The sequence below is a fragment of the Arthrobacter oryzae genome (assembly GCF_003634095.1).
Classification (GTDB): Bacteria; Actinomycetota; Actinomycetes; order Actinomycetales; family Micrococcaceae; genus Arthrobacter; species Arthrobacter oryzae.
Genome location: NZ_RBIR01000005.1, coordinates 226,486 through 272,134 on the forward strand (window position 1 = coordinate 226,486; position 45,649 = coordinate 272,134).

The following is a 45,649-nucleotide window of genomic DNA, read 5'->3' on the forward strand; positions in this document are numbered from 1 at the left end:
CCGGTTCCGGCACTGAGTGCAGGAAACGGGGGCATTGTTCGCGGAAGGTAAGAGATTCGAACTCTTGGTACGGGGTCACCGCACACTGGTTTTCAAGACCAGCTCCATCGGCCGCTCGGACAACCTTCCCTAACGAGTAGTCTTTCATAGGCAGTCCGCTGCCACAAAAACACGCAGCGCTTGCGGACGCGGGCAGCTCCCCGCCATATTCTGGGGAGAGTCGTTGAATTGACCTGGTGACCGCGGTGCAAGTGCCCGGAGCCAGTTAGGAATCGGGAGTACTCCATGAAGGCTGTCTACATCTCAGAGCCCGGCGGACCCGAGGTCCTGGAAGTCCGTGAGGTCGAAGCCCCAGTGGCGGGCCCCGGCGAGGTGCTGATCGACGTCGTCGCCGCCGGCCTTAACCGTGCCGACGTCCAGCAGCGCAAGGGGTTCTACCCGCCGCCCCCGGGTGCCTCCGAAATCCCCGGGCTGGAGGTCTCCGGCAGGATTGCAGGGTTCGGCCCCGGCGTCACCAAGGCGTTCTCTGTCGGGGACAAAGTGGTGGCGCTGCTCTCCGGCGGCGGCTACGCCCAGAAGGTGGCCGTGCCCGCCGGGCAGGTTCTGAGGATCCCCGACGGCGTGGATCTGGTCACGGCTGCATCGCTGCCCGAGGTCGCCGCAACCGTCTATTCCAATCTGATCATGACGGCGCAGCTGCAGCCGGGCGAGACGGTCCTGATCCATGGAGCCACGGGCGGGATCGGCACCATGGCCATCCAGCTGGCAAAGGCTATCGGCGCCCGCGTGGCCACGACGGCCGGCAACGCGGAAAAGGTCGGCACCGCCAAGGCCTTCCTCGGTGCGGACATTGCCATCAACTACGCCGAGGAAGACTTCCCCGCAAGCCTGCGCGCGCAGAACGGGGGCAAGGGCGCGGACGTGATCCTCGACGTCGTCGGGGCCAAGTACCTCGCGCAGAACATCGATGCCCTCGCCGACTACGGACGTCTCGTGGTGATCGGGCTCCAGGGCGGAGCCAAGGCGGAACTGGACCTCGGGCAGCTGCTGCGGAAGCGGGGCGCCATCATCGCCACGGCACTGCGTCCCCGCCCGGTCGAGGAAAAGACCGTGATCATGAACGCCGTCCGCGATGCCGTCTGGCCGATGTTGACCGACGGCAGGATCAGGCCCCTGGTGGCAAAAAGCTTCCCGCTGGAGCAGGTCGCCGCCGCGCACGAATACTTCGATTCCGGCGACCACGTCGGCAAAGTCCTGCTTGTCATGTAGCGGCTGGCAGCTGGCGGCACCGGAACCGGGCAGCCGACCGGCAGCGCGGAGCGGGGCCGACATATTCCGGCCGGAGCATGCGCTGTTTTGCGGTTAGGGCGCCAATGACGATACCCTAGGTCCATACGCGGTATACACGCGTCTTGGGGCGCGTGTATGCTGTGTGATTTCGTGGCTTCGCGATTTCGGGGGGCGTTATGTCGATTCGTCACAGTCTTCTCGCACTTTTGCAGGACCGACCGCGCTACGGCTATCAGCTCAGGACCGAATTCGAGGACCGCACAGGGTCGTCCTGGCCGCTGAACATCGGGCAGGTCTACACCACCCTTGACCGGCTCGAACGCGACGGACTGGTCCACAATGACGGCGGCGACGGCGACGGACACGTCATCTACAGCATCACTCCCGCCGGCCGGACCGAAGTCAACGACTGGTTCGCGGTCCCGGTCTCCCGGGCCAACCCGCCCCGGAACGAACTCGCGATCAAGCTCGCCCTCGGCCTGACGATTCCAGGGACCGACGTCGGATCCATCATCCAGGCCCAGCGGGCCGTCTCCATCCGGGCCCTGCAGGAGTACACCAAGTCCCGCCGCGACACGGCCGCCCTCCAGCGCCCGGCCGACACCGCCCGGCTCCTGGTGCTGGACTCCCTGATCTTCCAGACCGAGGCCGAAGTGCGCTGGCTGGACCTTTGCGAGGCCCGCCTGATGCAGCTCAGCACCCTCCGGACGTAGCACCTCAGCAACCTCCGGACGCCGCCCCCGTGCGCGGCCGCCCGGCCGCGGGAACCGAACCGGCCCGCGTATTTTTGGCTCAGCCCCGCAACAAACTTTCCACCATCCCTGCCGTTCACCGCATCCGGTCGACCGTTCGTCGCGTCAACCGCGCCGCCCGGCGCAGCGCCGGCAGGTGAGGACGGCCACATTGGTAGGGTGCGGGGGGCAGTTCTGCACCGGTGGGCTGCCCGGTTGGGTTTCTCAAGGAGGAGATATGGGCACAATGCCAGACGGCACGCAGGACGCCAGCACAAACAGCAGCACACACGGAACAGTACGGCTCGACGACGGCATCGTTGCCGACCCGTCCCTTCCACCGACCTCGGTGGAGGATGCGGTCCGCGACTCCGCGGACCGCACGTGGACGCCCGCCAAGATTGCGCTGTGGGCGGCCATTGCACTGTTGGGCGGCGTCGCCTGGTTCATGCTCGCAGTCATCCGGGGCGAGACCGTCAACGCCATCTGGTTCGTGTTCGCGTCAGTCTGCACGTACCTGATCGGCTACCGCTTCTACTCCAAGGTCATTGAGCGCTACCTGCTCAAGCCCAACGACCGTCGCGCCACCCCGGCCGAATACAAAGCCGACGGCAAGGACTACGTCCGCACGGACCGCAACGTCCTCTTCGGCCACCACTTCGCCGCCATCGCCGGCGCCGGACCCCTCGTGGGCCCGGTCATCGCCGCCCAGATGGGCTACCTGCCAGGCACCATCTGGATCATCCTCGGCGTCGTTCTGGCCGGCGCCGTCCAGGACTACCTCGTCCTGTTCTTCTCCATGCGCCGCGGCGGCCGCTCCCTGGGCCAGATGGCCCGCGAGGAACTCGGCGTGATCGGCGGCACCGCCGCGCTCATCGCGACGCTGCTGATCATGGTCATCATCGTCGCCATCCTCGCCCTGGTGGTCGTCAACGCCCTGGGCGAAAGCCCTTGGGGCGTCTTCTCGGTGGGCATGACCATCCCGATCGCCCTCTTCATGGGCGTCTACCTGCGGTACCTCCGGCCGGGCAAGGTCATGGAGGTCTCCATCATCGGTTTCGTGCTGCTCATGGCCGCCATCATCGGCGGCGGAGCCGTGGCCGGAACCGAATGGGGCGCCGCGTTCTTCCACCTGGACAAGGTCACCATCGCCTGGGGCCTCATCATCTACGGCTTCATCGCGGCCATCCTCCCCGTCTGGCTCCTCCTGGCCCCCCGCGACTACCTCTCCACCTTCATGAAGATCGGCGTGATCGTGATGCTGGCCCTGGCCATCATCGTGGTCCGCCCGGAGATCACCGTCCCGGCCTTCAGCGAGTTCGCCGGCCGCGACAACGGCCCGGTCTTCTCCGGGGCGCTGTTCCCGTTCCTGTTCGTCACGATCGCGTGCGGCGCGCTGTCCGGATTCCACGCCCTCATCGCCTCCGGAACCACACCGAAACTGATCGAGAAGGAACGCCAGACGCGCCTGATCGGCTACGGCGGCATGCTCATGGAATCCTTCGTGGCCATCATGGCCCTCGTGGCCGCGATCTCCATTGACCGCGGCATCTACTTCGCCATGAACGCCCCGGTGGCGCTGACAGGGGGCACGGTGGAGACCGCGGCCGCGTGGGTCAACAGCCTGGGCCTGTCCGGGGTCAACATCGCTCCCGGTGACCTCGCGCAGACGGCCAAGGACGTGGGGGAGCAAAGCATCATCTCCCGCTCCGGGGGCGCACCCACCCTCGCCGTCGGCCTGGCCCACATCATGCAGCAGTTCATCGGCGGGACCGCCATGATGGCGTTCTGGTACCACTTCGCCATCATGTTCGAGGCCCTGTTCATCCTCACCGCCGTCGACGCCGGCACCAGGGTGGCCCGCTTCATGCTGCAGGACTCGATCGGCAACTTTGTCCCCAAGTTCAAGGAGCACTCCTGGCGTCCGGGCGCCTGGCTCTGCACCGCCGTCATGGTGGTCGCCTGGGGCGCGGTCCTGCTGATGGGCGTCACCGACCCGCTGGGCGGCATCAACACCCTGTTCCCGCTGTTCGGGATCGCCAACCAGCTCCTGGCGGCCATCGCCCTCTCGGTCTGCCTGGCCATCGCCGCCAAGCGCACCGCCCTGAAATATCTGTGGATCGTAGCGGCGCCGCTGGCGCTCGCCGCCGTCGTGACCATCACCGCGAGCTTCTACAAGATCTTCTCGCCCGTTCCTGCGGTGGGCTACTTCGCCAACAACGCCGCCTTTGCCAAGGCTCTTGCAGACGGCAAAACCTCCTTCGGCACGGCCAAGACCCAGGCTGCCATGGAAGCTGTGGTCCGCAACTCCATGATTCAGGGCTGGCTCTCGATCATCTTCGTGGTGCTGAGCATCATCGTCATCATCACCGCTGTGATGGCAACCATCACAGCGCTCCGGAACACGGCCGCGGGCCTGCCCAACACCGAACACGAAGACCCCGCCCAGGCCTCCCGCGTCTTCGCCCCGGCCGGGTTCATTCCCACGGCGGCGGAGCGCGACCTCGTGGCCGAGTGGAACACCCTCCCGGCCGGACAGCGCCTCGAAAAGTCCGGCCACCACTGATGCGGAGCCGGTCATGAACGCGGTCCTCGCAGGAATCCGGGGCGTTGCGGGGTATCTCGGCGGGGTCCTGGGCGCCGACGCCTACACGAAGTATTTGGCGCATCATGACGCCTCGGGGCACACCGGTCCTCCCCTGACTGAGCGGGAGTTCTGGCGTGACCGGGCTGACCGGCAGGACACCACCCCACAGGGGCGGTGCTGCTGAGCGGTGCTGCTGGGCGGTGCTGCAGGGCGGGCACGCCGTCGGGCATCAGCGCGTCCGGCGGCGTCCGCGCCCCTTCCGAGCGGACGCCGGGTCCGCGCGGAAGGGGCGCGTGAGAGTATGAAGCCATGAGCGATCAGCACGACACTCAGCCCGGAGCCCAGTCCGCCGACGACGTACCCGTCGAAGGAACCCCCGTGGATGATGCCCCGCCGCTGGCGGGCGAGCCCATGGCGCCACCGGCCGCCGGCCGCGGCGGAGAACCCGGAGCAGGGCCGAGGCCGCCCCGGGGGAGCGACCTTCAGGATCTGGTGGACCAGCCCGCGAAGGTCATGCGGATCGGCACAATGATCAAACAGCTGCTGGACGAGGTAAGGTCCGCGCCGCTCGACGACGCCGCCAGGGTCCGGCTGGCCGAAATCCACGAGCGCTCCATCAAGGAACTCGAGGACGGCCTCGCCCCGGAACTCGTGGCGGAACTCGAGCGGATCAACCTACCCTTCCCGGAGAACGCCACCCCCTCCGACGCCGAACTCCGGATTGCCCAGGCCCAGCTGGTCGGCTGGCTGGAGGGGCTCTTCCACGGCATTCAGACCGCCATCGCCGCCCAGCACGCGGCCCGGGAGCACGCCTACGCCCAGATGCAGCTGCGCCAGCTGCCACCGGGAACCGTCATCGCGCCGGGGGTCATCATCGGGGAGAACGGCGAACCGGTCCGTGCCGCCGCGCCCCATCGGGGCGCGGACCCCTCCCAGCCGCCCGAGCCCGCCGACCCGGACCACGGTCCCGGCCAATACCTTTAGCGCGACCTTGGGCCTCTTCAGCGCAGCACGGCAAGGACGCAGGGACGACGCCGAACTCGGCAAGGGCCTCTGGCGGCGCGCCCATGACCGCTTCAACCGCGGGCTGGACCGTTACCACCAGGTCCTCGAGGGGGTCGAGGACGAACAGCTCTACGGGGAGCTGGTCGAGATCGCCAACCAGCTCTCCGCCCTCGTGCCGCGGGTGCGGGAGATCTGTGCGGAGGCCCAGCGGCGGTATCCCAGCAATGGACTGGATATCCCCGGGCCGCTGGCGGGGGTCCATCGGGCCCTGTCCACGGCAGGGAATTCGCTCGCCATGACGGCCGAGGCGGCCGCGATGCTCCGGCTCGCCGTGGGGCCGGTCCCGGTGGGCGCGGCGTCCGTGCGGCGGCGCGCGGAAACCGTGGCGGAACAGGTCCGCGACGCCGAACGGCGGCTTGCGGAAGCTGGCGGCCGCGGCCCAGCCCAGGACTGAGCGCGGTCCCGTTATGCCCGGTCCCGGCGGTATTCCCGGTTAAGCGCCTAGCTTAGCTTCGGCCTGGCGCTGGCCGGACGGCGTCGATCTTGGCAGGATAGTTGTATGACTTTTTCACCGGAACTGACTTTCAATGACGGCAACACCATTCCCCAGCTTGGGTACGGGGTGTGGCAGGTTGAAGATGACGTGGCCGAAAAGGTGGTAGTCCAGGCGTTCGAGGCCGGCTTCCGCCACATCGACACCGCCAAGATCTACGGCAACGAAGCAGGGGTGGGCCGTGCCATTGAGCGCTCCGGCCTCAAGCCCGAGGAAATCTTCATCACCACCAAGTTGTGGAACGCGGACCAGGGCTATGAGTCCACCCTGAAGGCGTTCGAGGACTCCATGCAGCGGTTGGGCCTCGAAACCCTGGACCTGTACCTGATCCACTGGATGCAGCCGAAGCAGGACAAGTACGTTGACACCTGGAAGGCCCTCATCGAGCTCCAGAAGCAGGGCCGGGTCAAGACGATCGGCGTCTCCAACTTCACCAAGGAGGGCCTGCAGCGCCTCGTTGATGAGACCGGGGTGGTTCCGGCCATCAACCAGGTGGAGCTGCACCCGTTCTTCAACCAGGCCGACCTGCGCGAATTCAACGCTTCCAAGGGCATCCTCACCCAGGCGTGGTCCCCGCTGGGCCAGGGCGGCGAGCTCCTCGAGAGCCCGGTCATTGCCCAGATTGCCGCCAAGCACGGTGCGACTCCGGCCCAGGTTGTTATCGCCTGGCACCTGGCAATCGGCAACGTGGTCATCCCCAAGTCGGTGACGGAATCCCGGATCCGCGAGAACTACGCGGCCCTGGACGTCACCCTTGACGAGACCGATGTCCAGGCCATCAACGGACTGGACCGTTCCGCCGAAGGCGCCGGCCGGATCGGCCCGGACCCGGCCGTTTCCGACTTCGCCTAGGCGACAAATCCGAGACGCCGTCACCGCGCTTTACGGCAATAGCCGCAGCAGCTGCCAGGCGTTCGCAGAGGGCCTTCACCCGCACGGGTGGAGGCCCTTCCTGCTGCCCGGGGCATTCGCACGGCCATTCCCCGGTCATGTCTCTGACGATTGCGCCGGGCATTTCCGCGGGCATTTCCCCGGTCCGGGGACGTGCCCGGCCCCGAATCCAGGGGCTGCCCGGACTCAGGCGGCATCCCGGGCCGGGACCGTGCCGATTCAGGCGGCGGCCCGGCGCTCTTTCGCCGGGATTGCGTCGACAATGGCCCAGCCGTCCTCGCCCGAGATGCACCTACTGGCGAAGCGGTCCGCGGCGGCAGCGTCGTCGAAGCTCTCGGAGCGGATGCGGCCGCAGTCGGTGTCTAGGTAGGTGACTGTGAAGTACAGGGCACCATCCTGTGCCTCATCCAAAGTCTGTTGGAAGTGCTGCTGAAAACCCTGGTTGTTTTCCATGATTCCAGTGTGCAACCGACCTCTGACAGCGAAGCTTCACGCCTCCGGCGTGTTGCTCAGCCGCAGCACGCGTTCGCGGGCCAGGACTTCCTGCCTGCGTTGACGCTCCGCGGCCCGGGCCGTCTGCTGCGCCATGGCCGCTGCCAGCTGGTGACGCTTCCGGGCTTCCTTGAGCCCGGCTTCTGCCAGGTCCAGCCGCCGCCTCAGGTCGAGCGCCTCGTCGGCCAACCGCGTGGTTTCCGCTGCCGCGGCGGCCAGTTCCGCCGCCGCGCGGCGCGCGTCCTCGTTCGCAACCGCGGCGGACTCCTCGGCCAGCGCCAGGCCGGAGTGTGCCCGGTCCACCGCCGACGGCGACGGTGCCGTCCGCGCTCTCCCCACAGCCCGGAGCCGGGGCTGCCCTGCCGGCGGCTGATCGCCGGCCGCGCTGGCTGCACCGCCCGCGCCAGCGCCGGGAGGCTCAACCCTGCGCGGCGGTTCCGACGCTCCGCCGGCTGCCCCGCCGTCGGCCGGTCCCCGTGCGGCGCTGCTGCCTGGTCCTTGGCCCGCGGGGCTGCCCGGGAGGGCCACCGCGCCGGCGAGATCGACGACGTCGACGCCGTCAGCCGAGAGCGCCCGGAGGAGGCAGCCGCTCTGGACGGCAGCGGCGGCCCCCGGGTCAGCCGTGGCGGCCCGCAGCGTCTGTTCAACTTCGGTCGCCACCGCCGCACTGATCGACCTGCCCCGTTCAGTTGCGAGAACACGTGCGGCGGCCACCGCTCCGCTCAGGAGCCGCCGCCGTTCCTGCGCGAGGCGGCGGAGCCCCGCTGCGTCCAGCGCGGCCTGCGCGGCCTGCATCGCGTCCCCGAGCTCAGCCAGGTCCCGCAAAATTTCCGGGTGGTGAGCGGCCAGCATGTTCACCGCCCACGCCGCCAGGGAGGGTTTGGGCAGGGCCCGCACCTCAGCGGCCAGGGCACGCTGTGCCGCGGGCGTGACGCCAAGGCGGCTGGTGTCCTGGGCCGCGGCCGTTCTGGCCGCCACGAATTCGCCGTACGGCAACGCGTACAGCGGACCCGCAATGCCCGCGAGTTCCCGGCTTCCCATGCAAGAATCATAGGAGTTCCGGCCCCGCAGCGGGTCCGCTGCCCCGGCATCAGACCCGGTGGCGCCATGTTTTGGAGGAGTTTTCACTTGATCGAAATTGGTGGGCTTCCGGCCCATGTCCTGCTCGTCCACGCCGTAGTCGTACTCGGGCCCATCGCCGGCCTGGGCGCCATCATCTATGCCCTGGTCCGGCGCTGGTGGGGCTACCTGGCGTGGCCCCTGGGTGTACTGTCGGTGGGGCTGGTGCCGGTGACACTCCTGACCGCACAGGCCGGCGAGCAGTTGCAGAAAGCCCGTCCGGCGTCGGCGCTGGTTCACGAGCACGCCGAGCAGGGCGACGTGCTCAAAGTGGTTTCCGTGATCTTTTTTGTCCTCGTCGCGGCAATGTTGATGGTCACCTACGAGCCCCTTGGCCGGCGCTTGGCGTTCCTCGGCGGACTTCGTGGCAACCGGATTGTCCGGGGCATCCTCCTGGCTGCCGGCGCCGTGGTGGGAGCCGTCTTCATTTACCAGAGCGTCATCACGGGGCATTCGGGCGCGGCGTCGGTCTGGGCGCGCTAAACCCGCCGATGGGCGGCCCCGCGGCCGGCTGAGGGCCGGGCCCGGCGCAGCGTCACGACCAGCAGGACCAATGCTGCTATCTGCAGTGCGGCCACCACCCCGATGAGCACCGGCTGGGCGCCATAGAGGGATCCGTACAACGCGCCGCCCACCAGGGCCCCGGCGCCCTCGAATGCCGCGAACACGCCGTAGGCCGTACCCTGCCGGGGCTGGGGCACGAGGTCGGCCACCAGCGCCTTGACCGTGGAGTCCTGGATGCCCGTGGCGGCTCCCCAGACCAGGACGCCGGCCAGGACAAGCCCGGCGTTCGGGGCCAGGGCCAGCACCGGCACCCCGGCAATCAGCACGGGCAGTGCGAAGAGCACGGCCGCCCCGGCACGGTCGTACAGGACGCCGCTGACGAGGGCCCCCACTGCGGCAGCCCCCATGGCGCCGGCATACAGCAGCGGAACCACCGGGACCGGGACTGCCACGTCGGCCGTCAGGTGATAGGAGATGACGCCGAAGGCCACCAGGCCTGCGCTCCAAAAGAATGCGGCCAGGGCGAACAAGAGGAAGACGCCGGAGAGTCCCGACGCCGGAGGGCCGGCGGTCTTCCCGCGGCCCGGTTCCGCACCCGTGGCGGCGGAACCGGGCGCAGAATTTAGAGTCGAATCCGGAACCGGTTCCGGAACCGTCGACGCAGCAGTTTCCGACGCCGGTAAGCCGGCGGGGCCGGCGTCGGCGGCTGCCGTGTCCGCGCCGGGATCTTTGATGCGGCGACGCAGCCACACGAGAATCGCCACCGCCGTCACGGCCGGAACGACGAGCACCGCGAAGGCCGCTGAGAGCGAGCCGGTGGCAACCAGCACTCCCGTGACCAGCAGCGGGCCCAGCAGTGCCCCGGCCAGATCGAGGGATTTGTGGACGGCGAAGCCGCGTCCGCGGCCAACGGGCCCGGCAACGGCCGCGAGCAGAACCGTCTTCGCCGGGCTACGCACTGCCTTGCCAACCCTGTCCCCGATAATGAGCACGGCCGCGAGAGCCAGCCCGGCCGAACCCGCGAGGGGCGTCAGCGCCAGCAGGGGAACGCACACGGCGGTGAGCGCATACCCCGCCATGGTGAAGGTCCAGTATTTTCCCGTACGGTCCGCCCAAGGGCCGAACACCAGCCGCAGGCCCTGGGCGGCGGCTTCCGCGGCGCCGGTCACGAGGCCCACGAACAGCGCGGTGGCGCCGAGCTGGGCCAGCAGAGGGCCCCCCAACGGGCGGGCGCCGTCGGACACCATGTCCGTGGCGAGGCTGACGAGGCCGAAGCCAACCACCGCACCCCACCGCGGGTGCCGCCGCATGCCGGACTCCCCGTCGGGCCGCGCCCGCGGAGGTTCCTGCCGGCGGCCTGTCAGTCCGCGACCGGGCCGTTCCATTCCCTAAGGCTGACGGACGCCCCGAAAAATGACAATACGCAGGTCAGGGCCCCGTAGACCCGCCGTGCCGCTTCAGGAAATATTGGCGAAAGTGGTCCATTCCGGCCCGCGGCTTGGTACTTTTCTCACAGCCGCTCCGCAATGCGCGGGCCGGGGGGACCCACATTGCCGGAATGAAAGGCTTCACCACCATGAGCGCACCTCAGTACCCGGGCTACGCGCCCGCACCCGCAGCCGCGAAGACAAACGGACTTGCCATCGCGGCGCTGGTCTCATCCTTCTTCATCAGCCTGCTCGGCATCATTCTGGGTCACATCGCCCTGAACCAGATTAAGACCACCGGCGAAAGCGGCCGCGGACTGGCCATCGCCGCGCTGGTGATCGGCTATGCCTCCATCGCGGTCGCGATTATCGCGTTCGTTGTAATTGGCGTCGCGGCCGCAAACCGCTAGGGCAAGGACGACGTTCCCCTCCGGCCCACGCCGGGAGGGGACTTTGTCATCCCGTCTGTAGGCCCCGATGACCAGCGCCCCATCCGCGCGACACCCTCACGGAGGAATTGTGAAGCTATTTTCGACCCCGCCCCGCCACTCGGCCCGGGGCCTCAAACCTGTCGCCGCCAGTCTGCTCGGCTCGGCCCTGGCCGGAGTGCTGGCGCTCTCTGTCCTGGCGGTCTCGGCGCAGGCGGCGGCACCGGGCAGCATGGCGGCACCCTTGACCGTCGCGGCAACCATGCCGGCGCCCACCGGGTGGCTGCACACCTCCGGCGGCACAATCCTGGACTCGAACAACGCCCCGTACACGATCAAGGCCGCCTCCTGGTTCGGCATGGAAACTCCTGACTGCATGCCGCACGGGCTGTGGGGGACCCTGACCATTGACGACGCCCTGGCCAACATCAAATCGATGGGCTTCAACACCGTCCGGCTGCCGTTCTCCAACGAGTGCCTGGCCGCGACGTCCATCGCGGGGAACCTGAATTACTGGGCCAACCGTGCCTACGGGCTCGAGGGCAAGACGCCCCTGATCCTGATGGACACGGTGATCGCCCGCGCCAAGGCCAACGGCTTGCAGATCATCCTGGACCGGCACCGGCCGTCCTCCGCTGACCAGTCCCCGCTCTGGTACACCTCCGCCTACCCGGAGTCGAGGTGGATCGCCGACTGGAAGATGCTCGCCGCGCGTTACAAGACCGATCCCACGGTGATCGGCGCCGACCTTCACAATGAGCCCGCCGGGGCTGCGACTTGGGGCGGGGCCGCCGCCACCGACTGGCAAGCCGCGGCCACCCGCGGCGGGAACGCCGTCCTGGCCTCCAACCCCAACCTGCTGATCATCATCGAAGGCATCGAGAACCAGGGCAACGGCACCACCACATGGTGGGGCGGCGGCCTGGCCGATGTGAAGAACAAGCCGGTCACCCTGGCCACACCCAACCGCGTGGTGTACTCCCCGCACGACTACCCGGCGTCGCTGTTTGCGCAGAAGTGGTTCAGTGATCCCAGCTATCCCAACAATCTGCCAGCCGTCTGGGATGCCAACTGGGGGTATATCCAGAAGCAAGGCATCGCCCCAATCCTGCTCGGGGAGTTCGGGACCGCGCTGCAGACCACGTCGGACCAGCAGTGGATGGCGAAGATTGTCTCCTATCTCGGCACCAATTCCATGAGCTTTGCGTATTGGGCGTTCAATCCGAACAGCGGCATCACCGGTGGCCTCGTCCAGGCAGACTGGCGCACGCCGGAGGCCGCCAAACTGGCCGCGCTGGCGCCGATCCTGAAGACCGCCCCGACGCCGACGACGACGCCGACCCCGTCGGCCAGCCCCACGGCGTCCGCGTCGCCAACTGTCACCGCCACTCCGACGCCGACGCCCAGTGCCACGCCGACGCCCACTGCCAGCGCCACACCGACCGCTACCGCGACGCCGTCGCCCGCGCCGACGTCGGGCGGTTCCATCAGCGCGGTTTGGAAGCTCAGCAGTTCCTGGACCGGAGGCTACGTGGCTAACATCGAGGTCACCGGGCTCCGTGCGGCCGCGGGCTGGAGTGTGAGCTGGCCGGATCCGAACGTCACGCGGGTGGCCAACTCCTGGGGCATCACCTGCACGGTCATTCCCAAGGTGTCGGTAACCTGCAGCGGATCGGACTGGGCCACCAAGATCGCGGCCGGCCAGAAACTGGCTGTCGGCCTGCAGGTGGATTCGCTGAAAGCCCCGGTCAACCCGGTGCTGACGCTGAAGTAGCCGGCCGCTGCCGACCCGCACACGAGGGACCCCCGGAAATCGCTGATTCCCGGGGGTCCTTCCGATGGCGGGAGCAATCGAGAGCCAGGTCAGCGAGGGGCCCGCGGTACCCGGTTTGTCTTCCCCGCGACGTATTGACGATCGGACAGGTCCGGCGTAGACCGTGCCGTATCAATCCAATCGCAGGCCGTTGCCTTGCGGCCTGCCGCCTGTGAGGAGAAGACAATGGCCGTCGCAGTCATCATGGAATTTTCCGGTGCCACCTTGGGGCAATACGACCAGGTGATCGAGAAGATGGGGCTCACCCCGGGAGGACCCGGGCCGGCCGGCGCCCTCGGACATTGGGTCGCCGCCACGGACGACGGCATCGTCGTCACCGACCTCTGGCAGACCAGGGAACTCTACGACGCCTTCGCGAAGGATCAGATCGGCCCGTTCACTGCCGAAGTCGGCCTCTCCGCGCCCGCGGTGAAGTATCTGGACGCCCATAATTACTTCACCCCGGGAGCGGATGCCTGACCGCACTAAGAGTCGGCCAGTCTCACCGGACCGTGATCTCTATCCCGGCCACGGCACCTTTCCATGCACCGGTAGGGTCGGGCCGGATCAGTTGGGCGCTGACGTACCCCTTTTGCAGCACCACTACCTTCGACAGGACCCTGGAGCAATCGACGTCCAGGGGCACCGGCTTGGCCCCCGTCCCATCTTGAGTGAGGAACATCTGGACGCCGGGAGTGCCGACGCAGGTCGCGGTGACGGTGTGCGGACCGGCAGTCATCACCGTTACGGCTTTGGTGAAGCCAACCCCTGGCCCGTCGGCCGGGCCGGCGTCGGCCAGGAGCACCGACCCCGGTGCCGTGCCTAGCCGCTTATGCAGTTCCGCGTAGTTGGCCGCTTCCACCTCCAGTACTCCCTGGTCTTTCGCCGGCACGGAGGGCGCAGGCCGGTGGCTTTGCACGGCCGACGTCGGCTGCGCAGCGCCGCCATCCTCATAGGCACAGGCAGCCATGCCGCCAGCGAGCACCATGACACCAATGAGTGCCGCAGCGCGGCGGGCTGTTTTCGGTTCCCCCGGTCCTGACATGGGCCGAGTCTACGGTCCGGTCGCCGAATGGCAAGGATTCAGGGCAACAAATCACTCGCTTCCGGCTTGGATGCCATGGAAAGTGGCTCTTCGCATGCTTACTCTGTGTGCGGCGAACACTTCCGGGAAGTGGCCGACGTGCCGTCTGGGCATGTTGTGTTGTCGCAGTTTCGAACATTGGGGGAGTTCATGGGAGCGAGCAGGACAGCAGGCTGGACCATCGCGGCGGCATCACTGATGTTGGCCACGGGCTGCGGTCAAGGGCCGGGACAGGCGGCACCCGTTGGAGTCCCGCCCGCAGGATCCTCGGCCCCTACGGTGCTGCCCAGCGCCCCGGCCCCGGCAAGCCCGGCGCCGGGCACTCCGTCACCAGCGGTGCAGACCCAGTCGAGTCAGGCGGCCGGCGGAGGACTGCAGATCAACACCATCCCCTTGGGCGGCAGCAACCTCAACGTCGAAGCGAGACTGCCGATCAACGGCTACTGGGCCCGGCCAGGCCAGGAGATCACCTACGACGCCTCGTCCTCCTTGGGCACTATCGGCAAATACGAATGGGACCTGGAGGGGGACGGAACCTACGACCAGACCACGACGTCACCGGTCCTCAAGCACACTTACCCCGCGCCGTTCGACGGCCGGATGATTCTGCGGGTCTCGAGCCCGCTCGGCAGCACCAACGTACTGCAGACCCCGGTCCACATCGGCTCGGTTGGGCCCGGCGGCGTCCGGCCGGGCCCGCCGACCAATGTCAAGGCCGAGGCGGTTTCCGCCGACGGCACGCAGGTGAAGGTCACATGGGAATCCAACGACCCCACGGCTGATTCCTGGGCGGTCGCCGTGAACGGGTTTCCCGCCGGCCGCATGGCAAAGTCGGCCCGGTCGGTCACCGTCACGGACATCCGGCGTGACAAGGACGTCCTCCTGCAAGTCATAGGCATCACCGCCGACGGCGCGCTCGGGGAGCGCGCGGGTACGACGCTGCCGGCCGCCAAATGAAACCCCTGTTCCGCCGCAGCGTATTCGGTGCGGTGGCGCTGGGGCTGATGCCCGAGGCTCATGGGCGGCCCTGACGGGACCGGGGCATCCGCCCACCAACAACAAGAAACCCCGCATTCCCGCTGAATCAGCGGAAATACGGGGTTTTTCTGTGAGCTTCCTGCCAGAATCGAACTGGCGACCTTCTCATTACGAGTGAGACGCTCTACCAACTGAGCTAAGGAAGCAGCCACATGAAAGCCCGGTGAACCGGGCGGATCATGCAAGAGACAACTGTAATAGAGTCCCTGCGTCCGGGTCAAAATGAGCGTCAGCAGCCGCCCGCGGGGCTGGCAAACGGCACCTAACAGACGGTGTTGTCCGCCGGGGCCTTCCCGTCCACGAAGTAGTCATCGACGGCGTTGCCGATGCAGCTGTTGGAGCGGCCGTAGGCCGTGTGGCCTTCGCCCTTCCACGTCACCAGCGAGGCGTTCCCGAGCTGCTTGCGCAGCGAGCTGGCCCACTGCACCGGGGTCGCCGGATCGCCGGTGGTGCCCACCACAACAATCGGGGACGAACCCTTGTACTCCACCGGCGCAGGGGTCCGGACGTTCTTGTACGGCCAGTCCTTGCAGTTGCTTCCGCCGTAGGCGAAGTAATACCCCAGCGTGGGCGAGAGCTGGCGCAGCTTCTGGTCTTCGGCGCGCATCGAGGCGGTGTCGGAAGCCATCGGGTAATCCAGGCAGTTGATAGCGTTGAAGGCGAAGGTGCTGTTCGACGTGTAGGTGCCGTTGGGATCCCGGTCAGCGCCGAAATCGGCCAGCTGCATCATGCCGGTGCCGTCGCCGTTTAGGGCCTGCCCGAGCGCCCGGGTGAGGATGGGCCAGTTGTCATTGTTGTAGAGCGGAATAATGAGGCCGCTGACGAACGTCGACCCGGAGACCTTCCGGCCGTCCTTGGCCGGCAGCGGATTGGCTTCCGCGGCGGTGATGGCGTTGCGGATCTGCCGCACGCCGTTCTCGGTGCCGCCCGTCAGCGGGCATCCGCTGGTCTGTTGGCAGTTGGCGACGTAGGTGTGGAGGGCCTTGTCGAAGGCCACCGCCTGGCCGGCGGTCAGTTCCTCGTAGCTCAGGGCGGGGTCGAGGGAGCCGTCGAGGACCACCCGGCCGACGTTATCCGGGAACAGTGATGCGTAGGTGGCGCCCAGGAGGGTCCCGTAGGAATAGCCGAGGTAGTTCAGCTTTCTGTCGTTGACCACACCGCGCAGGATGTCGAGGTCCTTGGCGGCGCTGACGGTGTCCACGTGGGCCAGGACCGGACCGGTCTTCTCCACGCATTTGGCCGCGATGGCCTTGTTGTCGGCCAGGGCGGCGTTCAGCCCGGCGTCCGTGTCCAGGGCATAGGTCTTGGCGCGGAACGCGTCGCGTTCCGCGTCCGTGAGGCACGTGACCGGTGCCGAGCGCTTCACGCCGCGGGGGTCGAAGCCCACGATGTCAAAGGCGGACCGGACCTTGTCCGAAATGTTGGTGTTGGCCGCGTCCCTGACGAAGTCGTACCCCGAGCCGCCGGGCCCGCCCGGGTTGACCAGCAGGCTGCCCTGCTTGTTGCCCTTCGTGGCCAGTTTGATGGCGGCAAGTTCAATGTGGTCGCCGTCAGGCTTGCTGTAATCCAGCGGGACCTTGATCTTGGCGCACTCGAAGCTGCCCTCGCACGGCTTCCAGTCGACCTGCTGGGAATAGAAGCTGCGCAGCTCCGCCGGGGCCGCTGCAGCGATCGAAGGGTCCGCCTGCCCCGAAGTGCCTGCTGTTGCGGCACTCGACCCGCCGCCACCGCCGAAAAGGCTGCATGAAGCCAGCGTCAGGGCCACGGCCGCGGCGCCGACGGCCCGCATGCCGATCGCCAAGGATCGGGATCTCGCGGACTGGGGTCGAGCAGGCTTCATGCGGTTCTCCTTGGAGGAATAGGAACGAAAGCGTGGATGTTCGTCGGAGCGGCCGGGGCCGTCAAATCAGGCTGGAAGCCATGGACTCGATCGCCAGCAGCGGAGCCACATTGGTAGTGGTGATCCGTTTGCGGGCCTTGTTGATGGCGTCCATGCGGGCGAGGGTAATTTCGGCGGTGGACCGGGAAGCGAAGTCTTCGAGTTCACTTCTGAGTTCAAGGTTGACGAGTTCCACGGCGTTCCCCATCTGGATGATTAGGACATCCCGGTAAAAGGACAGCAGGTCCGTCAGCGTGCGGTCAAGGGAATCAGTGATGGAGCGCTTGGCACGGCGTTTCTGGTCGTCCTCAAGTTGCTTGACCTGGCCCCGCATGGCCGGCGGCAGCGTGCCGCTCTCGGGCGCCCCGAGGGTGGCCAGCAGCGCCGTTTTCTCGGTGGCATCGCGCTCGTCATTCGAGCTGTTGGCTTCCTCGGTGGCGATCTTGAGCAGTTTCTCGGCCATCATGACCGCCGCCGTGACGCCGCGGAGGGACAGCGGAAAACGCACGGTTTCGAGGCGGCGTTCCCGGGCATCCGGGTCGCGCGCCAGGCGGCGGGCGATCCCGACGTGGCTTTGCGCGGCGCGGGCGGCGCGATCGGCGACTGCCGGGTCCACGCCGTCGCGCTTGACCAGCAGGGCCGCGACGTCGGCGGCGGGCGGAAGCCGCAGCGCCACCGGACGGCAGCGGGACCGGATCGTCACCAGGACGTCGGCGGGGGAGGGTGCGCAGAGCATCCAGATGGTGCGGGGCGTGGGCTCTTCGATGGCCTTGAGCAGGACGTTGGTGGTCCGCTCGGCCATCCGGTCCGCGTCCTCCACCACAATGATCCGCCACCGCCCCGACGACGGCCGGTTTCCCGCGGTGGCCACAAGCTCGCGGGCCTCGTCGATGGTGATGGTGACCTTCTCCGTGCGCACGAATGCGACGTCGGAATGGGTTTCGCCGAGGATGGTCAGGCACGCCGGGCACTCGCCGCAGCCGCGCAGGCTGACGTCCGCCTGGTCGCAGTTCAGGGCCGCCGCGAACGCCTTCGCGGCGTTGGAGCGGCCGGAACCGGGCGGTCCGGTGAAAAGCCACGCATGGGTGAGGCCTTCGCCGTGGGCGGCCTGGCGCAGCTGGGCCACGACGGCGTCCTGGCCCTGGAGGTCGTCCCAGACGGTCATGCGGTGCTGCTTTGGGTGACGGCCAGCAGCGACTGGACTCGCTCGAAGATCCGTGCGGCGAGTTCGGCCACGGGCAGGCGTGCGGGCAGCACCAGATAGGCGTCCGGCCGGGCCGCGGCCAGGTCCAGGAAGGCGGCCCTGATCCTGGCGTGGAATTCGTCGGCCTCGGACTCAAGCCGGTCTTCGGCGGCGTCCCCCGCGGTACGCCGCTGCCGGCCGACGGCGGGCTCGACGTCGAGAAGCACGGTCAGGTCAGGCTGCAGGCCTGACGTCGCCCAGGCGTTGATGTCCCGGACCGCCTCCGTTCCGAGGCCCCGGCCCGCGCCCTGATAGGCCACCGAGGAGTCAATGTACCGGTCCGTCAGGACGATCTCGCCCCGTTCCAGGGCAGGCCGGATGACCTGGCTCGCGTGTGCTGCCCGGGACGCCGCGAAAATCAGGGCCTCGGTGTGGGCGTCGATGTGGCCGTGGCCGTGATCGAGCACCAGGGAACGCAGCTTCTCGCCGATCGGCGTGCCGCCCGGTTCCCGGGTCCGCAGCACGGTGAAGCCGTTCGATTCCAGGGCCTTGGCGAGTTCGCCTGCCTGAGTGGACTTGCCGGCGCCGTCTCCGCCCTCGAAGGCAATGAACAGTCCGGGCAACTGTTGAGGGGACGCTCCGGGGCTCTGGGTAGTCACGGTTCTAGACTACCGACAATCACCGACACCAGAGATGCCGCGTAACGGCTTGGGTGCCTTGCGGGGCGCCCGCGTACCCTGTCTGCATGAGTCTCTCTGATGAACTGGCCGCAACCCTGTCGCCGGATTCCCTGGTGGTGGCCGCCGGGCGTCCGCCGCGCACCCGCGACGAGCCGGTCAACCCGCCGCTGGTGCTGTCCTCGACCTACTTCGGCACGGGGCCCCTGGGCGACGGCGACCGCGGCTACGGCCGGTATTCCAACCCGACCTGGGACCCGTTCGAAGAGGCCCTGGCCACGCTGGAGGGCGCGGACCTGCCGGGCCTGCTCTACGCGTCGGGGCTCGCGGCCGTCAGCTCGGCGCTGTCCCTGGTGCCGGCCCAGGGCGTGCTCGTGATGCCCTCGCACAGCTATGCGGGGTCCGTCACCATGGCCACCGAAATGGCGGCCAAGGGGTTCCTGGAATTGCGTACGGTGGACATTGCGGACACCGACGCCGTCCTGGCCGCGCTTGCCCCGGCCGGCGGGCGTGCCGCCAGCATGCTGTGGCTCGAGAGCCCCACCAACCCCATGCTCGGCATCGCGGACATGCGGGTCCTGACCGCCGCGGCACATGAGGCCGGCGCGATCGTCGTCACGGACAACACCTTTTCCACCCCGCTGGTGCAGCAGCCCCTGAGCCTGGGCTCCGACGTCGTGCTGCATTCGGTGACCAAATACCTCTCCGGCCACTCCGACGTCGTGCTCGGCGCGCTTGTGACGTCCGACGCCGGCCTCCGCACCGCCCTGCTGCACCACCGCACCATCCACGGCGGCATCGCCGGGCCGTTCGAGGCGTGGCTTGCGCTGCGCGGGCTCCGCACCCTGGCGCTGCGGATCGAACGCTCGCAGGCATCGGCCCAGGTCCTGGCCGAACGGCTGAGCCGTCACCCCCGGGTGGCCGGGATCCGGTTCCCCGGGCTGCCGTCGGATCCTGGCCATGGACGGGCCAAGGCGCAGATGAAAGGGTTCGGTTCCATCCTGTGCATCGAGGTGGCGCCGGTGGCCGGGCAGAACGGTGGCCTTAGCGGCGCCGAGGCGGCCGACCGCATGATCCGGGCCCTCCACCTTTGGCTCCCGGCCACGTCCCTGGGCGGGGTGGAGTCCCTGATCGAACGCCGGCGCCGGCACACGGCCGAGCCGGAGAGCGTGCCGGACAACCTGGTCCGGATGAGCGTGGGAATTGAAAACGTGGAAGACCTTTGGGCCGATTTGGAGCAGGCGTTGGGGACGTTGGACGGCTAGGCTGGGGGAGTGGACGGACGCATACTAATTTCCTTGGCCGAATACGGGATCTATCTGGTCCTGGCTGTCATTGCCTTTGCCCTGGAGGCATGGGCGTTTTTCGACTGCCTCCGGCACAAGGCCAACGCGTTCGAGGCCGTGTCGAAGCGCACCAAGACCTTCTGGCTGGCCCTGACCGGCGGCGCCTTCGCAGTGGGTCTGTTCTCCCTGCTCTCGCAACTGGGCGGCGGTGGCGGCGCCGGATCGCTCGGAATCTTCGGTCTGGCGGCCGTGACGGCGGCCTCCGTATACCTCGCCGACGTCCGGCCAGCGGTCAAGGACGCCGGCCGCGGCCGAAACATGGGCCCGTACGGACCCTGGTGACCGCTGCCGGCTAACTCCGGGGCGCCACGGCGTCCCAGCCGACCGTCACTTCGCCCAGCCGCCAGCGCGACGGGCCGTCGTGGATGGGCCAGCCGGCGTCCAGGAGGGCCCGGCACATGGCCGAGAAGCGCTGCTTGTTCCCGAATGACGCCAGCGGCGCCGCCTCCAGCCACGCCCGGTCCATCGCCTGAAGGTAGGCGTGGATCCGCTCTCCGGGCACGTTGCGGTGTATCAGGGCCTTCGGCAGCCGTTCGGCGACGTCGGAAGGCATCGTAAAGGCGCCGAAGCGCATCGACACGCTCAGGCTCAGCGGACGCTCGGCGTCGAGCGCCACCCACGCGGCGCGCCGCCCGATCTCATCGCAGGTGCCGTCGATGAACAGCCCGCCGCCGGCAAGACGGCCCTGCACCAGCCGCCAAATGCCGGGCACGTCGGCTTCCTCATACTGCCGCAGCACATTGAAGGCGCGGACCACCACGGGGTTTCCTGCCACGGGCAGCTCGAAGCCGCCCAGCTGGAACTTCAGCCCGGTACGTTCGAGCGCCTGGCCCTGCCGCACACGCTCCGGTTCGATCTCGATGCCCACCACGCGCATGTCCGCGCGCACGGCGCAGAGGCGGTCGAAGAGTTCGACGGCGGTGGCCGGCGAGGCGCCGTAGCCGAGGTCGACGGCGACAGGATCGGCCGCGGCGCGCAGCCGCCAGGCCTGGGGACCCGTCAGCCAACGGTCCACCCGACGCATCCGGTTGGGGTTCGTGGTGCCACGGGTCACGTTGCCGACGGGCCGGCCGCCGCGCGCGCCACGTCCCGTTCCGCCCTGGTTCCGGGGAGCGAGCACCCGTTCAGCCTTTTGCACCACCGGCCAAGCCTATCCTCCGCGTCCCAACCCCCACGCTTCACAGCAACCACGCTTCACAGCAACGCGGGGTCAGATCCGGCCCATGCCGGGCCCCCGGATGGGCGCGAAGTGACCCCGCGTTGGTGTGAAACGCACGTGGTGTAACGCTCTGCGCCGCTCACGGGGGCTCGGCTAGGATGAAAACCATGACTTACAAGCTGATTCTGCTGCGCCACGGCCACAGCGACTGGAATGCCAAAAACCTCTTCACCGGCTGGGTGGACGTTGACCTCAATGACCAGGGCCGTGCCGAGGCCGTGCGCGGCGGCGAGCTGCTCGTGGAGAACAACATCCTCCCGGACATCCTCTACACCTCGCGGCTGAAGCGGGCCATCAACACGGCGAACCTGGCCCTCGATAAGGCCGACCGCGGCTGGATCGACGTCAAGCGTGACTGGCGGCTCAACGAGCGCCACTACGGTGCGCTCCAGGGCAAGGACAAGGCCCAGACCCTCGCCGAATTCGGCGAGGAGCAGTTCATGCTGTGGCGCCGGTCCTACGACACCCCGCCGCCGCCCCTGGCCGACGACTCCGAGTTCTCCCAGGTGGGGGACCCGCGCTACAAGGACCTCGGCGACGCGGTCCCGCGCACCGAATGCCTCAAGGACGTCCTGATCCGGCTCATGCCGTTCTGGGAATCGGACATCAAGGAGGACCTCAAGGCCGGGAAGACCGTCCTGGTCACCGCCCACGGCAACTCGCTCCGCGCCCTGGTCAAGCACCTGGACGGGATCAGCGACGAGGACATCGCCGGCCTGAACATCCCCACCGGCATCCCGCTGGTCTATGAACTGGATGAAGACTTCAAGCCGCTGAACCCCGGCGGCACCTACCTGGACCCCGAGGCCGCCGCCGAGGCCATCAAGGCAGTCGCCAGCCAAGGCAAGAAGTAAGCGGTCCCAGTTCTGAACGGCACCGTCCCGAACGGCGCCAGACGCGACACGCGAAACGCAGACACAGCACAAAACGACGGCGTCCGGCCACCCCCAAGGGGACCGGACGCCGTCGCTGTGTCAGCGGGAAAGCTCGCCTCAGATATGTTCGATCGTGTTCGGCTGCCACGCGCCGGTGACCAGGTAGGTGACCTTCTGGGCAACGGAGACGCCGTGATCGGCAAAGCGCTCAAAGTAGCGGCTGGCCAGCGCAACATCCACCGTGGTGGCCGGCGACTCGTGCCAGTCACTGCGCGCGATCGCCTTGAAAACGCTCAAGTGGAGGTCGTTGACGGCGTGGTTGGCCTTAATGATTTCCCGGGCAACGCCGAGGTCGCGGGTGGCCAACAGCTCCGTGAGCTTCTGGGCGATCAGCAGGTCCTGCTCCGCGAAGCTCTTGAAAGTCTCCCGCAACTGATCCGGAACCACCACGGCGGGGTAGCGCAGGCGCGCCAGCTGGGCGAGGTGACGGGCTAGGTCACCCATGCGTTCCAGCGATGCGCTCATCCGGAGCGAGCCCACGAGCATGCGCAGATCGCTCGCCACCGGACCCTGCAGGGCCAGGATGTCGATGGCCCGCTCGTCGAGGCTGTTTTGGAGGAAGTCGATGCGGGCATCGGCGGCGATCACGTCCTCGGCGAGGTCGATATCCGCGCCCTGGAATGCGGTCGTGGCCTTGTCGATGGCCTCTGTGACCAGCGTTGAGATCTCGACGAGCTGTTCCCTGACTTGGGCTAGCTCCTCCTGAAAAACCTTACGCACGTGTGCGTCCTTTCCTCGGAAATATTGCCTGCAATTGAAGTGGCCGGCCTATTTCGGTTCACCTAACGGCGCTCCAACGCTCCACTCTTCCAGTGTCCGGTGAACTGTTGAGCCCCAATAGGTGAACGTTAGCTGAACCGGTGCCGGAATCGCACGAGATTTCAGTTTTGGACTCGCGGCAGAGCATAAGCTGGAGCCGTGGATCCAATGCTCATCGGCGTGATCGCCGGCCTGATCGGCCTCTCGTTTGGCATGTTCGGCGTCCTCGCGTTCCGGGTGAGTGAGCAGCAGCGGCACATTGTCGACGTCGAAGTCGAGGACCCTACGCTTCCCGAGGGCGCCGCAGAGGTGCTCGCCGTCCTCGGCCGCGCGTTCGTGGTGGTCGACGCGATCGACGGCGTGGTCCGGGCCAGCCCGGCCGCGTACGCCTACGGCCTGGTCCGCGGGCACACGCTGGTGCACCAGCAGCTTCTGGAAATGACCGCCAAGGTGAGGCGCGACGGTGTCATCCTCGAAAAACAGCTGGAGCTGCCGCGCGGCCCGCTAGGCCAGGGAACGATCGTTGTGCAGGTCAGGGCAGCGGTGATCACCGAGGAATATATCCTTCTGCTGGCCGACGACCGCACGGAATTTACCCGCACCGAGGAAGTCCGCAACGACTTTGTCGCCAACGTCTCGCACGAACTGAAGACACCGGTGGGGGCGATCTCCCTGCTGGCCGAGGCGCTCGAATCGTCCGCGGATGACCCCGAGGCCGTCAAACGGTTTGCCAAGCGCATGCACAAGGAATCGACCCGGCTCGCCGCCCTTGTTCAGGACATCATCGAACTCTCCCGGCTTCAGGGCGCCAACGTCACTCAGCAGGGCCGCCCGGTGGATATCAACACAGTGGTGAGCGAGGCCGTGGACCGCTCCCAGCTGCCGGCGGAGACCAAGAACATCCAGCTGGTGGTCGGCGGGCACGCGGAGGCCATGGTCTACGGCGACCAGGACCTTCTGGTCACCGCCCTGCGCAACCTGATCGACAACGCCATCCGCTACTCGCCCGAAAACACCAAGGTGGGTATCGGCATCCGGTCCAAGGACGGCCTGGTGGCTGTCTCGGTGACGGACCAGGGCGAAGGGCTCAGCCCCGAGGACCAGGAGCGTGTCTTCGAACGCTTCTACCGGGTGGATGCGGCCCGGTCGCGGCAGACCGGAGGCACCGGCCTCGGGTTGAGCATCGTCAAGCACGTCATTTCCAACCACGGCGGCGAGGTGACCCTGTGGTCCCAGCCCGGCCAGGGTTCCACGTTCACTATCCGACTTCCTGAGATGGAGGGGCAGGGCGACGCCGATAAGGCAGGCAAGCCTGCTGCCCGTCCGTCCGGCCAGGACCCCAGACCGCAACGACGTGACGCCGCCGGCGTCCATGAGCAAGGAGCTACCGCTTGAGCAGGATTCTTATTGTCGAGGACGAGGAGTCCTTCAGCGACCCCCTGTCTTACCTGCTGGGAAAAGAAGGGTTTGAAGTGGAAGTGGTGGACAACGGACTCGACGCCATCACGGAATTCGACCGCAACGGCGCCGACCTCGTACTCCTGGACCTCCAGCTGCCCGGCCAGTCAGGCACCGAGGTGTGCCGTCAGCTCAGGCAGCGTTCCAGTGTTCCCGTCATCATGCTGACCGCCAAGGATTCGGAAATCGACAAGGTGGTGGGCCTTGAGCTCGGCGCCGACGACTATGTCACCAAGCCGTACTCCTCGCGGGAACTCGTGGCCAGGGTCCGGGCGGTCCTGCGGCGCCAGAACGAGCCGGAGGAACTCGTCTCCAGCACGGTGCAGGCCGGTCCTGTCCGGATGGACATTGAACGCCACGTGGTGAGCGTCGGCGGCGAGCAGATCGCCTTGCCGCTGAAGGAGTTTGAGCTGCTGGAAATGCTCCTGCGGAATTCCGGCAGGGTCCTGACCCGCGGCCAGCTGATCGACAGGGTCTGGGGCTCGGACTATGTGGGGGACACCAAGACCCTCGACGTGCACGTCAAGCGGCTGCGCAGCAAGATCGAACCGGATGCCTCGGCACCGCGGTACCTGATCACCGTCCGCGGCCTGGGTTACAAGTTCGAGCCCTAACACCCGCCGGAGCTGCCCGCTGGGCCCGACCTGTCCCGGGCCCAGGGCGGCCTGGGACGGTCAGGCTGGACGCAAAAGGAGGGGCACCCGCAGGTGCCCCTCCTTTTGCTATGTGTCCGTTTGCCGGGCGCCCAGCCTTGGAGGCTAGGGGCTAACGGTGCTGCTCGGCGTCGGCGTCTCGGTGGAGGTCGGTGAGGCCGTCGCGCTGGAGGTGGCCGTGCTGCTGGCGGTCGGCGTCGGCAGGTACGGCTTGTAGTCGACGATCGTGCCATCCATGACCGGAACCTTGAACTTGGCGTCCTGGTGGGTGCCGCTCTCCGAGATGGTGACCTCGACGATGGCGCCCGGTGCGGCGCCGGCGGGGTTCAGGATCGTCGCGTTGGCGGAGTCGTTGAGCATGATGTGGGAGTTCGGCTTTACCGGAACCTGGGTTTGCGCGCCTTCGGTGCCCTTCATGGTCAGCACGACGTCCTTGGATGAGGTGTTGTACACGGCGCCAAGCACCCGGCCCGGCTTGCCTGCGCCGTCGGCGACAATGATGAAGTTGCGCAGCTGCAGCGGCCCCAGATCAGTGCGGGTTCCGTCCGAGGGGGAGTACTGCTGCGAGGTCTGCTGGGGATTGATGTAGCCGCAGCCGGTCAGGGACAACAGGCCGATGCCAAGTGCAGCCGTTGCCATTGCCAGCTTGCCGCGCTGGCCCCGGTTCATCGCAGTGAAACGCACGTCACGCACTCCTCGAGAGTCTTGAAACATTATTCAGCCATAGCCTAGCCGCAATCGGCCCCAAACGAGGATTCGGCGACTACACATAAGCGCGCTGAAGGACGCGTTGCGGCCGGTCGGAGCCCGTCAGCGCCGGGTCGGAAACCTCTTGGCAGTTAGGGCCGAACGCACTATTATCCGCATCCGTCAAGGGGTTTGAGGGGTCAGATTGAGGCCATTTTCCCCGGATTCATGCGGTTTCCGGCACGTTTCGGTGCCAGTTGTATGCCTTAATCGTGATAAACTGGTCTGCGGGAAAGGGGAATGTCCACATGGTTTTTGAGGTCGGCGAGACAGTAGTTTACCCTCACCACGGTGCAGCCAAAATTGAAGAAATCAAGATGCGCACCGTCAAGGGCGAAGAGAAGATGTATCTCAAGCTCAAGGTGGCTCAGGGTGATCTGACCATTGAAGTTCCAGCAGAAAACGTTGACCTGGTAGGGGTTCGGGACGTAGTGGGCAAGGAAGGCTTGGAGCACGTATTCGACGTGCTGCGGGCCGAGTTCACTGAGGAACCCACCAACTGGTCACGTCGTTACAAGGCAAACCTGGAAAAGCTTGCTTCCGGTGACGTCATCAAGGTAGCGGAGGTCGTCCGCGACCTCTGGCGCCGCGATCACGACCGGGGTCTCTCCGCGGGAGAGAAGCGCATGCTGGCCAAGGCCCGCCAGATCCTGATTTCGGAACTGGCACTGGCTGAAAAGACCGATGAAGAGAAGGCTGCAAGCGTTCTCGACGAGGTCCTGGCTTCCTAGCACAGGGCCGGCCCAAGCAGGGCCGGCGCAGATAAGAATCGAACCCCGGTGGCGTCAGCCGCCGGGGCTTCTTTCTGCCCTTTTTCGACCGCCCCCTCACTTGCGCCGTCACTTTTGGTCCCTCTGAGCGCTCCGGAGCAGCCACAACTGGTAGAGCAACACGATAGTCCGGAGCGCGGGGACGTAGTCTTGTGCGCATGGATACTGCACCGACGAAAACGTCACCGGCCGGTCCCGTCACGGCGGTCATCGTTGTGGCCGCCGGCTCCGGCCAGCGACTGGGCTACGGCATGCCGAAAGCCAGGGTGCCGTTGGGCGGGGACAGCATCCTCACCCACGCCTTGCGCGGCGTGGCGGCCGCCGGGATCGCGCAGCAGATCTGCATTGCCATCCCCCCGGGAGACTCAGAGCTCAAGGCGCTCTGCACGGCGTTCACGCAGGAGCTTGCCGCCCTTCACCGCCGCACCGCTGCGTCCAGTCGCGGCGTCCAGGTTCCGGTCGTGACCGTCGTCGACGGCGGTCCGAGCCGCGCCGATTCAGTCCGCGCCGCGATGGCGGCGCTCCTGCCCGAAGTTGAAGCTGTGCTGGTCCACGACGCGGCCCGGGCTCTGGCACCGGAGTCCGTCTTTCACCGCGTGGTGGCGGCGCTCGGCGCCGGTGCCGCGGCCGTCATCCCTGTGATTCCGGTGGTTGACACGGTCAAGACCGTGGAGGCTACCACCGGCGACGGCGCCGCGGTGGCCCCCGAACTGGTCACCGGAACAGCGCCCCGGGAGTTCCTCCGCGCCGTGCAGACACCGCAGGGATTCGACCTCGCCACCCTCAAACGCGCCCACCAGGCCGCCGCCGGGTTCGACGCCGAGCGGGCCGCGCTCGTCACGGACGATGCGATGCTCGTCGAACTACTCGGCGTCCCCGTGCACGCCGTACGCGGCGCCAGCCAGTCCCTCAAGATCACCACGCCCCTGGACTTGATCCTGGCCGAGGGGCTCCTCGAAGGTCCCCTGGGCGCACGCTGGCTGGAGGGATGAGCATGTCCACCAACCCGCCAGCCGTTCCCCCGGTCATTCCCAGGACCGGGATCGGAATCGATGTCCATGCTTACGCCGCCCCGGACGAGCCGCGGCCGCTGTGGCTCGGCGGGCTCTTCTGGGAGGGGGAGCGCGGCCTGTCCGGCCATTCCGACGGCGACCCGGTGGCGCACGCCGCCGCCGACGCGCTCTTCTCGGCCTGCGGCGTCGGGGATCTCGGCACGCATTTCGGGACGGACCGGCCCGAGTATGCCGGCGCGTCCGGCGTGACCTTGCTGGCCGAGGCCGCCCGGATTGTCCGGGCCCACGGGTTTGAAATCGGGAACATCGCCGTCCAGTTCGTCGCCAACCGGCCCAAATTCGGCCCGCGGCGGGAGGAATCCCAACAGGTTCTCAGCGACGCCGCCGGGGCGCCGGTCAGCGTCACGGCCACCACGAGCGACGGACTCGGGTTCACCGGCCGCGGCGAGGGCATCTCGGCCGTGGCAACGGCGCTGGTCTATCCTGCCGGCTGACCACCGAAGGTTAACTGCATCAGGCCACGGCCGCCCCCGTCGCCTAGGCTGGAGGGAAGGACCAGCCGTGACACCCCGATTCGAACTGCCAGGAGACCCTGCCGTGAAAAAGCTGCTTACCGCCGTCGCACTCGTCGCCGGGACCCTGCTGACCGGCTGCGCCGGCTCCACCACGCCCGCGACGCCCAGCCCCACACCCAAGCTAAGCGTTGAGGAAAGCTGCAAGTTCCTCAACACCGATACCTTCGTGCCGTCCGGGACCGCGAAAGAGCAGGCCGGCCAGATTGGCCAGCACTACCAGGAAGTCGCGGACAAGGTGGCGCCCGAGGTCGGCGCCCCCATCCAGAAGATGGCCGACATCATGAAGCAGGTTGCCGCGAGCCCCACCGGGACTAAGACGAACGAGCAGACGGCCCAGCTCACGCAAGAGATCAACAAGATCGGGCAGTACTGCAAGTAGGCCGCCGGAACCAGCGCCGCTGCCTGACCGACGGGCTGCAGCCGGCGCCAATGAAGGTGCGGGTCAGCCCCCGGAGCGCCATCGGCTAATCTGGAGCGGTGACCCTGCGCTTTTACGACACAGCATCCGCCGAAGTCCGTGACTTCGTCCCCCTGGTACCCGGCCACGTGAGCCTGTACTACTGCGGAGCCACCGTCCAAGGCATGCCGCACGTCGGGCACATCCGCTCCGCCATCGCGTTTGACCAGCTGACCCGTTGGCTGCAGTACCGGGGCTTCCGCGTCACGGCCGTCCGCAACGTCACGGACATCGATGACAAGATCCTCGCCAAGTCCGCGGCGTCGTTCGGGCCGGATTTTGAAGACGAGCCCGGAGCTGTCCGGAACGAGGAATGGTGGGCACTGGCCTACCGCTATGAGCAGGAGTTCCTCAAGGCCTACGACACCCTGGGCGTCTCCCGGCCCACCTATGAGCCCCGCGCCACCGGCCACATCCCGGAGATGCACGCCCTTATCCAGCTGCTGATCGACCGCGGCCACGCCTACCCGGCCCTGGACGACTCCGGCGACGTCTATTTCGACGTGCGCTCCTGGAACAAGTACGGCACCCTGACCCGGCAGAAGATCGATGACATGCAGGGAGCCCCCGACGCCGACCCGCGCGGCAAGCGGGACCCGCGCGACTTCGCGCTGTGGAAGGGCTACAAGGACGGCGAACCGACGACGGCGAGCTGGGCCTCCCCCTGGGGCGCCGGCCGCCCGGGCTGGCACCTCGAATGCTCGGCCATGGTCACCAAGTACCTCGGCACCGAGTTCGACATCCACGGCGGAGGCCTGGACCTGCGCTTCCCGCACCACGAAAACGAGATGGCGCAGTCCCAGGCGGCAGGCCACGGTTTCGCCAACTTCTGGATGCACAACGGCATGGTCACCTACGCCGGAGAGAAGATGTCCAAATCGATCGGCAACACGGTCAGCCCGTCCGAGATGCTGGAGCTGGCCCCGCCCCGGGTGGTCCGGTACTACCTCGGCCAGGCACAGTACCGCTCGGTACTGGACTACCAGCCGACGTCCCTGCAGGAAGCCGCCGCCGCCGTCGAACGGATCGACGGGTTCATCAGCCGCGCCCTTCGGGCCCTCGCCGGCGGCGACGGGGGCGCCACCGCCAGCCTCGGCTTTTTCAGCTACGGCACCGTCCCGGACGCCTTTGCTGCAGCGATGGACGATGACCTGAACGTCCCGCAGGCCCTCGCCGTCCTGCACGACACCGTTCGGGCGGGCAACACCGCCCTCACCGCCGGCGATCTCGACGTCGCCCGGGAGTCGCTGGCCAGCGTCACCGACATGCTCGGTGTCCTTGGTCTCAACGACACCGCGGCCCCGGCAGTCGACGAACATGCCACCACGGCCCTCGGCGTCCTGGTCGAGGCGCAGCTCGAGGCGCGTGCCCAGGCCCGGGCAGCCAAGGACTGGGCGGCGTCCGACGCCATCCGGGATACCCTGGCCGCCGCCGGCGTGGTCGTCGAGGACGGCCCGGACGGGGCGAGCTGGAGCCTGAAACGCGGCTGAACCTCGTTGCTGGCGGCCGGTGAAGTGGGCCGCCGTCGTCCCTTCCGGTCGAGGATTTAACTCGAGTCAGTAGACTGGAGGTCAGACTTGTCAACGAATCGCGTATTTAAAGGGTGAAACTCATGGCCAACAACGGTCGCCGCTCGGTCAAATTGAAGAAGGGCCCCTCCGTCGGAACCGGCGGTCACGGCCGCAAGGCACTCGAGGGCAAGGGCCCCACGCCGAAGGCTGAGGACCGCCCCTACCACAAGGCGTTCAAGAACAAGCAGCTCTCCGAACGCTCCGAGGCCAAGCGCGCCAGCGGAAGCCGTACCACCAGTGCCGCCGCCCGCTCGGGCCGCTCCGGTCCCAAGGGCCGCGCCACGGAAGAGGTCGTCACCGGCCGGAACTCCGTCGTAGAGGCCCTGCGCGCCGGCATCCCGGCCAAGGCCCTGCACGTGGCCGTCCGCATCGAAATGGACGACCGCGTCAAGGAATCCCTCAAGCTCGCCGCCGAACGCGGCATCCCGCTGATGGAAACCGGCAAGCCCGAGCTCGACCGGATGACCGACGACGCCATCCACCAGGGCCTCGTCCTGCAGATCCCGCCGTACGAATATCAGGATGCGTTCGAGCTCGCCGAAGAGACCCTCGAGGCCTGGAAGAAGGGCCACGTCGCCAACGCCCCGCTCTTCGTTGCCCTGGACGGCATCACCGATCCGCGCAACCTCGGCGCGATCATCCGCTCCGTCTCTGCCTTCAGCGGCCACGGAGTCATCGTCCCGGAGCGCCGCTCCGTGGGCGTCACCGCCTCGGCTTGGAAAACCAGCGCCGGCGCGGCTGTCCGCGTTCCCGTCGCTCGCGCGGCCAACCTGAACAACACGCTCAAGGCGTTCAAGAACATGGGCATCTACGTCCTGGGGCTCGACGGCGACGGCGACGTCTCGCTGCCCGATCTGGCCCTGGCCACCGAGCCGGTGTGCCTCGTGGTGGGTTCCGAAGGCAAGGGCCTGAGCCGCCTGGTCCGCGAAAACTGCGACCAGATCGTCTCCATCCCGATCGACTCCGCCATGGAATCCCTCAACGCCTCCATGGCCGTCGGCATCTCCCTCTACGAAATCTCCCGCCAGCGCTCCGCCAAGTAGCACGCCTTCCGCGAACGCTCCCTCACACCATGTGGGGGAGCGTTTCCGTTTAAGGCGAGAACAGCTAAAGCAACGCGGGGTCAGATCGCGCCCGTCAAGGGCCCCAAGATGGGCGCTAAGTGACCCCGCGTTGCTGTTGGTCGAGAAGGGCGGCTGCCTAGAATTTGTGGCGGTTGGCCAGGACCGGGAGTTTGGCCCGGGCTTCCTTGACGGTGGCGGTGTCCAGGTCGGCGAACAGCAGGCCCGGGGCGCCGTCGAGTTCGTCCAGGATGTCGCCCATGGGGGAGACGACCACGGAGTGCCCGACGCCGGTGGGGGCGGAGCCTTTGGCCGGGACGCCCTGGCTGGCGGGGTCGCCCTGGCCGCAGGCGAGCACCACGGTGGTGGAGTCCAGGGCGCGGGCGCGGGCCAGGAGCTTCCATTGATCGGCCTTGCCGGGGCCCGAGCCCCACGAGGCGCAGACAATGTTGACGTCGGCACCGCGATCAGCGTTTTCCGTGAACAGGTCCGGGAAACGGATGTCGTAGCAGGTGGCCAGGCCGAACGTTACGCCGTCAAGTTCGAAGGTGGCTGGGTTCGTGCCGGGGTCAACCGTGTCCGACTCGGCGAAGCCGAAAGCATCGAACAGGTGGATCTTGTCGTAGCTGGCCTCGAGGCCGCGGCCTGTGACCAGCAGGGTGTTGCGCACCTTGGCGCCGTCGCCCGCCGTTCCCGGCGTGAACATCCCCGCGACGATCACAATGCCGAGTTCCGCGGCAAGGGCACGCACGCTGGAGGCCCACGGACCGTCCAAGGGTTCGGCTATATCCACGAGCGAATTGCCGAAGGACCGCATGGTGGCTTCAGGGAAGATCACCAGGTCCGCGCCGCCGGCCTTTGCCTGGCGCGCATAGGCCTCGACGAGGGCCAGGTTCGCGGCCAGGTCACGGCCGGTGATGATTTGGGCTAATGCTGCGCGCACAATTACCTCCAACTCGGCGCTTCATTCCAGTATGCAGGCGGCGGTTCCGTACACTGCAAAACGTCATGAAAACGAAAACGGGGGCCATTTGTCCGGCCCGGCTAAGCTTTAAGCAATGGTTATGCCCTTTATAGATACAGCTTCCACCGTAGACGCTTCGCGGGCGTTTCCGCTGGGGATCAGCGTTCCGCTTACCGGGTCGCCGGACGTGGACGATCCTCGGGGTGGGTTCGCCAACGTCGCTGTCTACGCGCCCGGCGTGGAGACCCTTGAGATCGCATTTCAGCCGCCCGGGGGTGCCTGGCAGGTCAAGACGCTGCCCAACATTACCGACGGCGTCCACCACGGCATTGTTGAGGGAATTCCCGCCGGTTCGCGCTACGGGTTCCGTGCCTCGCCGGAACACGAGGCCCTCCCGCTGTCCATGCCCGCCGCGGACTTTGATGCCGCCGGCGAGCAGCCGCTGCTGATGGACCCGTACGGCCGGGCTGTGGACGAACGGGAAGATCTGATCACCAGCGTCCGGGTCGGCAACGACTTCGACTGGGGGCTGGACCGCAGCCCCCGCGTGCCGTGGCGCAACACGATTGTCTACGAGGCCCATGTCAAGGGCCAGACCAAGCTGCACCCGGATATTCCGGAGGACCTGCAGGGGACCTACGCCGGGATGGCCCACCCGGCCATGATCGAGCACCTGATTTCGTTGGGTGTCACGGCGGTCCAGCTCCTGCCCGTCCACTTCCACGTCAACGAACCGCACCTGCAGCAGCTCGGACTCACCAACTACTGGGGCTACAACACGGCCGCGTTCTTCGCCCCGCACCCCGGCTACGCCACCGAGGCCGCGCAGGCGGCCGGTGCGCATGCGGTCCAGGATGAGTTCAAGGGCATGGTGAAGCTGCTGCACGCCGCAGGGCTGGAAGTCATCCTCGACGTCGTCTACAACCACACCGCTGAGGGCGGCACGGACGGCCCCACCCTGAGCTTCCGCGGCCTGGGCGAAATGCAGTATTACCGCAACGACGGGCACGGCAAGTACGTGGACACCACGGGCTGCGGCAACAGCTTGAACTTCGGCGAACCCCGGGTGGTGCAACTGGTACTTGATTCCCTGCGCTACTGGGTCAACGAGTTCCATATCGACGGCTTCCGCTTCGACCTGGCCGTCACCTTGTGCCGCAACAGCGCCAACGAATTCGATCCCCGGCACCCCTTCCTTGTCGCCGTCGGCGCCGATCCTGTCCTGTCCGGCGTCAAGCTGATTTCCGAACCGTGGGACGTGGGCTACGGCGGCTGGCAAACGGGCCGGTTTCCGGCCGGGTGGGTGGACTGGAACGATCACTTCCGTGACGCCGTCCGCAGTTTCTGGCTCGCAGACCGCGCCGCGATCGACTCCGGCGGGAACGGTGCCCCGGTGGCCCGCCTCGCGGACGCCCTCTCAGGCTCCACCCGGCTGTTCGAGTCCTCGGGCCGGTCGCGGCTGGCCTCGCTGAACCTGGTCACAGCCCACGACGGCTTCACCCTGGCCGACCTGACCACATACGACCGCAAGCACAACGAGGCCAACGGCGAGCAGAACCGCGACGGGCACGGCGACAACCGAAGCTACAACCACGGCGTCGAAGGCCCCACCGAAGACATGGACATCCTTGCCCGGCGTGCCCAAAGCAGACGGAACCTGATGGCCTGCCTGATGATTTCCCAGGGCGTCCCCATGATCACCGCCGGGGACGAGATCAGCCGGACCCAGCAGGGCAACAACAACGCCTACTGCCAGGACAACCCGCTGACCTGGATTGACTGGACCACTACCGCGGAGTCCCATGCGATGTTGCGGTCTACCAAACGGGTCATCAGGCTCCGCAAGGAGTTCCTGTCCGGCCAGCCGCATGACTACCCCGCCCGGGACACCCAGTCCTATTTCCACTGGTTCGACGTAAACGGCAATCCCATGTCCGCCGACACGTGGAATGACCCGGGCCACCGGGTGATCCAGCTCCTGCTCGGGTCCGACGACGGGCACGTTGACGGCCTGGTGGTGGTCAACGGCGGCGCCGACGACGTCAAGGTCACCTTGCCGCGGCTCAGCAACGAGGACGGCTCCGGCCACCGGCTCTTCGAGCTCCGCGTGACGACCTCCGACCTCCATGACCGGCGTCAGGGCGCCCGCGTTGCCTCCGGTGAGCGGGACCTGGTGCAGGCCAACACGATCAACATTTACCGCACCTAGCTAATCGGCGATTAAGGACCACATGAAGATTTACTCGGCAGACGCCTGGACCATCGAAGAACTCAAGGAACAAATCGGCGACGCCGGCCGCCGTGCCCTGGTGATTCCCGCCGCCGACTCCAAGCAGGCGGTACTTGAGACGTTCCGCGAACTCCTGGACTTCCCCGAGGACTACGGCGTGGACCTGGACGCCCTGCACGATTCGCTGCACGACGCCGCCGATGCCGTGACGGACGACGGCGAGGCCCCCATCACTCTCATCTGGCAGGTCCCCGCCGCGCTCCGCGCGGACCGCTCCTTCGGCGTCATCTGCGAAACCCTGCAGGACGCCGAAGGCTATGCCGGCACGAGCCTGGACGTCATCGCCGTCTGCCTCTAGTGACCCGCGCCAGTAAGTGACTAGGCGTTGACGATGAGGCCCAGCTCCGCCTTGGACGCCAGCGCCTCATGCTTGGGCAGCACCCGCACGGTGTAGCCGAAGGACCCGGACCGGTCGATCACCAGCGTGCCGCTGAAAAGGTGCCGGCCCTTGCCGAGGTCTTCGGCGGCCTTCAATTCCGCCACCGTGATGTCCGTCAGCTCGTCGGTGTCCTCGGCGCGGCCGTAGGCCACCTCGACGGAGACGTCGTCCGGGGAGAGCTCGCGCAGGGCCACGTAGGCATTGACCTGCAGCAGATCGCCGATCTGGGGATCCTCGGAGACGCCCACCGAGTCGACGTGTTCCACCTGGATCTGCGGCCACGCGGCCCGGATCCGGGAGGTCCAGGCCGCCAGGGTCCTGGCCTGGGCGTAGCCCTCCGCCACCGCGTGCCGTCCGGCGATCGCGGCGGGCCGGTAGAGCACGTTGACGTAGTCCTTGAGCATCCGCTCGGCGGAGACCGCAGGTCCAAGGTGGGACATCGTGTGCTTGATCATGGAGACCCAGTGCGTGGGAACGGCCTGCGGGCCCGGCTCCGACGGACCGGCCGCGCCGGCCGCGTCGGAGACGGTCAGCCCGTAGAACCGCGGTGCCACCTGCGTTTCGAGCAGCTCATAGAGGGCCGCTGCCTCGATGTCGTCGCGCTCTTCCGGCGAGGCGTCATTGTTGGCGGTCGGGATCGCCCAGCCGTTCTCGCCGTCGTACATCTCGTCCCACCAGCCGTCCATCACCGAAAGGTTCAGCGAACCGTTCAGCGCCGCCTTCATGCCGGACGTTCCGCAGGCTTCGAGCGGGCGCAGGGGGTTGTTCAGCCACACGTCGCAGCCCGGGAACAGGGTCCGTGCCATGGCGATGTCGTAGTTGGGCAGGAACGCGATCCGGTGCCGCACGGCGGGGTCGTCGGTGAACCGGACCAGGTCCTGGATCATCTTCTTGCCGGCGTCGTCGGCCGGGTGGGACTTCCCGGCGATGACCAGCTGGATGGGGTGCGTCTTGTGCAGCAGCAGCGCCTTGAGCCGATCGGGGTCCCGCAGCATCAGGGTCAGCCGCTTATAGGTCGGCACGCGCCGGGCGAAACCGATGGTCAGGATGTCCGGGTCCAGGACGGAGTCCGTCCAGGCCAGCTCGGCGTCGGCCGCGCCCCGCTTCTTCCAGGCGGCCCGGAGCCGGCGCCGGACGTCCTCGACCAGCGACACCCGCATCTCGCGCCGCAACGCCCAGAGGTCTTCGTCGGAGACGTTGTAGGCCAGGTCCCAGGGCTCCTGTGCCTCCGCGTCGGCGCCGAACTTCTCCCGGGCCAGTGCGGAGATCCGGGGGTCCACCCAAGTAGGGACGTGCACGCCGTTGGTGACCGAGGTGATGGGGACCTCGGAGTGGTCGAAGCCCGGCCAGAGCGCCGAGAACATGCCGCGGGAGACCACGCCGTGCAGTTTGGCCACACCGTTCGCCCGCTGCGCCAGCCGCAGCCCCATGACCGCCATATTGAACACGAACGGGTTGCCGTCGGCGAAGTCCTCGCGGCCCAGGTCCAGGATTTTCCCCACCGGGACGTCCGGGGCGAGGCCGGCCTCGAAGAAGTGCTGGATCTGGGAGATTTCGAAACGGTCGATCCCCGCCGGAACCGGCGTGTGAGTGGTGAAGACCGTGGATGCCCGGCCGGCAGCCAGGGCTTCTTCCCAGCTCAGCGGCTCCGGGCCGGACATCAATTCCTGGATCCGTTCGACGCCGAGGAAGCCGGCATGGCCCTCGTTGGTGTGGAAGACCTCCGGCGCGGGCACCCCCGTGAGCCGTTGGAACTCGCGCAGTGCCTTGACCCCGCCCATGCCCAGCAGGAGTTCCTGCTGCAGCCGGTGATCGCCGCCGCCGCCGTACAGGCGGTCGGTGATGCCGCGGGCAGCCTCGTCATTGCCCGGAACGTTGGAGTCCAGGAGCAGCAGCGGAACGCGTCCGACGTCGGCCCGCCACACGTGCGCCAGCAGGCGCCGGCCGTGGGGGAGGGGAAGGGAAATCTGGACGGGTTTGCCGTTGCCGTCCGGGGAGGCCTCGCGCAGGAGCGTCAGGGGCAACCCGTCCGGGTCAAGGACCGGGTACGTCTCCTGCTGCCAGGCGTCGCGGGAAAGTGACTGCTTGAAGTAGCCGGCCTGGTACAGCAGGCCGACGCCGATCAGCGGCACGCCAAGATCCGATGCCGCCTTCAGGTGGTCTCCGGCCAGGATGCCAAGGCCGCCGGAGTACTGCGGCAGGACCTCGGTGATGCCGAACTCCGGGGAGAAGTAGGCGATGCAGGACGGGGCGCCGTCGCCCAGGCCCTGGTACCAGCGCGGCTGATCCAGATACCGGTCGAGGTCGTCGGCAGCGGCATGGACACGCTGCACCACGTCCTGGTCCGCGGCGAGCCGCTGGAGCTCTTCCCGGCTGACCAGGCCCAGGAAGGTCACGGGGTCGTGGGCGCTCTCATCCCAGATCCCGGGGTTGAGCCCCTCAAAAAGCTCCCGGGTGGGCCGATGCCAGGACCACCGAAGATTGGTGGCGAGCCGGGCCAACGGCCGGATGGACTCCGGAAGAACGGTTCGGACAGTAAATCTGCGGATTGCCTTCACCAGCGAAACACTAACGGACAACTCGTTACCCCGGAACCGCTTTAAGATTCTTTCCGGTAAATGACGGATATGGGTCAGGTCTCAACGGGAATCGTTCCGAAATCGTTCGAGGCCTTAGCATTCTGGCCATTTTGTAGATAACGTCGAGCCTGTGACGAATAACTCGCGAACCAGTGCCGTGTCCAAGCAAAAGCCCAAGGCCCTGATCACGGATGGCCTTCGATTTGGCCGTTTTCCGATCACCGCCGTGCAGCCGTCGGTAGAGGGCGGAAAATTCCCCGCCAAGGCTGTCGCAGGCGAAACCATTGTGGTGGGAGCCACCGCCTTCCGTGAGGGCCACGACCAGCTCGGCGTCAGTGCCGTCCTGCTCGATCCCCGCGGCAAGGAACGCCAGCGGGTCCGCCTCGCCCCGCCGCGCGGACCGCGCGGGATGGGCACGGACCGCTGGGAGGGTCTCCTGACCCCGACCGCCACCGGGAACTGGTCCTTCGTGATCGAGGCCTGGCACGACCGTTACGGCACTTGGCACCATAACGCCGAGGTCAAGGTGGAGGCCGGCATCGACGTCGAGCTCATGCTCGCCGAGGGCGCGGCCCTGCTGGCGGAGGCCTCCGAGGACGCCTCGCGGCCCTCGGCCGACCGGAGAACGCTGCGGATGGCCGTCGTCGTTCTCTCCGACACGTCCCGGACCCCGGAGGACCGGCTCGCCGCCGGCTTCAGCGCCGAGGTGGCCGCCGTCGTCGAACGCCAGCCCATCCGCGAACACGTGACGGTGTCCGAACCGTACCCGCTGCTGGTGGAGCGCGCCCTCGCGGGCTGCGGCTCCTGGTATGAATTCTTTCCGCGCTCCGAAGGCGCCGTGCGCAACCACGAGACCGGGGAGTGGACGTCCGGCACTTTCCGCACCGCCGCGAAGCGCCTCGACGCGGTCGCCGCCATGGGCTTCGACATCATCTACATGCCGCCGATCCACCCGATCGGCGTCCAGCACCGCAAGGGGCCGAACAACACCCTGATTGCCGGACCGCACGATCCCGGCTCGCCCTGGGCCATCGGGTCCGCCGAGGGCGGCCACGACGCCATCCACCCCGACCTGGGCACCTTCGAGGACTTCGACGCCTTCGTGGCCCGGGCCGGCGAGTTGGGGCTTGAAGTGGCCCTGGACCTGGCCCTGCAGGCCGCGCCGGACCACCCGTGGGTGCAAAGCAACCCGGAATGGTTCACCACGCGGGTGGACGGCAGCATCGCCTATGCCGAGAACCCGCCAAAGAAATACCAGGACATTTTCCCGCTGAACTTCGACAACGACCCCGCGGGGCTGTCCAACGAAATTCTGCGGATCGTGCTGCTCTGGGTCAGCCACGGCGTCAAGGTCTTCAGGGTGGATAACCCGCACACCAAACCCGTCTGGTTCTGGGAATGGCTGATCGGCAAGGTCAACAAGAAGCACCCCGACGTCGTCTTCCTCGCCGAGGCATTCACCCGCCCGGCCATGATGCATGCACTGGGCCGCGCCGGGTTCCAGCAGTCCTATACCTACTTCACGTGGCGGAACACCAAGGAGGAATTGGAGGAGTACTTCCAAGAGGTCAGCCACGAATCGCCGGCCTACTTCCGGCCCAACTTCTTCGTCAACACCCCGGACATCCTTACCGAATACCTGCAGTTTGGCGGCCCGCCCGCGTTCAAGATCCGCGCCGCGCTGGCCGCCACGGCAAGCCCGATTTGGGGCGTGTACGCCGGCTTTGAACTCTACGAACACGTGGCCCGGCCCGGTGCCGAGGAGTACATCGACAACGAGAAGTTCGAGTACAAGGCCCGCGACTGGGACGCCGCGGCCGAGACCGGTCGCAGCCTGGCCCCGTACCTGACCCGGCTCAACGAGGTCCGCCGGGCGCACCCGGCCCTCGGAGACCTGCAGAACCTGACGCTGCACGAGAGCACGGACAGTTCCACCGTGGTGTTCTCTAAACACAAGACCCTCCCCGACGGGACCAAGGACACCTTGATCATCGTCGTCAACGTCGACCCGCACGTCACCAAGGAGAGCACCGTGTCCCTGGACCTGCCGGCGCTGGAACTGGATCCGGAGAACCTCACGCACAACGGCCGCTTCATGGTCGATGACCTTCTGACCGGCGAGAGTTGGGAATGGGGGGAGTACAACTACGTCCGCCTGGACCCGCACGTCGAGCCCGCCCACATTCTTAACATCCGGAGGTAGTGCCCTTGAGCTTCAGCACCCAGAATCCCAGCCAGCACTTCAGCCCAAGGGGCGGATTCGAACTGAACGCCCCTGGCCTCCAACACGATCCCCTCTGGTACCGCAAAGCGGTGTTCTACGAGGTGCTGGTCCGGGGCTTCGCGGACGGCAACGGCGACGGCTCGGGTGACTTCCACGGCCTGATCGAGAAACTGGACTACCTGCAGTGGCTGGGGGTGGACTGCCTCTGGCTCCCGCCCTTCTTCCAGTCGCCGCTGCGCGACGGCGGTTACGACATCTCGGATTACAACTCCGTGCTGGACGAGTTCGGGACCATCAGCGACTTCAAACGGCTCGTCGCGGAGGCCCATGCCCGCGGGGTCCGGGTGATCATCGACCTGCCGCTGAACCACACCTCGGACCAGCACCCGTGGTTCCAGGAATCGCGCAAGGATCCCGAGGGGCCCTTCGGCGACTTCTACGTCTGGAGCGACACGGACGAGAAATACGAAGACGCCCGCATCATCTTCGTTGACACCGAGGAATCCAACTGGACCTTCGACCCCATCCGCCGGCAGTTCTTCTGGCACCGGTTCTTCAGCCACCAGCCCGATCTCAACTTCGAGAACCCCAAAGTCATTGACGCGCTCTTCGACGTCGTCCGGTTCTGGCTGGACCAGGGCATCGACGGGTTCCGCGCCGACGCGATTCCGTACCTCTTCGAGGAAGAGGGCACCAACTGCGAGAACCTGCCGCAGACCCACGAGTTCCTGCGCCAGCTGCGCCGGATGGTCGATGAGAGCTACCCGGGCCGCGTGATCATCGCCGAGGCGAACCAGCCGCCCGCCGAGGTGGTGGAGTACTTCGGCACCGAGGAGGAACCGGAGTGCCACATGGCGTTCCACTTCCCGATCATGCCGCGCCTGTACTACGCGCTGCGGGACCAGAAGGCGGCGCCCATCATCGAGACGATGAAGGACACCCCGGACATCCCGGAAGGTGCCCAGTGGGGCACGTTCCTGCGCAACCACGACGAACTGACCCTGGAAATGGTCACCGCCGACGAGCGCGCCGCGATGCTCGGCTGGTACGCGCCGGATCCGCGTATGCGCGCCAACATCGGCATCCGACGCCGGCTGGCACCGCTGCTGGATAACTCCCGCTCCGAAATCGAGCTCATCAATGCCCTGCTGCTGTCCCTGCCGGGCAGCCCGTTCCTGTACTACGGTGACGAAATCGGCATGGGGGACAACATCTGGCTCGAGGACCGCGACGCCGTCCGCACCCCGATGCAGTGGAACCCGGACCGGAACGCCGGGTTCTCCAACGCCGACCCCGGAAAGCTGTACCTGCCGGTGATCCAGTCGCTGGTCTACAACTACAGCATGGCGAACGTGGAGGCCGAGGCGGCGCATTCGGGTTCACTGTTGCGCTGGACCCGCCAGATTCTGAGCGTCCGCAAGAACCACCCCGCCTTCGGGCTGGGCGGATTCAAGCACGTGGAAGCAGACCACGACGTCGTCCTCGCCTACCTGCGCGAGCTCCCCGAGGGCAACGCCGCCGGCGAGGACGCCGAGACCATCCTGTGCGCCTTCAACCTCTCGCAGCACCCCGTGGCAACCACTTTGCGGGTGCCGAAGTTCGCCGGCCGGGGCCTCCGCGACGTCTTCGGCGGCCAGGCCTTCCCGGGGATCGGCGACGACGGGACGTTGACGCTGACGCTGGGCAGCCACGATTTCTTCTGGCTGCGGATCCGCTCCGCATCCTCCAATCCGGCATCCCCGTTTACCCAGGCGATGCCTGTCCTGTCCATCGAAGGCTGAGATGACCCGACCTACCCTTCCCCCGGCCCTGAGCGGACTGCTTGGCGCCTGGCTGCCGCGCCAGCGGTGGTTCCCCGTCAAGAGCGCGGAGTTCAGCTTCGCGCCGGCGGGCGGCCTGCGCCTCGACTCCAGCGACGGTGAGGGGATTCCCGGCGGGGCGGCGTTTGAGGTGCTGCTGCTGGCCGTGACCTATCCCACCCCCGATGGCAACCGGACCGACGTCGTCCAGGTGCCGCTGAGCTTCCGCAATGAACCGCTGCCCGGGGCAGAACGAGCCCTGGTCGGCGAGCTTCCCGGGACCCGCGCCAACCCCGCCCACCGGTGGGTCTACGACGGCGTCCACGACGCCTTCTTCGTCGCCGCCTGGCTGGACCTGATGCGCCACGGCGGGAGCACGCCGTCGGGGAACGCCACCGGCCACCTGGTGGAGTCCGGCTACCGCTTGCCGTTCGCCACGGGAACGGTGAAGGTGCTCTCCGGCGAACAGTCGAACAGTTCGGTGATCGTCGACGACGGCGGCACGGCGGCCATCGTGAAGTTCTTCCGGGTGTTGTCGGAAGGGCACAACCCCGAGGTCGAAATCGGCGCGGCACTGACCGCCGGGCGTACCGAAGAGGTCCCGGCGACCCTGGGGTGGGTGGCGGGGGAGTGGGAGACGCCGGCCGGCGCACCCGAGGAACCGGCCGTTGCAGCCCGTCCCGCCCGCGGCGAACTCGCCGTGGTGCACGAATTCCTCTCCGGCGGACTCGATGCCTGGCGGCTCGCCGTCGACGCGGCAAGCCGGGGGATCGGGTTCGCCGCCGAAGCCCGCGCCCTGGGAGCGGCCACGGCAACCGTGCACCGGCGTCTCGCCGAGGCGCTGGGCACAGCCACCGAATCCGTGCCGGGCCAGGACATCGCCCCCGGAGTAGCCCAGCGCGTCCGCCAGTCCTGGGCGCAGGCCGGCGACGCCGTCGGGCCCTTTCAAGACCAGCTGGACCACCTCCTCGCTCGGCTCGAGGGGACCAGCGCCGGGCAGCTCCAGCGCATCCACGGCGACCTCCACCTCGGGCAGATCCTGCAGGTTCCGGGCCGTGCAGGCGCGGCGCCGCGCTGGGCCATCCTGGACTTCGAAGGCGAGCCGCTGCGGCCCATCTCCGAACGCAACTTCCCCGACGTCCCGCTCCGCGATGTCGTGGGCATGCTGCGGTCCTTTGACTATGCCGCCGGCGCGGCCGTCCGCGAGAATCCCGGTGCCGTGGTCCCGGCGACGTGGGCGGACGACTGCTCCGAGGCTTTCCTTGCCGGCTACGCAGACGTCATCCCCGGCAGCATCGACCGCGACTCGCCGCTCTTTGTAGCGCTGTGGCTCGACAAGGCCCTCTATGAAGTCATCTACGAACTAAGAAACAGGCCGGACTGGCTCTCCATCCCGGTGAATGCATCACGTCGTCTCCTCGGCAGTACAGGCTCCGGCGTTGCCGCCGGAGCCGCAGCGGAAGGTATACAAATGACAGGATCAGCAAGTATCGATCGGCCCGGAACGCCCCTGCCCCTGGACAGTGAAACCCTGGCACGCGTCGCGTCCGGCGAACATCACGCGCCGCACTCGGTCCTTGGCGCGCACCTGGATGACCACGGCCACGTCACCATCCGGGCTGTGAAGCACTTGGCCGAAGCGGTCTCGGTCGTAACGTCCGCGGGCGCGGTCCCCATGACCCACGAATCCGGCGGTGTGTGGGTGGCCGTGATGGAACCGATCGAGCGCGGGCACGTCCCGGACTACCGCCTCGAGGTGACCTACAAGGACCAAGAACCGCAGGTCGTGGACGACCCCTACCGCTACCTGCCGACCATCGGCGAAGTGGACCTCCACCTGATCGGTGAGGGCCGGCACGAGCGCCTCTGGGACGCCCTCGGCGCGCACGTGCAGCACTACAAGTCCTCGCTGGGCGACGTCGACGGCGTGTCCTTCGCCGTCTGGGCCCCGAACGCCCAAGCAGTGCGCGTCAAGGGCGACTTCAACGGCTGGGACGGCCGGGAACACTCCATGCGCTCACTGGGTTCCACCGGCGTCTGGGAACTGTTCATCCCGGGCGTTGTAGCAGGGGCGTGCTACAAGTTTGAACTCCGGACCCGGCACGGTTACTGGGTGGAGAAGGCGGATCCGCTGGCATTCGGGACGGAGATCCCGCCGCTGACGGCTTCCCGGGTGGTGGAGCCCTCGTACGTCTTCAGGGATGCCGAGTGGATGCAGGCCCGCGCCGGACGCGACCCCCACAACTCGGCCATGAGCGTCTACGAGGTCCACCTTGGCTCCTGGAAGATGGGGCTGGGGTACCGTGAACTGGCCAAGGAACTGGTGGAGTACGTCAAATGGCTCGGCTTCACCCACGTGGAATTCATGCCCGTGGCCGAGCACCCCTTTGGCGGCTCTTGGGGCTACCAGGTCACGTCGTACTTCGCGCCAACCTCGCGGTTCGGGCACCCGGATGAATTCCGGCACCTCGTCGATGAACTCCACCAGGCCGGCATCGGCGTGCTCCTGGATTGGGTCCCGGCGCACTTCCCCAAGGACGAGTGGGCGCTGGCCCGGTTCGACGGCGAGGCCCTCTACGAACACGCCGACCCGAACCTGGGCGAGCACCCGGACTGGGGAACGCTTATCTTCGATTTCGGGCGCCGGGAGGTGCGCAACTTCCTCGTGGCCAATGCGCTGTACTGGCTCGAGGAGTTCCATATCGACGGCCTGCGCGTGGACGCGGTCGCCTCCATGCTGTACCTGGATTATTCCCGCGAAGAGGGGCAGTGGCAGCCCAACCGGTTCGGCGGCCGCGAGAACCTGGAGGCGATCTCCTTCCTCCAGGAGGTCAACGCGACGGTCTACAAGACCCACCCGGGGGCTGTCATGATCGCCGAGGAATCCACCGCGTTCCCCGGCGTCACCGCGCCCACGAGCGGCGGCGGCCTGGGCTTCGGCATCAAGTGGAACATGGGCTGGATGCACGACTCGCTCAAGTACATGGCCGAGGACCCTTACAACCGCAGGTGGCACCACGGCACCATCACCTTCTCGATCATTTACGCGTTCTCGGAGAACTTCCTGCTGCCGATCAGCCATGACGAAGTGGTTCACGGCAAGGGCTCCATGTTGCGCAAGATGCCCGGGGACCGGTGGCAGCAGCTCGCCAACCTGCGTGCATTCCTCGGATATCAGTGGGCGCACCCGGGTAAGCAGCTGATCTTCATGGGCACCGAATTTGGCCAGGAGGCAGAGTGGTCGGAGCAGTACGGCCTGGACTGGTGGCTCGCCGACATCCCCGCGCACCAGGGCATTCAGCTCCTGACCAAGGACCTGAACGAGCTTTACCGCGCCACGCCGGCCCTGTACGAGCAGGACAACAATCACGAGGGTTTCCAGTGGATCAATGGCGGAGACTCGGACCGCAACGTATTGACGTTCATCCGCCGGGCTGCGGACGGCACGCCGCTGGTCTGCGCGGTGAACTTCTCCGGCGGCCCGCACACGGGCTATGTCCTCGGCGTCCCTGTTGCGGGTGAATGGCAGGAAGTGCTCAATACCGATGCCACCACCTATGGCGGTTCCGGCGTGGACAACACGGGAACCCTGACGGCGACGCCCGAGGGCATTGACGGACAGCCGGCTACGCTCACGGTCACGCTGCCCCCGCTCGGGGCAGCGTACTTCAAGCCGCTGAGTTAGGCACGACGCCGGGAAAGCCGGCACTCGTTGGCGTTGAGTGGCATCCGCGAGAAGCCCGGAATCCCCGTGATTCCGGGCTTTTTCGTACCCTCAACCGGGCTGCTTTGTCAGCCGGGCCAAGTGGTGGTAGAGTTTATTTCCGCGCTGCTCCCCGGAGTTGAACGGCCACCAAGACCCAGAAGCCTATGGCAAGACTGAGTTTGGATCGCCGATTTGACTAGGGTGAAGCGAGCGGGTAAGTTTGAAAAGTTGCTCCGGAGCGATCCTCGACCGTGTGGTTGTGGTGGTGCCGGGTGTGTCTGTTGTTTGAGAACTCAATAGTGTGCCAAGTTTGTTGATACCAATTTATTGTATTGAATTGGTTGAATTTGCCGGGCCCGCCACACCGTGGTGTGGTCTGGTGTTTTTAGCTGGTTTCAAATTTTGTGCAGCCGTTTTCTCCCGTTTTCCCGGGGGTGGCGGTT

At 67.1% G+C, this 45,649-nt stretch carries 40 protein-coding genes and 2 tRNA genes; 28 read left to right on the forward strand and 14 right to left on the reverse strand.

The annotated features are described in order from the left end of the window. Positions 1 to 41 precede the first annotated feature (41 nt). Positions 42 to 129, reverse strand: a tRNA-Ser gene (locus C8D78_RS13375). Between the two features lie 156 nt (positions 130 to 285). Between C8D78_RS13375 and C8D78_RS13380 the strand changes: the two genes are divergently transcribed. From C8D78_RS13380 to C8D78_RS13410, 7 genes are all read left to right on the forward strand, one after another. Next, the gene (locus C8D78_RS13380) at positions 286 to 1,269 is read left to right on the forward strand and encodes an NAD(P)H-quinone oxidoreductase (protein ID WP_120954358.1); all 984 of its coding nucleotides are present in this window, start codon (positions 286 to 288) and stop codon (positions 1,267 to 1,269) included. Between the two features lie 197 nt (positions 1,270 to 1,466). Then, positions 1,467 to 2,003 carry a PadR family transcriptional regulator gene (locus C8D78_RS13385; RefSeq protein ID WP_120954359.1) on the forward strand — a complete coding sequence of 179 codons (537 nt, stop codon included), beginning with the start codon at positions 1,467 to 1,469 and terminating at the stop codon, positions 2,001 to 2,003. A gap of 265 nt (positions 2,004 to 2,268) precedes the next feature. Further along, positions 2,269 to 4,587 (forward strand): carbon starvation CstA family protein, encoded by a 2,319-nt coding sequence (locus C8D78_RS13390; protein ID WP_120954412.1) that lies wholly within the window; start codon positions 2,269 to 2,271, stop codon positions 4,585 to 4,587. Positions 4,588 to 4,600: 13 nt separating this feature from the next. Beyond that, positions 4,601 to 4,792: a YbdD/YjiX family protein gene (locus C8D78_RS13395; protein ID WP_120954360.1), complete on the forward strand. Its 192-nt coding sequence runs from the start codon at positions 4,601 to 4,603 to the stop codon at positions 4,790 to 4,792. 125 nt (positions 4,793 to 4,917) lie between these two features. Further along, positions 4,918 to 5,592: a bacterial proteasome activator family protein gene (locus C8D78_RS13400; protein ID WP_120954361.1), complete on the forward strand. Its 675-nt coding sequence runs from the start codon at positions 4,918 to 4,920 to the stop codon at positions 5,590 to 5,592. Between the two features lie 7 nt (positions 5,593 to 5,599). Further along, entirely contained in the window at positions 5,600 to 6,067 is a 468-nt protein-coding gene (locus C8D78_RS13405; protein ID WP_120954362.1) for a hypothetical protein, read from the forward strand. Between the two features lie 105 nt (positions 6,068 to 6,172). Beyond that, positions 6,173 to 7,018, forward strand: coding sequence for an aldo/keto reductase (locus C8D78_RS13410; protein ID WP_120954363.1), 846 nt, complete (start codon positions 6,173 to 6,175; stop codon positions 7,016 to 7,018). Positions 7,019 to 7,276: 258 nt separating this feature from the next. Here C8D78_RS13410 and C8D78_RS13415 read toward each other — a convergent pair whose 3' ends face one another. Both C8D78_RS13415 and C8D78_RS13420 read right to left on the reverse strand, forming a co-directional pair. Next, positions 7,277 to 7,510, reverse strand: a complete 234-nt coding sequence (locus C8D78_RS13415; protein ID WP_120954364.1) for a hypothetical protein — start codon at positions 7,508 to 7,510, stop codon at positions 7,277 to 7,279. Between the two features lie 36 nt (positions 7,511 to 7,546). Beyond that, complete coding sequence (locus C8D78_RS13420) at positions 7,547 to 8,590, reverse strand: hypothetical protein (RefSeq protein ID WP_120954365.1); 1,044 nt, start codon at positions 8,588 to 8,590, stop codon at positions 7,547 to 7,549. Positions 8,591 to 8,677: 87 nt separating this feature from the next. On the opposite strand from C8D78_RS13420, the gene C8D78_RS13425 reads away from it, so the two are divergent. Beyond that, positions 8,678 to 9,151, forward strand: coding sequence for a hypothetical protein (locus tag C8D78_RS13425; RefSeq protein WP_120954366.1), 474 nt, complete (start codon positions 8,678 to 8,680; stop codon positions 9,149 to 9,151). Here C8D78_RS13425 and C8D78_RS13430 read toward each other — a convergent pair. Beyond that, positions 9,148 to 10,482 carry an MFS transporter gene (locus C8D78_RS13430; protein WP_244208396.1) on the reverse strand — a complete coding sequence of 445 codons (1,335 nt, stop codon included), beginning with the start codon at positions 10,480 to 10,482 and terminating at the stop codon, positions 9,148 to 9,150. The genes C8D78_RS13425 and C8D78_RS13430 overlap by 4 nt on opposite strands. A gap of 266 nt (positions 10,483 to 10,748) precedes the next feature. Between C8D78_RS13430 and C8D78_RS13435 the strand changes: the two genes are divergently transcribed. The 3 genes from C8D78_RS13435 to C8D78_RS13445 all read left to right on the forward strand — a co-directional run bounded on the left by C8D78_RS13435 (position 10,749) and on the right by C8D78_RS13445 (position 13,320). Next, positions 10,749 to 11,009: a DUF4190 domain-containing protein gene (locus C8D78_RS13435; protein ID WP_167467910.1), complete on the forward strand. Its 261-nt coding sequence runs from the start codon at positions 10,749 to 10,751 to the stop codon at positions 11,007 to 11,009. A 109-nt stretch (positions 11,010 to 11,118) separates the two neighbouring features. Then, positions 11,119 to 12,801: a cellulase family glycosylhydrolase gene (locus tag C8D78_RS13440; protein WP_244208397.1), complete on the forward strand. Its 1,683-nt coding sequence runs from the start codon at positions 11,119 to 11,121 to the stop codon at positions 12,799 to 12,801. Between the two features lie 225 nt (positions 12,802 to 13,026). Then, positions 13,027 to 13,320: a hypothetical protein gene (locus C8D78_RS13445; protein ID WP_120954370.1), complete on the forward strand. Its 294-nt coding sequence runs from the start codon at positions 13,027 to 13,029 to the stop codon at positions 13,318 to 13,320. A 22-nt stretch (positions 13,321 to 13,342) separates the two neighbouring features. On the opposite strand, the gene C8D78_RS13450 is transcribed toward C8D78_RS13445, so the two are convergent. After that, complete coding sequence (locus tag C8D78_RS13450; RefSeq protein WP_244208398.1) at positions 13,343 to 13,885, reverse strand: hypothetical protein; 543 nt, start codon at positions 13,883 to 13,885, stop codon at positions 13,343 to 13,345. Between the two features lie 375 nt (positions 13,886 to 14,260). Here C8D78_RS13450 and C8D78_RS13455 point away from each other — a divergent pair, with 375 nt between their 5' ends. Then, positions 14,261 to 14,881: a PKD domain-containing protein gene (locus tag C8D78_RS13455; protein WP_120954372.1), complete on the forward strand. Its 621-nt coding sequence runs from the start codon at positions 14,261 to 14,263 to the stop codon at positions 14,879 to 14,881. Positions 14,882 to 15,035: 154 nt separating this feature from the next. On the opposite strand, the gene C8D78_RS13460 is transcribed toward C8D78_RS13455, so the two are convergent. From C8D78_RS13460 to tmk, 4 genes are all read right to left on the reverse strand, one after another. After that, a tRNA-Thr gene (locus C8D78_RS13460) sits at positions 15,036 to 15,108 on the reverse strand. Between the two features lie 116 nt (positions 15,109 to 15,224). Beyond that, positions 15,225 to 16,802: an alpha/beta hydrolase gene (locus C8D78_RS13465; RefSeq protein ID WP_167467911.1), complete on the reverse strand. Its 1,578-nt coding sequence runs from the start codon at positions 16,800 to 16,802 to the stop codon at positions 15,225 to 15,227. Positions 16,803 to 16,863: 61 nt separating this feature from the next. Then, positions 16,864 to 18,006, reverse strand: coding sequence for a DNA polymerase III subunit delta' (locus C8D78_RS13470; protein ID WP_120954373.1), 1,143 nt, complete (start codon positions 18,004 to 18,006; stop codon positions 16,864 to 16,866). After that, positions 18,003 to 18,683 carry a dTMP kinase gene (tmk, locus tag C8D78_RS13475; RefSeq protein ID WP_244208399.1) on the reverse strand — a complete coding sequence of 227 codons (681 nt, stop codon included), beginning with the start codon at positions 18,681 to 18,683 and terminating at the stop codon, positions 18,003 to 18,005. Before tmk ends, C8D78_RS13470 begins: the two co-directional genes overlap by 4 nt. 86 nt (positions 18,684 to 18,769) lie before the next feature. On the opposite strand from tmk, the gene C8D78_RS13480 reads away from it, so the two are divergent. Both C8D78_RS13480 and C8D78_RS13485 read left to right on the forward strand, forming a co-directional pair. Then, on the forward strand, positions 18,770 to 19,966 hold the full coding sequence (locus tag C8D78_RS13480; RefSeq protein ID WP_120954375.1) for a trans-sulfuration enzyme family protein: 1,197 nt from the start codon (positions 18,770 to 18,772) through the stop codon (positions 19,964 to 19,966). Between the two features lie 9 nt (positions 19,967 to 19,975). After that, the gene (locus C8D78_RS13485; protein WP_120954376.1) at positions 19,976 to 20,329 is read left to right on the forward strand and encodes a DUF2516 family protein; all 354 of its coding nucleotides are present in this window, start codon (positions 19,976 to 19,978) and stop codon (positions 20,327 to 20,329) included. A gap of 10 nt (positions 20,330 to 20,339) precedes the next feature. On the opposite strand, the gene C8D78_RS13490 is transcribed toward C8D78_RS13485, so the two are convergent. Beyond that, on the reverse strand, positions 20,340 to 21,188 hold the full coding sequence (locus C8D78_RS13490) for a class I SAM-dependent methyltransferase (RefSeq protein ID WP_208641953.1): 849 nt from the start codon (positions 21,186 to 21,188) through the stop codon (positions 20,340 to 20,342). 185 nt (positions 21,189 to 21,373) lie between these two features. Here C8D78_RS13490 and C8D78_RS13495 point away from each other — a divergent pair, with 185 nt between their 5' ends. Then, positions 21,374 to 22,120, forward strand: coding sequence for a phosphoglyceromutase (locus tag C8D78_RS13495; protein ID WP_120954377.1), 747 nt, complete (start codon positions 21,374 to 21,376; stop codon positions 22,118 to 22,120). 138 nt (positions 22,121 to 22,258) lie between these two features. Here the strand turns inward: C8D78_RS13495 and phoU are convergent, their stop codons facing one another. Continuing rightward, positions 22,259 to 22,921 (reverse strand): phosphate signaling complex protein PhoU, encoded by a 663-nt coding sequence (phoU, locus tag C8D78_RS13500; RefSeq protein ID WP_120954378.1) that lies wholly within the window; start codon positions 22,919 to 22,921, stop codon positions 22,259 to 22,261. Between the two features lie 207 nt (positions 22,922 to 23,128). Between phoU and C8D78_RS13505 the strand changes: the two genes are divergently transcribed. Together C8D78_RS13505 and C8D78_RS13510 are read left to right on the forward strand one after the other, a co-directional pair. Continuing rightward, on the forward strand, positions 23,129 to 24,355 hold the full coding sequence (locus C8D78_RS13505; RefSeq protein ID WP_120954379.1) for a sensor histidine kinase: 1,227 nt from the start codon (positions 23,129 to 23,131) through the stop codon (positions 24,353 to 24,355). Then, entirely contained in the window at positions 24,352 to 25,032 is a 681-nt protein-coding gene (locus C8D78_RS13510; protein ID WP_120954380.1) for a response regulator transcription factor, read from the forward strand. Before C8D78_RS13505 ends, C8D78_RS13510 begins: the two co-directional genes overlap by 4 nt. Positions 25,033 to 25,176: 144 nt before the next feature. Here the strand turns inward: C8D78_RS13510 and C8D78_RS13515 are convergent, their stop codons facing one another. After that, a complete protein-coding gene (locus tag C8D78_RS13515) occupies positions 25,177 to 25,740 on the reverse strand; it encodes a hypothetical protein (RefSeq protein WP_120954381.1) in 564 nt (187 codons plus the stop codon). A 326-nt stretch (positions 25,741 to 26,066) separates the two neighbouring features. Between C8D78_RS13515 and C8D78_RS13520 the strand changes: the two genes are divergently transcribed. The 6 genes from C8D78_RS13520 (at position 26,067) to rlmB (ending at position 31,247) form a co-directional block, all read left to right on the forward strand. Further along, positions 26,067 to 26,549 carry a CarD family transcriptional regulator gene (locus tag C8D78_RS13520; protein WP_026266570.1) on the forward strand — a complete coding sequence of 161 codons (483 nt, stop codon included), beginning with the start codon at positions 26,067 to 26,069 and terminating at the stop codon, positions 26,547 to 26,549. A gap of 197 nt (positions 26,550 to 26,746) precedes the next feature. After that, entirely contained in the window at positions 26,747 to 27,580 is an 834-nt protein-coding gene (gene ispD, locus C8D78_RS13525) for a 2-C-methyl-D-erythritol 4-phosphate cytidylyltransferase (RefSeq protein WP_120954382.1), read from the forward strand. Then, the gene (ispF, locus tag C8D78_RS13530; protein ID WP_120954383.1) at positions 27,577 to 28,095 is read left to right on the forward strand and encodes a 2-C-methyl-D-erythritol 2,4-cyclodiphosphate synthase; all 519 of its coding nucleotides are present in this window, start codon (positions 27,577 to 27,579) and stop codon (positions 28,093 to 28,095) included. Before ispD ends, ispF begins: the two co-directional genes overlap by 4 nt. Before the next feature lie 103 nt (positions 28,096 to 28,198). Further along, on the forward strand, positions 28,199 to 28,555 hold the full coding sequence (locus tag C8D78_RS13535; RefSeq protein ID WP_120954384.1) for a hypothetical protein: 357 nt from the start codon (positions 28,199 to 28,201) through the stop codon (positions 28,553 to 28,555). Between the two features lie 98 nt (positions 28,556 to 28,653). Further along, positions 28,654 to 30,123 (forward strand): cysteine--tRNA ligase, encoded by a 1,470-nt coding sequence (gene cysS, locus C8D78_RS13540; RefSeq protein WP_120954385.1) that lies wholly within the window; start codon positions 28,654 to 28,656, stop codon positions 30,121 to 30,123. A 122-nt stretch (positions 30,124 to 30,245) separates the two neighbouring features. Beyond that, the gene (rlmB, locus tag C8D78_RS13545; RefSeq protein ID WP_120954415.1) at positions 30,246 to 31,247 is read left to right on the forward strand and encodes a 23S rRNA (guanosine(2251)-2'-O)-methyltransferase RlmB; all 1,002 of its coding nucleotides are present in this window, start codon (positions 30,246 to 30,248) and stop codon (positions 31,245 to 31,247) included. 157 nt (positions 31,248 to 31,404) lie between these two features. Here the strand turns inward: rlmB and C8D78_RS13550 are convergent, their stop codons facing one another. Next, positions 31,405 to 32,208 carry a carbon-nitrogen hydrolase family protein gene (locus C8D78_RS13550; RefSeq protein ID WP_120954416.1) on the reverse strand — a complete coding sequence of 268 codons (804 nt, stop codon included), beginning with the start codon at positions 32,206 to 32,208 and terminating at the stop codon, positions 31,405 to 31,407. A 115-nt stretch (positions 32,209 to 32,323) separates the two neighbouring features. On the opposite strand from C8D78_RS13550, the gene glgX reads away from it, so the two are divergent. Together glgX and C8D78_RS13560 are read left to right on the forward strand one after the other, a co-directional pair. Beyond that, positions 32,324 to 34,438: a glycogen debranching protein GlgX gene (gene glgX / locus C8D78_RS13555; RefSeq protein ID WP_120954386.1), complete on the forward strand. Its 2,115-nt coding sequence runs from the start codon at positions 32,324 to 32,326 to the stop codon at positions 34,436 to 34,438. Positions 34,439 to 34,460: 22 nt separating this feature from the next. Then, entirely contained in the window at positions 34,461 to 34,817 is a 357-nt protein-coding gene (locus tag C8D78_RS13560) for a barstar family protein (RefSeq protein WP_120954387.1), read from the forward strand. Positions 34,818 to 34,837: 20 nt separating this feature from the next. Here C8D78_RS13560 and glgP read toward each other — a convergent pair whose 3' ends face one another. Then, a complete protein-coding gene (gene glgP, locus C8D78_RS13565) occupies positions 34,838 to 37,456 on the reverse strand; it encodes an alpha-glucan family phosphorylase (RefSeq protein ID WP_167467912.1) in 2,619 nt (872 codons plus the stop codon). Positions 37,457 to 37,607: 151 nt separating this feature from the next. On the opposite strand from glgP, the gene C8D78_RS13570 reads away from it, so the two are divergent. From C8D78_RS13570 to C8D78_RS13580, 3 genes are read left to right on the forward strand one after another with little or no spacing between them, the layout of a single operon-like run. Beyond that, entirely contained in the window at positions 37,608 to 39,680 is a 2,073-nt protein-coding gene (locus C8D78_RS13570; protein WP_279629530.1) for an alpha-1,4-glucan--maltose-1-phosphate maltosyltransferase, read from the forward strand. Between the two features lie 5 nt (positions 39,681 to 39,685). Further along, a complete protein-coding gene (gene treS / locus C8D78_RS13575; protein WP_120954417.1) occupies positions 39,686 to 41,482 on the forward strand; it encodes a maltose alpha-D-glucosyltransferase in 1,797 nt (598 codons plus the stop codon). Between the two features lies 1 nt (position 41,483). Next, entirely contained in the window at positions 41,484 to 45,185 is a 3,702-nt protein-coding gene (locus tag C8D78_RS13580; RefSeq protein WP_120954390.1) for a 1,4-alpha-glucan branching enzyme, read from the forward strand. Positions 45,186 to 45,649 lie beyond the last annotated feature (464 nt).

What these genes read in the sequence shown, in the direction of transcription:
- C8D78_RS13380 (WP_120954358.1), top strand. Translation starts at nt 286, where the DNA reads ATGAAGGCTGTCTACATCTCAGAGCCCGGCGGACCCGAGGTCCTGGAA.
- C8D78_RS13385 (WP_120954359.1), top strand. Translation starts at nt 1,467, where the DNA reads ATGTCGATTCGTCACAGTCTTCTCGCACTTTTGCAGGACCGACCGCGC.
- C8D78_RS13390 (WP_120954412.1), top strand. Translation starts at nt 2,269, where the DNA reads ATGCCAGACGGCACGCAGGACGCCAGCACAAACAGCAGCACACACGGA.
- C8D78_RS13395 (WP_120954360.1), top strand. Translation starts at nt 4,601, where the DNA reads ATGAACGCGGTCCTCGCAGGAATCCGGGGCGTTGCGGGGTATCTCGGC.
- C8D78_RS13400 (WP_120954361.1), top strand. Translation starts at nt 4,918, where the DNA reads ATGAGCGATCAGCACGACACTCAGCCCGGAGCCCAGTCCGCCGACGAC.
- C8D78_RS13410 (WP_120954363.1), top strand. Translation starts at nt 6,173, where the DNA reads ATGACTTTTTCACCGGAACTGACTTTCAATGACGGCAACACCATTCCC.
- C8D78_RS13415 (WP_120954364.1), bottom strand. Translation starts at nt 7,510, where the DNA reads ATGGAAAACAACCAGGGTTTTCAGCAGCACTTCCAACAGACTTTGGAT.
- C8D78_RS13420 (WP_120954365.1), bottom strand. Translation starts at nt 8,590, where the DNA reads ATGGGAAGCCGGGAACTCGCGGGCATTGCGGGTCCGCTGTACGCGTTG.
- C8D78_RS13430 (WP_244208396.1), bottom strand. Translation starts at nt 10,482, where the DNA reads ATGCGGCGGCACCCGCGGTGGGGTGCGGTGGTTGGCTTCGGCCTCGTC.
- C8D78_RS13435 (WP_167467910.1), top strand. Translation starts at nt 10,749, where the DNA reads ATGAGCGCACCTCAGTACCCGGGCTACGCGCCCGCACCCGCAGCCGCG.
- C8D78_RS13445 (WP_120954370.1), top strand. Translation starts at nt 13,027, where the DNA reads ATGGCCGTCGCAGTCATCATGGAATTTTCCGGTGCCACCTTGGGGCAA.
- C8D78_RS13450 (WP_244208398.1), bottom strand. Translation starts at nt 13,885, where the DNA reads ATGTCAGGACCGGGGGAACCGAAAACAGCCCGCCGCGCTGCGGCACTC.
- C8D78_RS13465 (WP_167467911.1), bottom strand. Translation starts at nt 16,802, where the DNA reads ATGAAGCCTGCTCGACCCCAGTCCGCGAGATCCCGATCCTTGGCGATC.
- C8D78_RS13470 (WP_120954373.1), bottom strand. Translation starts at nt 18,006, where the DNA reads ATGACCGTCTGGGACGACCTCCAGGGCCAGGACGCCGTCGTGGCCCAG.
- C8D78_RS13480 (WP_120954375.1), top strand. Translation starts at nt 18,770, where the DNA reads ATGAGTCTCTCTGATGAACTGGCCGCAACCCTGTCGCCGGATTCCCTG.
- C8D78_RS13495 (WP_120954377.1), top strand. Translation starts at nt 21,374, where the DNA reads ATGACTTACAAGCTGATTCTGCTGCGCCACGGCCACAGCGACTGGAAT.
- C8D78_RS13505 (WP_120954379.1), top strand. Translation starts at nt 23,129, where the DNA reads ATGCTCATCGGCGTGATCGCCGGCCTGATCGGCCTCTCGTTTGGCATG.
- C8D78_RS13515 (WP_120954381.1), bottom strand. Translation starts at nt 25,740, where the DNA reads ATGAACCGGGGCCAGCGCGGCAAGCTGGCAATGGCAACGGCTGCACTT.
- C8D78_RS13520 (WP_026266570.1), top strand. Translation starts at nt 26,067, where the DNA reads ATGGTTTTTGAGGTCGGCGAGACAGTAGTTTACCCTCACCACGGTGCA.
- ispD (WP_120954382.1), top strand. Translation starts at nt 26,747, where the DNA reads ATGGATACTGCACCGACGAAAACGTCACCGGCCGGTCCCGTCACGGCG.
- ispF (WP_120954383.1), top strand. Translation starts at nt 27,577, where the DNA reads ATGAGCATGTCCACCAACCCGCCAGCCGTTCCCCCGGTCATTCCCAGG.
- rlmB (WP_120954415.1), top strand. Translation starts at nt 30,246, where the DNA reads ATGGCCAACAACGGTCGCCGCTCGGTCAAATTGAAGAAGGGCCCCTCC.
- glgX (WP_120954386.1), top strand. Translation starts at nt 32,324, where the DNA reads ATGGTTATGCCCTTTATAGATACAGCTTCCACCGTAGACGCTTCGCGG.
- C8D78_RS13560 (WP_120954387.1), top strand. Translation starts at nt 34,461, where the DNA reads ATGAAGATTTACTCGGCAGACGCCTGGACCATCGAAGAACTCAAGGAA.
- C8D78_RS13580 (WP_120954390.1), top strand. Translation starts at nt 41,484, where the DNA reads ATGACCCGACCTACCCTTCCCCCGGCCCTGAGCGGACTGCTTGGCGCC.